At 42.9% G+C, this 57671-nt stretch carries 48 protein-coding genes, 3 tRNA genes, 3 rRNA genes and 4 pseudogenes (2 of these 58 only partly in view); 29 read left to right on the top strand and 29 right to left on the bottom strand.

Going from position 1 to position 57671, the window contains the following annotated elements:
• Positions 1-262, bottom strand: the 5' end (the start) of a protein-coding gene (gene pdxA / locus C3F22_RS01795; RefSeq protein WP_104425778.1) for a 4-hydroxythreonine-4-phosphate dehydrogenase PdxA. 707 nt of this gene lie to the left of the window's left edge; the window shows 262 of its 969 coding nt (coding positions 1-262); it begins with the start codon at positions 260-262; the stop codon falls past the left edge of the window.
• A gap of 538 nt (positions 263-800) precedes the next feature.
• On the opposite strand from pdxA, the gene rplM reads away from it, so the two are divergent.
• From rplM to C3F22_RS01750, 10 genes and pseudogenes are all read left to right on the top strand, one after another.
• Positions 801-1229 carry a 50S ribosomal protein L13 gene (gene rplM / locus C3F22_RS01790; protein ID WP_004785249.1) on the top strand — a complete coding sequence of 143 codons (429 nt, stop codon included), beginning with the start codon at positions 801-803 and terminating at the stop codon, positions 1227-1229.
• 12 nt (positions 1230-1241) lie between these two features.
• Complete coding sequence (gene rpsI / locus C3F22_RS01785) at positions 1242-1628, top strand: 30S ribosomal protein S9 (protein WP_004785251.1); 387 nt, start codon at positions 1242-1244, stop codon at positions 1626-1628.
• Positions 1629-1956: 328 nt separating this feature from the next.
• Positions 1957-2625, top strand: a complete 669-nt coding sequence (locus C3F22_RS01780; protein WP_104425777.1) for a glutathione S-transferase N-terminal domain-containing protein — start codon at positions 1957-1959, stop codon at positions 2623-2625.
• Positions 2618-3046, top strand: a complete 429-nt coding sequence (locus C3F22_RS01775; RefSeq protein WP_104425776.1) for a ClpXP protease specificity-enhancing factor — start codon at positions 2618-2620, stop codon at positions 3044-3046. The genes C3F22_RS01780 and C3F22_RS01775 overlap by 8 nt, the downstream gene beginning before the upstream one ends.
• An 18-nt stretch (positions 3047-3064) precedes the next feature.
• Positions 3065-3712 carry a hypothetical protein gene (locus C3F22_RS01770; RefSeq protein WP_104425775.1) on the top strand — a complete coding sequence of 216 codons (648 nt, stop codon included), beginning with the start codon at positions 3065-3067 and terminating at the stop codon, positions 3710-3712.
• 421 nt (positions 3713-4133) lie between these two features.
• Positions 4134-4475, top strand: coding sequence for a hypothetical protein (locus tag C3F22_RS01765; protein ID WP_104425774.1), 342 nt, complete (start codon positions 4134-4136; stop codon positions 4473-4475).
• A gap of 105 nt (positions 4476-4580) precedes the next feature.
• Complete coding sequence (locus C3F22_RS18460) at positions 4581-5138, top strand: hypothetical protein (RefSeq protein ID WP_228203565.1); 558 nt, start codon at positions 4581-4583, stop codon at positions 5136-5138.
• 119 nt (positions 5139-5257) lie between these two features.
• Positions 5258-5590 (top strand): hypothetical protein, encoded by a 333-nt coding sequence (locus C3F22_RS18455; protein WP_228203564.1) that lies wholly within the window; start codon positions 5258-5260, stop codon positions 5588-5590.
• Positions 5571-6115: pseudogene (locus C3F22_RS01755) on the top strand (GTP-binding protein). The gene C3F22_RS18455 and the pseudogene C3F22_RS01755 overlap by 20 nt, the downstream one beginning before the upstream one ends.
• A gap of 10 nt (positions 6116-6125) precedes the next feature.
• Positions 6126-6544: pseudogene (locus C3F22_RS01750) on the top strand (roadblock/LC7 domain-containing protein).
• 108 nt (positions 6545-6652) lie between these two features.
• Here C3F22_RS01750 and rrf read toward each other — a convergent pair.
• The 5 genes from rrf to C3F22_RS01725 all read right to left on the bottom strand — a co-directional run bounded on the left by rrf (position 6653) and on the right by C3F22_RS01725 (position 12081).
• Positions 6653-6767: ribosomal RNA gene (gene rrf / locus C3F22_RS01745) — 5S ribosomal RNA — on the bottom strand.
• A 202-nt stretch (positions 6768-6969) separates the two neighbouring features.
• Positions 6970-9861, bottom strand: a 23S ribosomal RNA gene (locus tag C3F22_RS01740).
• 407 nt (positions 9862-10268) lie between these two features.
• Positions 10269-10344: transfer RNA gene (locus tag C3F22_RS01735), tRNA-Ala, on the bottom strand.
• 61 nt (positions 10345-10405) lie between these two features.
• Positions 10406-10482: transfer RNA gene (locus C3F22_RS01730), tRNA-Ile, on the bottom strand.
• A 61-nt stretch (positions 10483-10543) separates the two neighbouring features.
• A 16S ribosomal RNA gene (locus C3F22_RS01725) occupies positions 10544-12081 on the bottom strand.
• Together the 16S, 23S and 5S rRNA genes with 2 tRNA genes alongside form the textbook arrangement of a ribosomal RNA operon.
• A 547-nt stretch (positions 12082-12628) precedes the next feature.
• On the opposite strand from C3F22_RS01725, the gene C3F22_RS01715 reads away from it, so the two are divergent.
• The 5 genes from C3F22_RS01715 to C3F22_RS01695 all read left to right on the top strand — a co-directional run bounded on the left by C3F22_RS01715 (position 12629) and on the right by C3F22_RS01695 (position 16641).
• On the top strand, positions 12629-13546 hold the full coding sequence (locus tag C3F22_RS01715) for a VacJ family lipoprotein (protein ID WP_104425773.1): 918 nt from the start codon (positions 12629-12631) through the stop codon (positions 13544-13546).
• 103 nt (positions 13547-13649) lie between these two features.
• Positions 13650-14618, top strand: coding sequence for an RsbU family protein phosphatase GigA (gene gigA, locus C3F22_RS01710; protein ID WP_104425772.1), 969 nt, complete (start codon positions 13650-13652; stop codon positions 14616-14618).
• Between the two features lie 112 nt (positions 14619-14730).
• Positions 14731-15249: an anti-anti-sigma factor GigB gene (gene gigB / locus C3F22_RS01705; protein ID WP_004783532.1), complete on the top strand. Its 519-nt coding sequence runs from the start codon at positions 14731-14733 to the stop codon at positions 15247-15249.
• Between the two features lie 20 nt (positions 15250-15269).
• The gene (locus tag C3F22_RS01700) at positions 15270-16097 is read left to right on the top strand and encodes a carbon-nitrogen hydrolase family protein (RefSeq protein WP_104425771.1); all 828 of its coding nucleotides are present in this window, start codon (positions 15270-15272) and stop codon (positions 16095-16097) included.
• A gap of 118 nt (positions 16098-16215) precedes the next feature.
• Positions 16216-16641 carry an organic hydroperoxide resistance protein gene (locus tag C3F22_RS01695; protein ID WP_104425770.1) on the top strand — a complete coding sequence of 142 codons (426 nt, stop codon included), beginning with the start codon at positions 16216-16218 and terminating at the stop codon, positions 16639-16641.
• Between the two features lie 173 nt (positions 16642-16814).
• Here C3F22_RS01695 and gspE read toward each other — a convergent pair whose 3' ends face one another.
• Complete coding sequence (gene gspE, locus C3F22_RS01690; protein ID WP_004783540.1) at positions 16815-18302, bottom strand: type II secretion system ATPase GspE; 1488 nt, start codon at positions 18300-18302, stop codon at positions 16815-16817.
• A 93-nt stretch (positions 18303-18395) separates the two neighbouring features.
• Here gspE and C3F22_RS01685 point away from each other — a divergent pair, with 93 nt between their 5' ends.
• Both C3F22_RS01685 and C3F22_RS01680 read left to right on the top strand, forming a co-directional pair.
• Positions 18396-19226 (top strand): hypothetical protein, encoded by an 831-nt coding sequence (locus C3F22_RS01685; RefSeq protein ID WP_104425769.1) that lies wholly within the window; start codon positions 18396-18398, stop codon positions 19224-19226.
• 9 nt (positions 19227-19235) lie between these two features.
• Positions 19236-20159, top strand: a complete 924-nt coding sequence (locus C3F22_RS01680; RefSeq protein WP_104425768.1) for a mechanosensitive ion channel family protein — start codon at positions 19236-19238, stop codon at positions 20157-20159.
• A 150-nt stretch (positions 20160-20309) separates the two neighbouring features.
• On the opposite strand, the gene C3F22_RS01675 is transcribed toward C3F22_RS01680, so the two are convergent.
• Positions 20310-23015: a DUF2339 domain-containing protein gene (locus C3F22_RS01675; RefSeq protein WP_104425767.1), complete on the bottom strand. Its 2706-nt coding sequence runs from the start codon at positions 23013-23015 to the stop codon at positions 20310-20312.
• Positions 23016-23176: 161 nt separating this feature from the next.
• On the opposite strand from C3F22_RS01675, the gene polA reads away from it, so the two are divergent.
• Entirely contained in the window at positions 23177-25942 is a 2766-nt protein-coding gene (gene polA, locus C3F22_RS01670) for a DNA polymerase I (RefSeq protein WP_104425766.1), read from the top strand.
• A 147-nt stretch (positions 25943-26089) separates the two neighbouring features.
• Here the strand turns inward: polA and C3F22_RS01665 are convergent, their stop codons facing one another.
• The 6 genes from C3F22_RS01665 to ppx all read right to left on the bottom strand — a co-directional run bounded on the left by C3F22_RS01665 (position 26090) and on the right by ppx (position 32489).
• Positions 26090-27241: an IS4-like element ISAbe18 family transposase gene (locus C3F22_RS01665; protein ID WP_104425765.1), complete on the bottom strand. Its 1152-nt coding sequence runs from the start codon at positions 27239-27241 to the stop codon at positions 26090-26092.
• A 128-nt stretch (positions 27242-27369) separates the two neighbouring features.
• A complete protein-coding gene (locus tag C3F22_RS01660) occupies positions 27370-27939 on the bottom strand; it encodes a YggT family protein (RefSeq protein ID WP_004783550.1) in 570 nt (189 codons plus the stop codon).
• Positions 27940-27970: 31 nt separating this feature from the next.
• Entirely contained in the window at positions 27971-28801 is an 831-nt protein-coding gene (gene proC / locus C3F22_RS01655) for a pyrroline-5-carboxylate reductase (RefSeq protein ID WP_104425764.1), read from the bottom strand.
• A 2-nt stretch (positions 28802-28803) separates the two neighbouring features.
• Positions 28804-30177: a tRNA lysidine(34) synthetase TilS gene (tilS, locus tag C3F22_RS01650; RefSeq protein WP_079281015.1), complete on the bottom strand. Its 1374-nt coding sequence runs from the start codon at positions 30175-30177 to the stop codon at positions 28804-28806.
• The gene (locus C3F22_RS01645; RefSeq protein WP_004783557.1) at positions 30114-30938 is read right to left on the bottom strand and encodes an acetyl-CoA carboxylase carboxyltransferase subunit alpha; all 825 of its coding nucleotides are present in this window, start codon (positions 30936-30938) and stop codon (positions 30114-30116) included. Before C3F22_RS01645 ends, tilS begins: the two co-directional genes overlap by 64 nt.
• Before the next feature lie 30 nt (positions 30939-30968).
• Positions 30969-32489 (bottom strand): exopolyphosphatase, encoded by a 1521-nt coding sequence (gene ppx, locus C3F22_RS01640; RefSeq protein ID WP_104425763.1) that lies wholly within the window; start codon positions 32487-32489, stop codon positions 30969-30971.
• 261 nt (positions 32490-32750) lie between these two features.
• Between ppx and trxA the strand changes: the two genes are divergently transcribed.
• The 3 genes from trxA to C3F22_RS01625 all read left to right on the top strand — a co-directional run bounded on the left by trxA (position 32751) and on the right by C3F22_RS01625 (position 35358).
• The gene (trxA, locus tag C3F22_RS01635) at positions 32751-33077 is read left to right on the top strand and encodes a thioredoxin (RefSeq protein WP_005233946.1); all 327 of its coding nucleotides are present in this window, start codon (positions 32751-32753) and stop codon (positions 33075-33077) included.
• Positions 33078-33398: 321 nt separating this feature from the next.
• On the top strand, positions 33399-34667 hold the full coding sequence (gene rho, locus C3F22_RS01630; protein WP_004783562.1) for a transcription termination factor Rho: 1269 nt from the start codon (positions 33399-33401) through the stop codon (positions 34665-34667).
• A 403-nt stretch (positions 34668-35070) separates the two neighbouring features.
• A complete protein-coding gene (locus tag C3F22_RS01625) occupies positions 35071-35358 on the top strand; it encodes a hypothetical protein (protein WP_005233936.1) in 288 nt (95 codons plus the stop codon).
• 90 nt (positions 35359-35448) lie between these two features.
• Here the strand turns inward: C3F22_RS01625 and C3F22_RS01620 are convergent, their stop codons facing one another.
• The 3 genes from C3F22_RS01620 to pheS all read right to left on the bottom strand — a co-directional run bounded on the left by C3F22_RS01620 (position 35449) and on the right by pheS (position 39235).
• Positions 35449-35745, bottom strand: a complete 297-nt coding sequence (locus C3F22_RS01620) for an integration host factor subunit alpha (protein ID WP_004783565.1) — start codon at positions 35743-35745, stop codon at positions 35449-35451.
• Entirely contained in the window at positions 35742-38123 is a 2382-nt protein-coding gene (pheT, locus tag C3F22_RS01615; protein ID WP_104425762.1) for a phenylalanine--tRNA ligase subunit beta, read from the bottom strand. The genes C3F22_RS01620 and pheT overlap by 4 nt, the downstream gene beginning before the upstream one ends.
• 131 nt (positions 38124-38254) lie before the next feature.
• Positions 38255-39235 carry a phenylalanine--tRNA ligase subunit alpha gene (gene pheS / locus C3F22_RS01610; protein ID WP_104425761.1) on the bottom strand — a complete coding sequence of 327 codons (981 nt, stop codon included), beginning with the start codon at positions 39233-39235 and terminating at the stop codon, positions 38255-38257.
• A gap of 159 nt (positions 39236-39394) precedes the next feature.
• On the opposite strand from pheS, the gene C3F22_RS01605 reads away from it, so the two are divergent.
• The gene (locus C3F22_RS01605) at positions 39395-40423 is read left to right on the top strand and encodes a hypothetical protein (RefSeq protein WP_104425760.1); all 1029 of its coding nucleotides are present in this window, start codon (positions 39395-39397) and stop codon (positions 40421-40423) included.
• 157 nt (positions 40424-40580) lie between these two features.
• On the opposite strand, the gene rplT is transcribed toward C3F22_RS01605, so the two are convergent.
• Both rplT and rpmI read right to left on the bottom strand, forming a co-directional pair.
• Complete coding sequence (gene rplT, locus C3F22_RS01600; protein WP_004647525.1) at positions 40581-40940, bottom strand: 50S ribosomal protein L20; 360 nt, start codon at positions 40938-40940, stop codon at positions 40581-40583.
• A gap of 11 nt (positions 40941-40951) precedes the next feature.
• Positions 40952-41146 carry a 50S ribosomal protein L35 gene (gene rpmI / locus C3F22_RS01595; RefSeq protein ID WP_004278281.1) on the bottom strand — a complete coding sequence of 65 codons (195 nt, stop codon included), beginning with the start codon at positions 41144-41146 and terminating at the stop codon, positions 40952-40954.
• Positions 41147-41376: 230 nt separating this feature from the next.
• On the opposite strand from rpmI, the gene C3F22_RS01590 reads away from it, so the two are divergent.
• A complete protein-coding gene (locus C3F22_RS01590; RefSeq protein WP_104425759.1) occupies positions 41377-42630 on the top strand; it encodes an MFS transporter in 1254 nt (417 codons plus the stop codon).
• Between the two features lie 91 nt (positions 42631-42721).
• On the opposite strand, the gene C3F22_RS01585 is transcribed toward C3F22_RS01590, so the two are convergent.
• The 3 genes from C3F22_RS01585 to C3F22_RS01575 form a co-directional block, all read right to left on the bottom strand.
• Positions 42722-43144 (bottom strand): YqaA family protein, encoded by a 423-nt coding sequence (locus tag C3F22_RS01585; protein WP_104425758.1) that lies wholly within the window; start codon positions 43142-43144, stop codon positions 42722-42724.
• 7 nt (positions 43145-43151) lie between these two features.
• Positions 43152-43442, bottom strand: a complete 291-nt coding sequence (locus tag C3F22_RS01580; protein ID WP_034580699.1) for a hypothetical protein — start codon at positions 43440-43442, stop codon at positions 43152-43154.
• A gap of 72 nt (positions 43443-43514) precedes the next feature.
• On the bottom strand, positions 43515-44135 hold the full coding sequence (locus C3F22_RS01575; RefSeq protein WP_104425757.1) for a glutathione S-transferase N-terminal domain-containing protein: 621 nt from the start codon (positions 44133-44135) through the stop codon (positions 43515-43517).
• 310 nt (positions 44136-44445) lie between these two features.
• Between C3F22_RS01575 and C3F22_RS01570 the strand changes: the two genes are divergently transcribed.
• Positions 44446-44910: an Hsp20 family protein gene (locus C3F22_RS01570; RefSeq protein WP_104425756.1), complete on the top strand. Its 465-nt coding sequence runs from the start codon at positions 44446-44448 to the stop codon at positions 44908-44910.
• 99 nt (positions 44911-45009) lie between these two features.
• On the opposite strand, the gene C3F22_RS01565 is transcribed toward C3F22_RS01570, so the two are convergent.
• Positions 45010-45972 (bottom strand): IS30 family transposase, encoded by a 963-nt coding sequence (locus C3F22_RS01565; protein WP_004780562.1) that lies wholly within the window; start codon positions 45970-45972, stop codon positions 45010-45012.
• Positions 45973-46084: 112 nt separating this feature from the next.
• Between C3F22_RS01565 and C3F22_RS01560 the strand changes: the two genes are divergently transcribed.
• A complete protein-coding gene (locus C3F22_RS01560; protein ID WP_104425755.1) occupies positions 46085-46636 on the top strand; it encodes a hypothetical protein in 552 nt (183 codons plus the stop codon).
• A gap of 262 nt (positions 46637-46898) precedes the next feature.
• Positions 46899-47258 carry a hypothetical protein gene (locus C3F22_RS01555; protein ID WP_416332516.1) on the top strand — a complete coding sequence of 120 codons (360 nt, stop codon included), beginning with the start codon at positions 46899-46901 and terminating at the stop codon, positions 47256-47258.
• A gap of 62 nt (positions 47259-47320) precedes the next feature.
• Here the strand turns inward: C3F22_RS01555 and infC are convergent, their stop codons facing one another.
• The 5 genes and pseudogenes from infC to C3F22_RS01530 form a co-directional block, all read right to left on the bottom strand.
• Positions 47321-47818, bottom strand: a complete 498-nt coding sequence (gene infC, locus C3F22_RS01550; RefSeq protein WP_004783590.1) for a translation initiation factor IF-3 — start codon at positions 47816-47818, stop codon at positions 47321-47323.
• A gap of 59 nt (positions 47819-47877) precedes the next feature.
• Positions 47878-49800, bottom strand: coding sequence for a threonine--tRNA ligase (gene thrS / locus C3F22_RS01545; protein WP_104425753.1), 1923 nt, complete (start codon positions 49798-49800; stop codon positions 47878-47880).
• Positions 49801-50027: 227 nt separating this feature from the next.
• A pseudogene (locus tag C3F22_RS01540) lies at positions 50028-51199 on the bottom strand (alanine racemase).
• 12 nt (positions 51200-51211) lie between these two features.
• Positions 51212-52494: pseudogene (locus C3F22_RS01535) on the bottom strand (D-arabinono-1,4-lactone oxidase).
• A gap of 202 nt (positions 52495-52696) precedes the next feature.
• Entirely contained in the window at positions 52697-53659 is a 963-nt protein-coding gene (locus C3F22_RS01530) for an IS30 family transposase (RefSeq protein WP_104425752.1), read from the bottom strand.
• 151 nt (positions 53660-53810) lie between these two features.
• On the opposite strand from C3F22_RS01530, the gene C3F22_RS01525 reads away from it, so the two are divergent.
• Both C3F22_RS01525 and C3F22_RS01520 read left to right on the top strand, forming a co-directional pair.
• Positions 53811-55454, top strand: coding sequence for an acyl-CoA synthetase (locus C3F22_RS01525; protein ID WP_005233901.1), 1644 nt, complete (start codon positions 53811-53813; stop codon positions 55452-55454).
• Positions 55455-55643: 189 nt separating this feature from the next.
• Positions 55644-56390 (top strand): IS5 family transposase, encoded by a 747-nt coding sequence (locus tag C3F22_RS01520; RefSeq protein ID WP_104425751.1) that lies wholly within the window; start codon positions 55644-55646, stop codon positions 56388-56390.
• A 201-nt stretch (positions 56391-56591) separates the two neighbouring features.
• Here C3F22_RS01520 and C3F22_RS01515 read toward each other — a convergent pair.
• Positions 56592-56678: transfer RNA gene (locus C3F22_RS01515), tRNA-Leu, on the bottom strand.
• Between the two features lie 167 nt (positions 56679-56845).
• Between C3F22_RS01515 and queA the strand changes: the two genes are divergently transcribed.
• On the top strand, positions 56846-57671 hold the 5' portion of the coding sequence (queA, locus tag C3F22_RS01510) for a tRNA preQ1(34) S-adenosylmethionine ribosyltransferase-isomerase QueA (protein WP_104425750.1). 209 nt of this gene lie beyond the right edge of the window; 826 of the gene's 1035 nt are visible here — the first part of the coding sequence; it begins with the start codon at positions 56846-56848; its stop codon lies off the right edge, out of view.

Raw genomic sequence — 57671 nt, 5'->3', positions numbered from 1 at the left:
TGTGGCTATTTAGCTGACCTAGTACTACCGATTCTTTTAAAGGCACATGCTCAACATAAAGCTGACCTTTTTCTGAAGAAGTAGTTTGCCCTGTGTATTCAATCAGTTCAACCAGAAGTTTTAACTGCTGCGCCCGTTGACGGAGCATATACAGATCGGCAAGTACCACCAATGGACGCTCATCAATACGATCCGCCAGACTCAAGCAGATATCTGGACCAATTCCGGCAGGTTCACCACTGGTAATATATAAAGGCAGCATGACTTTCTTCTGTATTATCAATTGTCCTTATTTTAGTACAAATTTCACAGGGAAAGTTTTAGATAAAGGTTTAGATGATGTTTATTCAAATAATACTGTACATTTCTCATTATATTAAAGAGAGACAAAACCGGACTGACGTCAATGAACCCTATAAAGAGTTTCAGGCAATCATCTCAATACTCGACATGTTTAGCTTTTGGCATTTTCAGGGAGAATTGCCCCAAGTTTAGCAGGCAAATCTAGGCAGAATCGAAGACAGGCCATTTGTTAAAGAAATACATATTAAAAAACAGGTGAATCCATTCATACAAAAAAGATGTGCCCCTAGTCTTAGGTCCGTTCTATTATTTAATGATTAATCATATGTGTTTATAGGCTAAAAATCCTACTGGTCATTCATTGAAAGACGTTGTAAAATACAGCGCTTGAAATTTTATATTTTCATTGTGGTTCTCCTGGCTTTCGGGTAGAATTCGGTCTCCTTTTGTTTGGACAGCTTCCATAGTCCAAACCAACTATAATAGGTAGTGGTTTAATGAAAACTCTCAGCGCTAAGCCAGCTGAAGTTCAACACGACTGGTACGTTGTTGATGCTTCTGGCAAAACTTTAGGTCGTCTCGCGACTGAAATCGCTCGTCGTTTACGCGGTAAGCATAAAACTTCTTATACTCCTCACGTTGACACTGGTGATTACATCGTTGTTATCAATGCTGAGCAAGTTCAAGTGACTGGTAACAAATCACTTGACAAGAAATACTATCGCCATACTGGTTTCCCTGGTGGTATTCGTGAAACTAATTTTGAAAAATTAGTTGCTCACAAACCAGAAGAAATTTTCCAACGCGCTGTAAAAGGCATGTTGCCAAAAGGTCCTCTTGGTTATGCAATGATCAAAAAAATGAAAGTGTACGCTGGTACTGAGCATCCACATACTGCTCAACAGCCACAAGTTTTGGACATCTAAGGGATACAGCACATGGCTACTAACTATGGTACAGGTCGCCGTAAGACCGCAACTGCACGTGTTTTCCTATCTGCTGGTACTGGTAAACTCGTAATCAACAACCGTTCTTTAGAACAATACTTTGGTCGTGAGACTGCTCGTATGGTTGTTCGTCAACCTCTAGAGCTTCTTGAAGCGACTGAGAAATATGACCTTTACATCACTGTTGCTGGTGGTGGTATCGGTGGTCAAGCAGGCGCTATCCGTCACGGTATTACTCGTGCACTGATCGCTTCTGACGAAACTCTTAAACCTGCTCTTCGTCAAGCTGGTTTCGTTACTCGTGATGCTCGTGAAGTTGAACGTAAGAAACTTGGTTTACGTAAAGCTCGTAAACGTCCTCAATTCTCTAAACGTTAATTCGTTTACCGGATCGGACAAAAAACCCTGGTTTATTCCAGGGTTTTTTTATGGTTTTAAAATGGCCACTTAATATTATTGTCATTGTTCATGCACATCCTTACCCCACACTCCTTCATGGCACCAGAAGGATTTGGTCAGATAATAATTCGCAACACCGATAATAATAAACAAAATGATTAAGCCAAAATTTATGATCATGTTGTTCTGCTCCTTTCATTTTTTTCTCTACTCTACCCTGCCTTAGTCCAATTGGCTTTTTATGCTTCGTGCTTTTTGGGTTGATTTTTAGTATCCTAGTCTATTCATTAGAACTTAATCAGGATTTATGTCAGTCGAAAGCGCGCCACTTCAAGGACTCACCTTATATAGCCATGCCGATGACTTTCGTTCCCATTGGATTCGCTACGTACTTGCCGAAAAGCAGATTAAATATAACCTGATTCTGGTCGATAGCGATGATGAAGATCTGGCCAGCCTCAATCCTTATAACCAGCTGCCCATGCTGATTGAAAATGATTTAAAGTTATTCAATACCAGCATTATTTCCGAATATATTGATGATCGTTACCGCCAGAATAAGCTCTATGCAGATGCCCCCATGCCTCGTGCGGAACAGCGGCAATATATCTGGCGTTTTGAAAATGACTGGCTCAAACTGGCAGATATCATGCTATGCCATCCGGATACTCTGGACGCTGCAGCCAAAGTGAAGGCTCAAAAACAGTTGCATGATATACTGATTTCATTAACGCCCCTGTTCCAGCATTTTCCTTATTTTATGTCGGAACAATTCAGCATCTTAGATTGTATGCTGGCTCCCATTTTCATTCGACTCAAAAGCATGGGAGTAGAATTACCTCGACAACAATGTCGTCCATTTTATTTATATTGCCAACGAGTTTTTAGCCGTCCTGCATTTGCAAAATCCATGACCTTGCAGGAAAAAAACCGCTACCAAGAGCAAATCAAACCTGTAGAGAAACATCATGTCTGAACAAGAATTCAACTTAAGTCCTACCCGTCCCTATATGGTACGTGCAATCTATGAGTGGATTTGCGATAACAATATGACGCTTTATCTACTGGTCGATGCTACACGTCCAAATACCATGGTACCCGAGCAGTTTATTAAAGATGGCCAGATTGTCCTGAATATTGTGCCGCATGCAGTTCATGCGCTGAATATGGATAACGAAGCCATCACCTTCTCAGCACGTTTTGGTGGTGTATCACGTGATATCTATGTACCGATGGCAGCAGTCCTCGGGATCTATGCACGTGAGAACGGTCAGGGATTATTCTTTGATCCAAATGAATATGAGCATACACAAAATGATGAAGATGCTTTAAAATCAAGCACTGAAGAACAGCCTGAACCCGCAAAGAAAAAACCAACCCTAAGGTTATTAGATTAAAAATAATGGAGTAAGTGAATGGCTTTTGATTTAGTACAATATTTTGTTGAACAGATAGAAACTCAAAAGCCTGAGCTTCTACAAAGCTATACAAAAGAAGAAAGACGTAAATATATTTCAGAAATCAATGCTCTCACTTTAGGCAAACTGATTAGCGAATGGCGCAATAACCCGCAAAAAATTTATAATGAAATCAAGCATCCAGATGAACTTTATATCCTGGAAATCGCCCGTCACCTGATTACCCGAGTGGAAAACCAGTCAACTTTACCAAAACCCGAGCTGGAACAGCTCACGTCTGAAATTTTCCATTTTCAGCTGACTGAATTAAAGCAGTTACATGATACTGGCAATCATAATCAGACCAGTATCCAAGAGCTGCTAAAAGGACAAATTGAACATTTGTCTGGCCAGGCAGATGATTGGGTTTGGACAACAAATAACCTAACAGAACTCAAAGGCTCTAAACCAATTCATGAAGAAGAGCTATCATTAGAAGCAACAATGAAGGAGTTTAGCCAAATGGTTCATCAAAATAGCCAGCATCATGATGTTGAAGAAGTTGCTGTTGTAGAAACACCAACCTGGGCAAAAATCGTTGAGCCAGTGGTTGCGCTTGCGATTCTTTGGGTACTGATTGATGCAGTATTACGCGTATTTGCATAAATACTTCAACCTCAAAAATTCAGTTTTACTAAAAGCCAATGAGATATTGGCTTTTTTTATTCTTCAAATTTATCAGGGAATAAGGTAAATCAATTTTCTTAACTGAGATTTTTACCTAATTAGCTCAATAATCAATTCAAAATATTTTGTTACATCTTTTAGATTAAGCTGAGATTATAGGTCAAAAAATAATCACAAAATCACTTCACATATCCTTAAATAAAAAGATAAACGCATCACATAATTAAAAAGTAGAAGTTAAAAATTAAAATTTAAATTAACCCATTAAATTTTATATGGTTTTTATTTCAATTGTAATTTACTTGCCCATTTTTATAATGAATTTGAATGAAAAAGATAATATTCGAACTTCATCAAATACAACTATCACATCAACTATTTTTATAACAGGGAAATAATTGTGGCTAAGGTAACCTTAGATACACTTACAGACATTGATGGTTTCGTTGCTGCAGCATTAGCTGATGGTGAAAGCGGCTTGGCTTTAGCAACTCAAGGTGGTGGCAATATCGATCGCAAACTTGCAGCAGCCGGCAATACAGAAGTGGTTCGCGCTAAACGCCGTGTAGCGAATTCATTAAACCTGAATGACTCGATTGAAGATATTCTGATTACGCTGGGCAAGCAATATCATCTGATTCGCCCACTCGAAAAGAATAATAATGTATTCCTGTATCTTGTACTGGATCGCTCTAAAGCAAACCTGGCTATGGCTCGTCATGAGCTTAAATCTTTTGAATAAGGTTTAGACTTCAGCTAATACACAGTTTTCCCCTTTATTTCATGCGATAAAGGGGATTCTTATGCGCTTCACCCAATAAAATATAAAGTTTAATCGAGACTTAAAATGCATAGGCATTATATTCATATTGGAATAGCAGGTTTAAGTATTCACGATGCTGATGAACTAAAAAAGACTTTACAACACATCACTCCTGACCATTTTATCCTGCAATGGAACACTGCTTCCGATCCTCATCTCGATTGCCTGTTGGTGTATGAATACTTTCTTGAAACAGAGGGTATTCAACGTGTTCTCAAAAACCAAAAATGTCCTTATTTATGCATCTCTAAAAATGCTCAATATTCGAACCAGATTATAAATAACACGCTCGCTTTACCCCTGCAAAACACACAAATTCTCAAGCACTGGTTTGAGCAAAATGTTCTTAATTCAGAAATTAAACCAGAAATAGAAGAACCTATATTTTCAACGCTAGTTCACTCCCAGCAATCTTCTGACCCTCCCTATACCATCAACTTTTTTAAAGAGATGCTGCATCCTGAAAAAGGCAAATTACATCTCTATGATCAGCATGGCACCATTGCCATCATTGACTCAGCAAAAAACTTGGTTTGGTTAAACAAAGACCGGGCTGAAACAGGTATAGACTTTTCATTTTAATACGACTTCGCTTACTAGCGACCTATTAAAAGTGACACGTAGAGAAACGCAGATTCTGCAGGACTGGTTATGGAATTTTTTCTGGGACTCGCCTAATTTTGCTCAGATCGCACCTGAAGATGGTCACTACAAAATTCATTACTGGCCAAAGTCAGCTCATCCGCTACATAAAAAACGTATTTTTCAGATATCTGCCTGCTTTATTTAAGGCGCTAAGATTTCAAAAATTGCTGAGCAACATGCAATTTCTTTATTCACACTTCGACAATTTATTGCAGCCAGTATGGTTTCAGGAAATATTGGAAAAATTAATGCTTGGGAAAGTCGTTATCTCACCACTGCGCCAGTTGAAAGAACAGAACAGCAAAGTTTCATTAAAAGCTTTTTTGGAAAGCTACGATTTAAATTTGGATTTTAATAAAGTAAATACTTATGATTTTACAACAATATAAAATCGTTTTTGCGGGCTCCATGGGCGCAGATAAAACAGCCGCGATACGTTCCTTATCTAATATATACCAGTGTTACTCACTGAGGCACTGAATACTGACGACCGCAGCCATTCAAAAATGGAAACCACGGTAGGAATCGATTATGGTGAAATCACCTTAGAAGATGGAACCAAAATTGGACTATATGGGACGCCAAGACAAAGCCGCTTTGACTTTATCTAGCCTGCCATCTGTCAAGGCGCACTAAGTGCTATTATTCTCATCGATCATACAGTGAATGATCCGATCCAGGAACTGAAAAGCTATATCGAAGTATTCCAGGAATATACGAATAATATTGCCGTTGGGATTACGCATAGTGATCTTGAAAGCCCTCATTTTACCCAGATTTATAAGGACTGGCTAATCCAGCAGGACCTTTATACTCCTCTCTTTTTTGTAGATGCACGTCAAAAAGATGACGTCTTACTTCTCTTAGAAGCCCTCATTACTTCAATCGAAGTCAACCATAACCTCATGAGCTAAGGATTAAAGCATGCTTACTATACAAGAAAGACGTCAAGCCCCGGAAGCCCTCGTTCAGCATGCCAAACAGCAAATTCAGGAGATCATTAGTGATGTATGTTCGTGGCGTATATTATGTAATGGTCTGCTCAACAGATGGGTTTGAATTGGCAATAATTCATAAGAAAGACAACTATAACAACAGCAAACTGGCTGCGGTGAGCAGTTCGATTTTAGTGATGGTTTCTGTATTTACTAAGGAAATCCATCTTACTGGCTGTCAGAACATCACTTTGGATGCAGAAAATGGTAAAGCTATTTTGACAGCAGTTGCAGCACCGAAGCACCCTCTTATTCTGGTTACTTTGGCTGAAAAAGACATTTTTATTGGGTCAGGCCCTGTATATGCTAAAGCATGCAACACAATCCATTATCGCGGCAGATCAATAAATAGATAGATTCAAAAAGGCTTAAATTTATTTAAGTCTTTTTCTATTTCATCTTTATTTCACGCATAAAAAAAGCCCCCTGCGTAAGCAGAGGGCTTTTGGAATAATGAGCTGGCGATGACTTACTCTCACATGGGAGACCCCACACTACCATCAGCGCTAAGAGGTTTCACTTCTGAGTTCGGGAAGGGATCAGGTGGTTCACTCTTGCTATGGTCGCCAGCACAACTGGGATGATTACTCGCTATGGTCTTATCTACGTTGCTTACGCTTCGTTTGCCTAGCTTTCTTCAAATAGAATGCATTAACAGATGTATCTGAGTCGCAGTAGTTTGTTCGATTAGCTTAACTAAATCAAGGCTTCGTCTGATCGTTAGATCAATATGAAATCAATTGATGCTTTATATACAACTGCTTGGGTGTTGTATAGTCAAGCCTCACGAGCAATTAGTATTGGTCAGCTTCACATATCGCTATGCTTCCACATCCAACCTATCAACGTCGTAGTCTTCAACGGCTCTTTAGGAGACATAAAGTCTCGGGGAAATCTTATCTTGAGGTGGGCTTCCCGCTTAGATGCTTTCAGCGGTTATCCCTTCCGAACATAGCTACCCGGCGATGCGACTGGCGTCACAACCGGTACACCAGAGGTTCGTCCACTCTGGTCCTCTCGTACTAGGAGCAGATCCTCTCAAATTTCCAGCGCCCACGGTAGATAGGGACCGAACTGTCTCACGACGTTCTAAACCCAGCTCGCGTACCTCTTTAAATGGCGAACAGCCATACCCTTGGGACCTGCTTCAGCCCCAGGATGAGATGAGCCGACATCGAGGTGCCAAACACCGCCGTCGATATGAACTCTTGGGCGGTATCAGCCTGTTATCCCCAGAGTACCTTTTATCCGTTGAGCGATGGCCCTTCCATACAGAACCACCGGATCACTAAGACCTACTTTCGTACCTGCTCGACTTGTGGGTCTCGCAGTTAAGCGCGCTTTTGCCTTTATACTCTACGCGTGATTTCCGACCACGCTGAGCGCACCTTCGTACTCCTCCGTTACTCTTTAGGAGGAGACCGCCCCAGTCAAACTACCCACCAGACATGGTCCTCGCTCCCGATCAGGGAGCAGAGTTAGAACCTCAATATTACCAGGGTGGTATTTCAAGGACGGCTCCATGGCAACTAGCGTCACCACTTCAAAGCCTCCCACCTATCCTACACAAGTAAGATCAAAGTTCAATGTCAAGCTGCAGTAAAGGTTCACGGGGTCTTTCCGTCTAGCCGCGGGTACACCGCATCTTCACGGCGAATTCGATTTCACTGAGCCTCTGCTGGAGACAGCGCCGCCATCATTATGCCATTCGTGCAGGTCGGAACTTACCCGACAAGGAATTTCGCTACCTTAGGACCGTTATAGTTACGGCCGCCGTTTACTGGGGCTTCGATCAAGAGCTTCGCTTACGCTAACCCCATCAATTAACCTTCCAGCACCGGGCAGGCATCACACCCTATACGTCCACTTTCGTGTTTGCAGAGTGCTATGTTTTTAATAAACAGTTGCAGCGGCCTGGTTTCTGAGGCTGCCAACAGCTCAAGGAGCAAGTCCTATCACCGCCGGCAGCGTACCTTCTCCCGAAGTTACGGTACCATTTTGCCTAGTTCCTTCAGCAGAGTTCTCTCAAGCGCTTTGGTCTACTCGACCTGACCACCTGTGTCGGTTTCGGGTACGATTCCAGTGTAACTGAAGCTTAGAGACTTTTCCTGGAAGTATGGTATCAGCCACTTCACCAGTAAACTGGCTTGCTATCAACTCTCAGCATGGAGCACCCCGGATTTGCCTAAGATGCATGCCTACTGTCTTCCACCTGGACAACCAACGCCAGGCTGACTTAACCTTCTCCGTCCTCTCATCGCATTACACTGAAGTATTGGAATATTAACCAATTTCCCATCGACTACGCCTCTCGGCCTCGCCTTAGGGGTCGACTCACCCAGCCCCGATTAACGTTGGACTGGAACCCTTGGTCTTTCAGCGAACGGGTTTTTCACCCGTTTTGTCGTTACTCACGTCAGCATTCGCACTTCTGATACCTCCAGCAGACTTCTCAATCCACCTTCATCGGCTTACAGAACGCTCCCCTACCACTTGCAATAAATTGCAAATCCGCAGCTTCGGTACATAGTTTTAGCCCCGTTACATCTTCCGCGCAGGCCGACTCGACTAGTGAGCTATTACGCTTTCTTTAAAGGGTGGCTGCTTCTAAGCCAACCTCCTAGCTGTCTATGCCTTCCCACATCGTTTCCCACTTAACTATAATTTAGGGACCTTAGCTGGCGGTCTGGATTGTTTTCCTCTTGACTACGGACGTTAGCACCCGCAGTCTGTCTCCCGGATAGTACTCATTGGTATTCGGAGTTTGCATCGGTTTGGTAAGTCGGGATGACCCCCTAGCCGAAACAGTGCTCTACCCCCAATGGTATTCGTCCGAGGCGCTACCTAAATAGCTTTCGGGGAGAACCAGCTATCACCGAGTTTGATTAGCCTTTCACCCCTATCCACAAGTCATCCCCTGGCTTTTCAACGACAGTGGGTTCGGTCCTCCAGTTAGTGCTACCCAACCTTCAACCTGCTCATGGATAGATCACCCGGTTTCGGGTCTATACCCAGCAACTATACGCCCTATTAAGACTCGATTTCTCTACGGCTCCCCTATTCGGTTAACCTCGCTACTGAATATAAGTCGCTGACCCATTATACAAAAGGTACGCAGTCACCACACAAAGTGGCTCCCACTGCTTGTATGCATGCGGTTTCAGGATCTATTTCACTCCCCTCACAGGGGTTCTTTTCGCCTTTCCCTCACGGTACTGGTTCACTATCGGTCAGTCAGGAGTATTTAGCCTTAGAGGATGGTCCCCCTATATTCAGACAAGGTTTCACGTGCCTCGCCCTACTCGACATCATCATATCAGCCCTTTCGTGTACAGGACTATCACCCACTATGGTTGCACTTCCCAGAGCATTCCACTAAAACTGATATGACTTAATGGGCTGTTCCCCTTTCGCTCGCCGCTACTGAGGGAATCTCAATTGATTTCTTTTCCTACGGATACTGAGATGTTTCACTTCTCCGCGTTCGCCTCATAAACCTATGTATTCAGTTTATGATACCGACCTTATAGCCGGTGGGTTTCCCCATTCAGACATCTCCGGATCACAGGATATTTGCCGCCTCCCCGGAGCTTTTCGCAGGCTATCACGTCTTTCTTCGCCTCTGACTGCCAAGGCATCCACCACATGCACTTAATTACTTGACTATACAACCCCAAACAGTCGTTCATCCCTACAAGTAGGATGAGCAACAGATTATGATGATTACTCATCACTCTCATACAGTTGGCGTTTCGTAGATTTAACTACTGTACAGCTTCAATTAGATTCATATACCAAAACGCTTGATTCAGTTAATTTCGCTAGTTCTCATTCAATCACTTCAACAGTCAATCTTGCGATCTCTTGTTTCCGCTCTTTCATGAGTATGAACAAATTATTTCAACTCAAATATATTCTGTTAATGATTTAATATGCATCCTCGTCGGACTGCATTACTGTGATAAATCACAGAGCTTAATAACAATGCCGCGTATTATACGCAACTTAATCACTAAGCTCTATAAGCTATCAGTTCGTTTGCTTAATGTTTAACTCATTGCATCGCAATGAGTGGTGGAGACTAGGAGAGTCGAACTCCTGACCTCCTGCGTGCAAAGCAGGCGCTCTACCAACTAAGCTAAGTCCCCAGCTTATCAATAAGTCAATGTCTCTGATTTCCTCACTCTGCAATTGCTTGCTTGTCGTTAGTGGTGGGTCTGACAAGACTTGAACTTGTGACCCCACGCTTATCAAGCGTGTGCTCTAACCAACTGAGCTACAGACCCTCAGATACATCGTCATGAAGAACAACTTGTTGTGGATTCTTACCAATCGTCAATCTTTCGTTAAGGAGGTGATCCAGCCGCAGGTTCCCCTACGGCTACCTTGTTACGACTTCACCCCAGTCATCGGCCACACCGTGGTAAGCGTCCTCCCTAAGGTTAGACTACCTACTTCTGGTGCAACAAACTCCCATGGTGTGACGGGCGGTGTGTACAAGGCCCGGGAACGTATTCACCGCGGCATTCTGATCCGCGATTACTAGCGATTCCGACTTCACGCAGTCGAGTTGCAGACTGCGATCCGGACTACGATCGGCTTTTTGAGATTAGCATCTGCTCGCGCAGTAGCAACCCTTTGTACCGACCATTGTAGCACGTGTGTAGCCCTGGCCGTAAGGGCCATGATGACTTGACGTCGTCCCCGCCTTCCTCCAGTTTGTCACTGGCAGTATCCTTAAAGTTCCCACCCGAAGTGCTGGCAAATAAGGAAAAGGGTTGCGCTCGTTGCGGGACTTAACCCAACATCTCACGACACGAGCTGACGACAGCCATGCAGCACCTGTATCAGAGTTCCCGAAGGCACCAATCCATCTCTGGAAAGTTCTCTGTATGTCAAGGCCAGGTAAGGTTCTTCGCGTTGCATCGAATTAAACCACATGCTCCACCGCTTGTGCGGGCCCCCGTCAATTCATTTGAGTTTTAGTCTTGCGACCGTACTCCCCAGGCGGTCTACTTATCGCGTTAGCTGCGCCACTAAAGCCTCAAGGGCCCCAACGGCTAGTAGACATCGTTTACGGCATGGACTACCAGGGTATCTAATCCTGTTTGCTCCCCATGCTTTCGCACCTCAGTGTCAGTATTAGGCCAGATGGCTGCCTTCGCCATCGGTATTCCTCCAGATCTCTACGCATTTCACCGCTACACCTGGAATTCTACCATCCTCTCCCATACTCTAGCTAACCAGTATCGAATGCAATTCCCAAGTTAAGCTCGGGGATTTCACATTTGACTTAATTAGCCACCTACGCGCGCTTTACGCCCAGTAAATCCGATTAACGCTTGCACCCTCTGTATTACCGCGGCTGCTGGCACAGAGTTAGCCGGTGCTTATTCTGCGAGTAACGTCCACTTATCCCGGGTATTAACCAGGTAAGCCTCCTCCTCGCTTAAAGTGCTTTACAACCAAAAGGCCTTCTTCACACACGCGGCATGGCTGGATCAGGGTTCCCCCCATTGTCCAATATTCCCCACTGCTGCCTCCCGTAGGAGTCTGGGCCGTGTCTCAGTCCCAGTGTGGCGGATCATCCTCTCAGACCCGCTACAGATCGTCGCCTTGGTAGGCCTTTACCCCACCAACTAGCTAATCCGACTTAGGCTCATCTATTAGCGCAAGGTCCGAAGATCCCCTGCTTTCTCCCGTAGGACGTATGCGGTATTAGCGTCCCTTTCGGAACGTTGTCCCCCACTAATAGGCAGATTCCTAAGCATTACTCACCCGTCCGCCGCTAGGAATCAGGTGCAAGCACCCTATCCCCGCTCGACTTGCATGTGTTAAGCCTGCCGCCAGCGTTCAATCTGAGCCATGATCAAACTCTTCAGTTAAAATCATTTCGAGTTTTATAAGTAAAACTCTTAAACTTGGCTCATCAATTTCCTGACTTAAATTTCGCTCAAATAAACTTCGAGTAATTCAAACCAATCAATCAATGAAAATAATTTCGATCAATCAACCAGTAAAAATCCACACAAGTTGTTCTTCATAATCTCTTAATGATCTTCTTACTACTTCGTCAGTAGCAAGCTAGGTCGGCTATATTACTCTCTATCTCTAGAAAGTCAACCAGTAATGAAAATTATTTTTAAAACCCCTTTCTAAAACCCAACTTAACTATTTCATGCTAAGTTACTGTTTTATCAGAAGTTTTAATCTTCATCACCGCCGATGGATGTGCATTCTACAGCATTTCAGATGCCTTGCAACACCTTTTTTAAATAAATCTTACCGCATGTCTAATTTTTAGTCTTTTATGAAGTTTTTATTCATTTATTATACAATTTTGCTTAAATTACGCCTATTCCTAGTAATACAGTTTATTATTCCGGGTTAAACAACGCCACTATACTCAGAACAAGGCTTTGGGGTTTCCTTATGCATCGCTCTATTTATTTATCTTTATGCTTATTTTCTTTGGCCTCTAGCCCATTAATTTTTGCTGAAGACACTACTCAGGCTGAACAGACTGAAATAGAAACTGAATCTTCTACTACTACTGATACGGTTCCACTCAGAGAAAAAATATCTTCCAAGGTGAGTCACCTGCAAACCCAGCTAAAAGTCGATGCTAGTGCTGCACAGGCTGAAGAAGTTAAAGATCCTTTTCAGGGCTGGAATAGAAAGGTGTATCAATTTAATAATGCAATCGATCAGGCAGTCGTTCGCCCCATTGCGGTTCAGTATCAGGAAAAGGTTCCTCAAGATGTTCGTGGCAGCTACACCCAGTTCCGTAGCAATTTGGGTGAACCATGGAATGCGGTAAACCAGTTGATTCAGGGCCGTCCTGCTCGTGCGGTAAAATCTTTGGGCCGTTTTACCATTAATACCTTAACTACTTTAGGTCTGGCAGATCCTGCCCGTCGTCTGGGATTGGATCATGAAGATGAAAAGTTCGGGATCACACTAGGTTATTATGGTGTACCTTCTGGCCCTTATGTGATGTTACCGTTCCTGGGCCCAAGTTCTGTGCGTGATACTTTCGGTATGGCAGTCGATAGCCAGACCCGTCCACAGAAATATATTCTTGAAGATGATGAAGGCTTGTATTGGGGTGATCAATTCTGGCGTGCAATTGATAATCGTGCAGAATTACTTGATATTGAAGGTGTGTTAACAGGTGATCGTTATGCACAAATTCGCGATATTTATTTGCAGCGTACCAATTATATGATCGCCCAGAAAAAAGGTCTGGAACAGGAATCTTTATTCCTTGAAGATGACTTCGATGATGAAAATCTTGAAGATGAATCTTTCGATGAAAATGAGACTGAATCTTCTAGTGATGACCTTTGAAACCTAAGCTCAATGATGATTTGCTAGCGGAAACTGTTCGCTAGCAATCATTTGCTTGTTATAGTACATCTTATAACTCATTCCAGGATCGAACTACCTGTCTATGTATTTCATTCAACCTAACCGTGATATTCCTTATTTAGATCAAGTACTTGAGAAGCTTCCGCACGTTCAAGTAATCAAACTGGAAGATCACGAGTTGTACGATGCAACGATTATTGCTATTGCAGATGTACATGATTATCTGAAATATAAGTGGAACCTTCCGACTGTAGTATTAGCGCTAGAAAATGAAGGAACAGCCTTGGCACAAGCTTGGGAACAAGGTGCTTTGGCAGGCTGGATCTGGGATAAACTGCCTCAACAACCCGATATCGCATTACAAAAAATTGATGCGCAATATAAGCGTAATCAGGATAGTCGTGATCTTCCTTCTGCGGCAGAGCTACAAAAACGTTTGCTGCCGAATGAAATTGAATTAACCAATTATGCGGTTGAAACCTATTTTCAGCCTTCTGCTTATCTATCTGGCGATTGGTACGATTACTGGAAAATCAGCGATAAAGAAGTCATTTTCTATCTTGCGGATGTTTCTGGCCATGGCGTTACCAGCAGTTTATTAACGTCCTGGATGGCGGCTTTTCATGGTCGCTCCAAAACGCCTCGTGAGCTAATCAAGAAACTAAACGGGATGCTGGTTCAGGAAAATATCGAAAAGCATATCACCATGATTGCCGGAATCCTGAACCTGGAAACCCATGTCTTGAAATGGTCCAGTGCTGGTCACTACCCTCCTCCGATTATCTTTGAACCGAATCAGGAACCAAAAATCCTGTCATCCAGCAGCTTCCCTCTTGGCCTCACTGAAGACCTTGAGGTAGAAGAAAATGAGTATATCCTCAGCCGCAATGCACGTTTCATTATATGTTCAGATGGGGCATTGGAGCCGTTTAGCGGCGGTCTGAATGAACAATTTTCCCAATTATTGCATCACTTACAAAACGAATCCTTCGAGGCACCCGAACATGTTGCCGACGATATTGCCATTCTCAGCTTTATAAGAGTGAAATAGCAGTATAATTACAAGCTTTATAAGCACTTAATTTGATTGCGACTTTCAGCTACTTGAGTATCCGTAGACCCTATGGGATAATTTAATATCCTTCTCTGCAAATGGCATTTATATGTCAACAGGTCATGTTGAATATGCAAGCTTGAATGGAACGCATATTTTTAAGCTTATCGGCGAAGTGCGGGCCCAATCTTGTATTAGTCTAGACAAATTACTGAACAAACTTGAGCAGCAGGACAACGTTGTTGGCGCAATTGTTGATCTGACTGAAACCAGCTTTATTGACAGCACTGTACTGGGTGTCCTAGCAAAATTAGGACTTAAACTTAAGCAGCTCCATAAGATCCAGGCGGTGATGTTGTCGACGAACTCTGATATCACGACTCTGGCCAACAGTATGGGCTTGGGGCAGGTCTTTGTCATTTTGGATTACTGCGGTGATTCAAATGTATGCACGCGTAAACTGATGGAAGAACATGTGACGCATCAAGCGATGCTGAAAACTGTTCTGGATGCACACAAGACTTTAATGCGGTTAAATCAGAGCAACCAGAATATGTTTGAGCCCTTGGTCAAACAGTTGCAAAAAGAACAAGATAATCTAGATCAAGTGTCTGAACAAAAGGTATAAACACACAATAAGGAATCCCTATGACTTTACTTTCTGTTGCACAGATGAATTCCCAGAATGAAATTGAGCAAAATTTCATGACCATCGAATCATTAATTCAACAAAGTAAAGCAAAAGGCGCTGAACTTATTGTCTTTCCTGAAAATTTCGTCTGTTTTGCTGCTGGTAAACAGCGCGAAACCGCTGCTCAGTTCGAGAGCATTCAACAACGTCTGGAACAGCTGGCTCATCAATATCAGATCTGGATTATCGCGGGGACATTACCCTGTCCTTATCGTCCTGATGGTTCGATTATTGAAGATGACCGGGTTCGAACCGTAAGTCTATGTATTAGCCCAGAAAAAACTGAAGCCCGCTATGACAAGATTCACCTCTTTGATGTACAGGTCGGTGATGCTGTTGGTGGCTATCAGGAATCCCAATTTTTTGAACCAGGTACCGATATTGTTGTTGCGAAAACGCCTTTTGGCAATATCGGTATGATGGTCTGCTATGACCTGCGTTTCCCTGAACTCGCGCTTCATTTACGTGGCCAAGGCGCGAATATTTTAACTGCGCCATCTGCCTTTACTTACACCACTGGCCAAATGCACTGGCAATTATTATTGCAAGCACGTGCTATGGATACCCAATGCACAGTTCTCGGTGCTGCTCAACAGGGTTGGCATGGTGAAAAACGTCAAACTTGGGGACATGCCGCTGCCACAAACAGCCGTGGTCAACTTCTCGATATGGTGCATGCGGAAGGCGCACAGATTATTATGGTTGATTTTGATTTGACTGAGCAGGCCAAAGTGCGTGAGTCTATGCCACTCATGCAGCATCACAAGCTATTACAATTTTCTTAAGTCAGACTTTCTACTGCATTCTCATTCGCTTGCATAAATTAACAAAATCCCTGCTTATTCTTCCCTAGAAATTATGGAGCATAGAAGTTCCATAAAAGAACAAGCAGGAAATACTCTCATGTCATTAGAAAAAGTAGTATATACCGCACGTGCCAAAGCTACAGGCGGTCGAGATGGCCGTGCAACCTCTGACGATCAGATTCTGGATGTAAAACTGGCAGTGCCTAAGGAAATGGGTGGCCCAGGTGGCGGGACCAATCCTGAACAATTGTTCGCTGCAGGTTATTCAGCCTGTTTTTTAGGTGCCATGAAGTTTGTTGCCAACCGGGATAAAATCAATATTAGCAAAGATGCCTATATTGAGGGTGAAGTTGGCATTGGTCCGATTCCTACCGGTTTTGGTATTGAAGTGACTTTAAATGTTCATTTAGAAGGCATGGAACAGGAAGAAGCACAAAAGCTGGTCGATGCCGCACACATCGTTTGTCCTTATTCAAATGCAACCCGTAACAATATTGATGTTACTTTGAATGTCATCACCTAAGTCTACATAAGCATTCCACTCTCTATCCTGAAAAATCAGAAGTCATTTCAGGATAGAGCTGATCATTCTTATAAAATTTTGATCAAAATTGCTTTATGCTATTTAATAAAAAAATGATCATTTGAGATATTTATTTAAGAAAACAGTGCCTTCCTATCCCATCGAATAAAAATTTACTCTGCCGCCTCATTGGTTACACGCAGAACTTCTTCAATCGTGGTTTTACCAGCCAGCACTTTACGTAAACCATCATCGCGAATTGAACCTGATTGCTGACGTGCATAGGTTTCCAGCTCATATTCAGCCGCATTGCCATGAATCAGACGGCGCATATGCTCATCGACCGGTACAATTTCATAAATGGCGGTACGTCCACTAAAGCCGGTATTCCCACAGCGTTCACAACCGTGCGGTTGAGGTAATCTTAAATCCTGTGGATGCTCAATATGTTCAAACAGATTTTTCTCAAATGCATCTGCATCCTTCCAGGTCGCACAATGTGGACATAAGGTACGCACAAGACGCTGAGCAACTACGCCAATTAAAGAGCTGGATAGTAAGAATGGCTCAATTCCCATATCTTTTAAACGCGTCACTGCACCAATCGCAGTATTGGTATGTAGTGTTGATAATACCAGGTGACCAGTCAATGATGCCTGAACTGCAATTTCTGCAGTTTCCAGATCACGGATTTCCCCTACCATCACCACATCTGGATCCTGACGTAACATGGCTTTTAAGGCACGGGCAAAGGTCATATCGACTTTGGTATTTACCTGAGTCTGACCAATCCCTTCTAACTGATATTCCACTGGATCTTCAGCTGTCAGAATATTTTTGGAACCATCATTCAGATCAGAGAGTGCTGCATATAAGGTAGTGGTCTTACCCGAACCGGTAGGTCCAGTCACCAGAATAATGCCATGAGGACGATGCACCAAGGTCTTGAGTCGATCATAATCATTATTCATCAAGCCCAGATGAGTCATATTCAGACGGCCAGCTTGTTTGTCCAGCAAACGCATCACCACCCGCTCACCATAAGAAGATGGCAAGGTCGAAACACGAACATCGACTTCACGACCTGCCAGACGTAAGGAAATACGGCCATCCTGAGGAATCCGTTTTTCCGCAATATCCAGCTTGGCCATGACCTTGATCCGTGATACCAGTAATGGTGCCAGTTCACGACGTGGCTGCACAATTTCACGCAACTGCCCATCGACACGCAAACGTACGGAAAGTCGTTTTTCAAAAGATTCCACATGAATATCTGAAGCTCCAACCCGGATTGCTTCAGACAACAAGGCATTGATCAGACGGACAATAGGCGCATCATCCTCTTGATCCATCAGATCTTCGGCTTCAGGGACCGAATCAGCAAGGCTTAATAAATCCGGGTGATCTTCCAGACCAGCCGCGACCTGCTGTGACTCACCACTATCGCCGGCAAAACTGGAACTGAGTAACTGATTGAATTCTTGTTCTGTACAATGTTGATACTGGGCCGGATGACCCAGCAAACGGCGTGCTTCCTGTAATGCAAGCATAGATGTATTGTCACGACGGACAATAAAAGCCTGATCTCCCTCATAACGCAATAGCACACCATGACGTTTCGCAAAGCTATACGGGATTTGTAATTGTTTCAGTACTTGCATCGCAGATTATAATAATGATGAAAAAATTTAAATTGAGTGTACTCTAAGCATATGACAGCGTGAAGTATGTTTTCAAAGATTTAGCAAGAAAGGATGCCAACATTGCCGCAAGATCAAGAGGAATTAAACCTGCAGCCTCCCAGAATTCAATGGTGGGGAGAGCAAAGTTTTGAAATTAACGAGTCTAAGGCTTGGCAATTTGGCTCTCTGCTGTTTCGTTTGACCAGAGGTTTGCAGGAATGGCGACTGGAATATTATCGTCCGACGGTGCAGTACGATTATGAACAGCAATGGCATCAGATTAATGATCCACTGTTTGCATTTCCGAAACCGGTGAAAATTGAACGCTATATGTTCAAATCTACCCAAAGCAAGTTACAGCTTATGCCGCGTCTGGCGAATCGCTCCGTAGTAATTAAACCGGTTGATCCGATTTATATTCCGGCTGGACAACGTGGAACCCTCTATATCAGCACCCCGCTATGGATTGCCGGTTTTGTCGAAGGTCAACGTGAACCGATTTTTGATCTTCCAGTGATTTTACCGAAAGACACCTGGTTTGGACCCAATCATCGTTCCGGTGAAATTTGCTATGCTACCGCAGTTGACGGAAGAACCGAGCTCCAACAATTACGTCCTCGTGCATTCCGTGCTGTGACCCCGATTGAATTTCATAATACCAGTCAGCAGCAACTGCGTTTCGATCGAATGAATGTTCCAGTACCTGCATTGCCTCTCTTTTATAGTGCCAGCACTGAACGTCTGTGGACCTCGCAGATTAAGGTTTTGCATGAAGGTCTGGATCGCCCACCTCGGATCCGGGTGGAAAACCGTACCCCGCCCAATGCGGGTGAAGTAGATTATTTACACCCACCGCGTGATCCAGCGGGAAATTTATTTAATATGTTTGATTCATTTTTCTAAGAGCGTGTGATGCCAAATTCGAATATTCCAACCGAAGTCACCAACAGTCTCAAGGGAGTATTTACCAATATTAATACGGATCGCCTGACTGAAATTGTCGTCGCGGTTGTGCTGTGTTTTATTGGTTTCCTGATCGCACGTTTTTTCTCGAATGCTTTTATCCGTACTGTCGGTATACGCTTTAATGCGCATCAGCAAATGGTCTGGCGCCGCGGGATTTTCTACTTTATTTTCCTGTTGTTTGTGATGGCGAGTTTGAAGGAAGCCGGCTTTAAGCTCAGTGTTTTTCTCGGTGCAGCGGGTATTTTAACTGTGGCTTTGGGTTTCGCTTCTCAAACCTCTGCATCCAACCTGATCAGCGGTATCTTCCTGATTGGTGAAGGATCTTTTGAGGTCGGTGATACCATTCAGATTACACTGATTCGTGGACATACCGTTGAAGGTGAAGTGATTTCGATTGATCTGCTCTCGGTTAAACTGCTTACCCAAGATAATATCTATATACGTTTGCCGAACGAACAACTGATTCGGGCTCCGGTACACAACCTGTCCAAGTTTCCAATTCGGCGTATTCCGATTACCTTGGCTATTAATTTCCATGAAGACATCATCAAGGTGCGTGAAGTACTGCTTGATGTTGCCAATAAATATCCGCTGGTTCTGGCCGATCCAAAGCCTGCAGTCACAGTCACCGCCTTCCGTGAATCTTCGATTGAACTTTTGTTTGCGATTTGGTGTCAGCAGGAAAATTATCTGAAAGTCCGTGATGAAATGCAGGAACGGATTCGAAATGGCTTTCTCGATAACCAGATTGAAATTCCGGTACCGAAAATGGGCTTTGTTGATCATCCACTGGCTCGCCCACTGGAAAATGAAGACGTTGATCAATATGCCAATGAGAAGGAGCTGAAGAGAGAGCCGGATTTAAAATAACTTTTTCTAAATCCCTCCTCACCTCCCTTTACTAAGGGAGGGACTGTCATAAAAAGCCTGTCTTTCTTTTACATATCGCTTAAAGCAGTGCTTTAAGCTCGTTCAGGGGTTGGGGAGATTAAATTAACGCTCAAATCGAGTAATTTAGATTCAAACCCTTTTCTCCCCATCCGGCATTGGTGCTATATACGCAATCAGTAGCATGACCCCACCGGCCAGCAAGAATGAAATCACACGTGTCAGTGTACCGGTATGAGATAAGTCGAATAACACCAGCTTCAAGCTGACGATCACCAGAATACTGCCTCCTAAAATCCACATCGGTTTAAGCCTTTTTAGCGTAGCCGTCCACATGGTTGCCCAAGCCAACAATACCCAAAGAATCGTCAAACTTAGCTGCACCGTAGCATTGCTCCATAATTCCAGACTATTAAATGGTGTTTGCAGATAGATATGTAGAGCCCGTAATACAATATAGCTCGACAGCCATAACAGGCTTAGCACCATCAGTACCGACATCATACCGCGATCGTGTCCTGCCCGAATCTGCTGCAACAGCATCCATAGGAAACTGGCAAGCATGGCCAGACTGATCAGATCAAATGGATTGAATAGAGGCAGCCAGTAATATTGGAAAGCTTGCTGGTTAAACAGCTGTGAGCATATTAACCAAGCTCCCATTAATACCAAGCAGTTTTTACTTTGCCAGAGTAAACGCCACTCTGAATTTTCTTTTTGTCGGTAACACCAGAACCAGAATACCAGAGGCAGAATTACCATACTGAGATAAGGCATGCTCGGTATTAGGCATAAACTGGCTAAAGCCAGGCTGGCAAAAACACCAAAGCTCATCCACTCTTTGGATAAATCAATCCCTTTCACCGGTCTTAACCATAAAGCAGCCAGCAATAATGATGAAAGTGCAAAGATTCCACGCTCCAAAGCACTTGGCCAGACCAGAATCCCATTTTCGCTATGATCAACAGCCAGCAAAATCGCAATGATCACCAATGGCGTAAGACTGCTCCATTTTGGCAATAACCAGCACCATTCCTGATGCTTGCGTTGTATGATTTCACTTAGAACCGTATGACCCAGTGCAAGACTGAATAAACTATAAATATAGGCCTGCTCATGAGCAAATTCATCTTCAAGCAAGGCAAACAACATCAAAATTCCAGCAAAACTGAGAATGCTCAGAAAACTGATACTTAAACTATTCAGCTGCTGGCGATATTTGGCTTTAAGCTGACTCAGGAAGACGACGGCGACATAACAGAAGCTGAGAATCCAGAAAATTTCCCGCGGTGTGGGATTAAGCTCAATCAGATAGTAAACACTACTGAAGCCTGCCATGATCAGCAGTCCCATACTCAGATAATGCGCAACCCGAATATTCTTTTCCAATGCCCAGAGATAAATTAGTACGCCTTCAACCGCCCAACCGACTACGCTCCACTGCTCTGTCAATAAAATGGGGGGAATCAAAGCCAGGAAGATCAGCATCAAGCTGAGATAACTTTGGGAAATGACCTGAATACTTTCTCTACGACGCACTAAAGTCCAACAGATTGCAAATATCCCGGCAAATAACAGACTAAGCCCGGCTTGCCAAAGCTTCTGATCAGGCTGATTGAAATGAATCAGATACAGGAAAATATAGGCGGTAATCGGTGCAGCGAAAATCAGGGCCAGATCCAGAACCGGTTTTAAACGAAAACGGGAAAGATCCTGTCGGGCCAGTAACTGGCTAAAACGAAAGCCTAGCCAGATGAATACTGCACTATGTGCCAGAATCAGAGCCGTCATTGTATAACGTTCGTATGTATGACCATGAATCAGGCTATACATCCCACCTACTATGACTGTGACTAGAAAAGCAATCTGGTTCAGGATTTTCCAGGGCCGCAAACTGCTGAGTAACAGCACGCCAATATTAATCAGCAGATAATAACTGATGAACTCAACCGCAGAAGCATCCCGGGTCGGCAAGGTAAACGGCGCCAGATAGGCAATAAATAAAGCCATAACTGCCAGCTCAATACTTTCCTGTTTCAAGCTTAAGTACAGCGTAATTGCCAAAATAACCAAAAACACCAGAGCTGCGAGTGACAACGTGGCAATCACCAGATTGTAATAGGCAAAGAACAAGGTCAGAAATAATGCTCCTAATCCCAAGCCTTCCAGTGCCAGACCGAAACTTCGATTGTTAGCGATCAGGGTATAACCCAATCCGGTCACAACAACAGCAGATAAAGCGACCAGTCCCAATTTTACCGCCAGGCTCAGCTGCCAGTGCTCTGTTGCAAAACGGAGTAATAAAATAATCCCAATGACCAAAATCGCGATCGCAGCTTTAAGAACCGGATTTCCACGAAAAATCCATTGTTGGATCTGATCCAGCAATTGTGGTTGATCTGGACTAGCTTGAGCGGTAATGGGTAAAGGAATATCTGGTTGAGTGATTTCTGGATGAGTCCGATCTGCTGACCGGTAACGAGATTGCAACTGGACAATCTTACGTTCCAAACGTTGTAGCCAGCGTAATAGAAAGAAGATCCACGCGGTAATGCCGATCCCCATCAGCCAGTTAAGCTCAGTCACGCCTCCGACAATGGCGATAATAGAAGAAATATACAGCGGTATTTTAGAATTGGCTGGCACAATCACCTGCGTCGGTGCAGTCAGATCCCGCACGGGCGCTTCAATGGCACTGATATATTGCATCACGCTGATCAGGAAACCCAGACCAGTGAGATAAGTCACGATCTGCAATTCCAGATACCATGCACTTATTCCCACAATTACCAGACTAATCAGCCAGATCATACGCAATTCATTTTGCCCTGCCGTCATTCTTCTCGTTCTCGTTCCTTAACCATGTCATCATACAACAGCTTGTACTGCTTATTTCATCTTCACCCGATATTCGCTAAGCTGTAGAAACCGACTTGCCCCTGCGAGTGCAGTAAAAATCACGTACAATAAAACTGTTTTTTGAATAAGGAATTGATTACATGCCACCATTTGTCTTGGTCGATGGCTCTTACTTTTTATTTCGTGCCTTTCATGCACTACCACCATTAACCACGTCAACCGGTCTGCACACCAATGCAATTCGTGGTGCGATTTCTGCTATTCAAAAACTGATGCGCCGTACCCAGCCAACCCATATGGCGGTGATTTTCGACACGCCTGAACCGACTTTCCGTCACGAGCTATCACCTATTTATAAAGGTGACCGTCCGAGTATGCCGGAAGAACTGTCCCAGCAAATTCCATACTTACATGCCTTGATTCGTGCTTTGGGCATTCCCCTGCATATGCTGCCAGGTGCGGAAGCTGATGACATTATTGGTACATTAGCGAAACGTGCTGAAGCTTTAGGTCATCAGGTACTGATTTCAACCGGTGATAAAGACATGGCACAACTGGTGACTGATAAAGTGACCTTGGAAGACAGTTTCAAAGAAAAACCGATGGATGTTGATGGGGTTTTTGAAAAGTTTGGTGTATGGCCAAACCAGATCATTGACTACCTGACCCTGATGGGCGATGCCTCAGACGGCATTATGGGTGTGCCTGGGATCGGAGCGAAAACTGCAGCCAAATTACTCAATGAATATGGCTCGATTGGTGGCATTCTGGAAAATGTCGACAAGATCAAAGGTAAAGTGGGTCAGAATATTAAAGACAATACCGATGGCATTGCATTGGATCATCAATTGGCCAGCATTATTTGCGATCTGGATTTAAGCTTCACTTATGATGACCTGAAACTTCAGGATCCAAATGTAGAAGCTTTACGTAATCTGTATACCGAACTGGAATTCCGTAACCAGCTGCAATCACTGGATCATCCGAATAATCCAAACAACCGTAATTATAAACAGGCTACCCAATCGATTACTGCCAAAGCAGCACCTGAACCTCAGGAAGCCGATGACCAGCAGGCGACACTAAGCAGTGATAATGATCAGCTTGGAGAAGCGACGTATCATACTGTGTTGACTCAGGAAGATTGGGGCAAGCTGTTTGAACGTTTAAACACTGAAAAACGCTTTGCTTTTGATACTGAAACCACCAGCCTGGATTATCGGATTGCACAGATTGTCGGTTTTTCGGTGGCTTTTGATGCACAGGATGCCTATTACGTACCGCTAGCACATGATTATGAAGGTGCGCCAGAACAGCTCAATCGTGAAGAAATTTTGGCTCAGATCAAACCGATTTTAGAAGATGAAGCGATTCAGAAAATTGGCCACCACCTGAAATATGATGCGCATGTTCTGGAAAATCACGGCATTCATCTGGCGGGCTGGTATTTTGATACCATGCTGGCTTCTTATGTGCTCAACTCGGTTGCCACCCGTCATGGCATGGATGATGTGGCTCGTCTGTACTTAAGCCACTTAACCACGACCTATGAACAGGTGGCAGGTAAAGGCGCCAAACAAAAAACTTTCAATAAAATCGAGATCGAAACCGCAGCACACTATGCCGCAGAAGATGCACATGTGACCTATCGTTTGTTTGAAGTACTGAGCAAAAAGCTTCAAACTTATCCTGAGCTGGTCAATATTCTACACAATATTGAAATGCCTGTAGCGCGTGTGCTGACCAGCATGGAAGAAAATGGCATCCGACTGGATCTGGCTTTCTTGGATCAACTCGGTTGTGAATTTGCTCAAACCATGCAGAATCTGGAAAATCAGATCACGGAAATAGCCGGTGAAACATTTAATGTCAGCTCTCCAAAACAGGTCGGCGAAGTTCTGTTTGACAAACTGGGCCTGAAAGGTGGTAAAAAGACCTCTACCGGTCAGTACAGCACCAGTGAAAGTGTGCTGGAAAAACTGGAACACCCGATTGCTGAACTGATTCTGGAATATCGGGGTCTGTCCAAACTGAAAAGTACCTATACCGATGGTCTATGCAAACAGGCCAATAATGAGACCCATCGTGTGCATACCAGTTACCATCAGGCACTGACTGCAACCGGCCGTTTATCATCAACCGATCCAAACTTGCAGAACATTCCAATTCGTGCGGAAATCGGACGTCAGATTCGTAAGGCCTTTATTGCGCCTGAAGGTCGTGTCTTACTCGCAGCGGATTATTCACAGATTGAATTGCGTCTCATGGCACATTTATCTCAGGATGATGCGCTAGTAGATGCCTTTAACCATGGACAGGACGTGCACCGTCGTACCGCAGCTGAAGTTCTGGGCATCCCACTCGAAGAAGTGACCAATGATCAGCGTCGTCAGGCCAAAGCCGTGAACTTCGGCCTGCTCTATGGCATGTCTGAATTTGGTCTGACTCGTCAGTTAGGTTTCACTCGTCAGGAATCACAGGAATATATCAAACAGTATTTCCGCCGTTATCCGGGGATTTATGAATATATGCAGCGTACCCGTCAGGTGGCATTGGAACAAGGCTTTGTCGAAACTATTCTAGGTCGCCGTTTGTATACACCGGATATCGATGCCCGTAACATGATGGTCCGCAAAGCCGCTGAACGTGCTGCGATTAATGCACCATTACAAGGTTCGGCTGCAGACATCATCAAAATGGCGATGATTGAAGTTGATAAAATGCTGCCTAAAGATCAAGCCAAAATGCTGCTGCAAGTCCACGATGAATTGGTATTTGAAGTCGATGAAGCGATTGCAGATGAACTGGCACCTCAACTGGCTGAAGTGATGCAATCCGTGATTGAAATTTCTGTACCTTTGGTTGTGGAAGTCGGTAAAGGCATGAACTGGGATGAAGCGCATTAATACTAAAGCTCCTTCCTCCTTTTAGGAGGAAGGTTGGGATGGAGGTTATTTAAATTTATAGACCTCATCCTAACCTTCTCCTACAAGGAGAGGGAATTTTCTTGAAATAAAAAAGGACGCCTAAGCGCATTGCTGTCCCATAATTTTTCACAAGAGGAAGCTCATTTGAGCTTCCTCTTGTTTTATGGGTATTTTATCGGGTGAAAATAAAGCTTTTAAAGTTCTTCTTTCAAACAAGTTCACTTGAATTATTCTGAGTAAACGTTGAACTGTCCAACCTGTTTTTCCTAAATGTTGAGCGAAACTCACCAATAAATAGGCGATCATCGCAATCCAGATTTGTGTCTGAATTGCGTTCCTGCTGCGGCCTAGAAACGCTTTTAATTTGAGATTCTGCTTAATCGCCTTAAAGAACAGCTCAACTTTCCAACGATCTTTATAAATCGCCGCAATGGTGGAGGCGGCTAAATGAAAGTTATTGCTGAGAAAGCTAAAGTGCTTGCCACTTTGCTGATCTCTATATTCAATTCTTCTTAACACTGGGGCTTTTCTTTTTAGGGCATGTGCGCTATTCAGCTGAATGGTTTCATCTTTTAGAATACCTTTGGATTCAAGCACTGGATGTTGCTGGATCACCTGATACACAGATTTAGGCCTAAAACGTGTGACAAATCCAATGTTTTGAGCAGTCAGATTTGCATACCATTGGTAATCGACATAGCCTTTATCAAAAACTACAATGCTGCCAGCAGGAAACTGGAATTTGCGGCCTTGTACCATGTCATTTTCTTTGCCATTTTCAACTGCAACAAACTCAGGAATATCATTGCTGTGATTCAATCCTATACTGAGTTTCATGCTGGCTTTTGAGTCGTGAACTTTGGCCCATTCACATAAGGAAAGCGACAGGTCAATATGACTGGCATCCAAGGAATATAAGGGATTCTTAAAGCGAAATTTATGAGCTACTTTTGAGTGGTCATAGTATTTAAGCAACTTGTAAAATAGCTGTTGATACAAGGCAGCAGGCTGCTGCTCATTGATTCGTGCCAGCGTGCTTCGGGGAATAGACTTTGCTCCGAGATGACTTAGCTTTTCCTGTTGGCACTCCAAATTGGATTGAATATCTCTCAAACTTTGCCTACAAGAGAATTGAGACATCAATATGGCAATAAACTGATCCCACCGGGAAGCCGCTCTAAATTTCTGTCCAACATGGTGTACTTTAGCAAGTTGTTCAAAATCCTGTCGCACAACAGGTTTAATTAGCTCATGAAATACGGTATTCTGATGTGACAAAACCTGAATCCTGGTCGTTAAAGTGTTTGTTTGCACTGATATTTTAACTGTTAGGACTCAGGTTTTTTTATTTAAAGCAAACTATGGGACAGCAGTGCGCCTAAGCGTCCTTTTTCTTTAAGGTCTAATTAAAGACCAGTTAGCAACACAATTGCCACCTGGTTCATAATCATTTCAATTACGATCAATGCCAAAATCGCCAGGATTGGGGACAGATCGATCATCCCCATATTCGGCATGATACGGCGGAATGGGGCCAATAATGGCTCTGCAAGTTCCTGAACTACCTCAATATAAGGTGAACGGGATTGGGTAAACATCACCACCCAGCTCAAAATAATCGTTGCAAAAATCAGGTAACGACAGAAGCGGATCAAATCCTGCATCATGGTGACGAAGGTTAGAATAAGCAAATGGATTGGACCATTTGGCATTCCCCCAGACAAATACATGATGCCAAAAATTTTCAGCAAATACAGCACGACTAAAAGTGCCAGTGCAGCAGTATTCACCCGGCCTTTACCTGCAGTTGGGAAAATACGCCCGAACACATCTACAATTTTAGTCGCTTTGACAGTAGATAGAACGACAGGATTATAAGGACTCACCGCGGCCAATTGCATTAAAAAGCGGAAGAATACGAGCAAAATCGCGACGTTAATGATAATGCCAAAAATTAGCGCAGAATTTGCACCCATACTTGAACGTTCCTAAAAATTAAACTGAAGATTATTTGCTATTGTCACTGAGCTCTTGGGCCAGTTCCTGACTACGTTTTTGCGCAGCAGCAAGCGCTGCCTGAATATTCTGAGAAATTTGCGCACGATCAAACACTTCCAATGCCGCCTGAGTTGTACCATTCGGAGATGTTACATTCTTACGCAGCTCTGCCGGTGTATTAGAACTGGTGATCGCCATTTGCGCTGCCCCCAAAGCAGTTTGCAATGTCAATGCAGTAGCTACTTTTTCATCCAGACCTAAATTCTTGCCTGCACGAATCATGCTTTCCATCATATAGAAGAAATAAGCAGGTCCTGAACCAGAGACTGCAGTTACGGCATCAATCTGAGCTTCTGAGTTTACCCAAATTGTCAGGCCGGTAGAAGCCAAAACCTGACTCGCCAGCTCACGGTCATCATTACCAACTTCTACATTGGCAAATAAACCATGTGCACCAGTCTGTACCAGTGCGGGTGTATTCGGCATCACACGGACAATACGATCAGTGCCTAATAGCGCAGATAGTGTTGCAATCTCGGCACCCGCAACAATTGAAATCACCAGCTTGCCATCAAGTAAACCTTGAAGAGGCTTTAACACACCAGCTAAAACCTGTGGTTTGACTGCAAACAGGACGATATCCGCATCTTTAATAGCAGCAATATTATCATCGGTGACATTGACTTCTTTTTCTGCAAGAAGTAAGCGTACTTTCTCAACCGGATCAGAAACTGTAATACGCGTTGCTGGCAACCCCTGTGAAATCAGCCCGCCAATCAGGGCTTGAGCCATATTACCGCCACCAATAAAACTAATATTACAATTTAAAGCTGCACTCATGTTTAATGCTCGTCGTTGAATTCTAAAGTTGAAGAAACTGAAATGGGTAGCCATCCCCCTGCCTCACAATATGCAGATTGAGCTAACCAGAATCCTTTAGGTGTAAACACGCCTAGCATAACATTATCTGTGCTTAATATTTGAATAGTATGCCGAGTCCAGGGAAATATTTGCGCTTCCTGAATGGCTTTTTTGAGCGGCCAGTGCCCCATCCGGCCATAGAGATGAATTTTTTCACCACCCTTCCGTTGACGCAAATACAAGGGTTGTCCTAATAAAGTGAGAGATAATCCTATCTCAGCCCTTTGAATCTTGAATTGACCAGAAGGAAGATGAACCTGATTTTTATTCTGTAAAATGATCTGCTGTTCGGCTACGTTTAGCTGTTGGTCAGCCAGATAAACTTCAGCTTTTAGGCGGTGCAACTGCTGCTGATAACGCACATAATAATAGCCTGACCAATGTAGCGCCGCCTGAGCATCCTGTTTCGCTTCGATTACTTCGGTCTGTACACGCTCAACCATGTCCAGAGAAGGACGATATTGTCCTTCGCCTTTCATCCAGACCGAGATTAACTGGCGCTGCCGTGCTTTGGATAAACTTAAGAGAGGAGATAAGTTGAGAATTTCGTCGTTGCCACAGAATTTTAGATCTTGCTCCAATACTTCTTGCAGAATGTTTTGCGCATCTTGCATCAGTTCACTGGTACGTGCCAAGGCGGACTGCATTTTCGGATAGCGATGACTTAAGACTGGCCACAGCACCTGACGTGCCCAAGCGCGATCATAATGAGTATCCTGATTGGTCGGATCTTCAATATTCTGGATGTTTAAATCTGCTGCCCATTGGCAAATCTGCTCACGGGAAATATCCAGTAGTGGCCGCCAGATAGTTAAATCTTTCCGAATATCGATCGCTTTCATCGCAGCCAGACCATCAATCCCTGCCCCAGAAAGTAAGCGTAACATTAAAGTTTCTGCCTGATCTTGCTGATGGTGAGCCAAGACCAGAATTTCATCGGGCTGAAGATGCTGTAGATAAGCTTGATAACGCGATTGGCGAGCCTGAGATTCCAGATTGCCACTGGAAACATGGACCGGCTGAATGATGCAGGGAATATTTAGTTGCTGACATTGTTGCTGGACAAAAGTGCCCCATTCATTACTGATACTTTGTAATTGATGATCAACATAGATCGCGCGGATTTTTTCCGGACACAAAAAAAACATCAGATGCAGTAACAGCATGGAATCCACGCCGCCACTACATCCGATTAGAAATTTTGTCTCTGCAGGAAAGCCCTGCAGTTGCTTTAAGATGCCAGACCTAAATTGTCGCTGCCAAACTTCATTAAACGTTGGTAACGTGCTTCGCATCGTGCTTGTGGTTCCATTGCTTGCAGTTCATTTAAAGCTTCTTTCAGGACTGCTTTCAGTTGGTACATGACTTCATCCGGATCCAGATGTGCACCTTCACCTTCATCAACGACGTATTCAACAATGCCCATCTTCTGCAATTTTTCAGCAGTTAATGCCAAAGCTTCACTGGCTTGTTCCGCTTTTTCTGCAGTTTTCCACAGAATAGACGCACAACCTTCCGGTGAAATCACTGAATAAATACTGTGAGAGAGCATCACTACACGATCTGCCACGCCAATCCCGAGTGCACCGCCTGAACCACCTTCACCCAGAACAGTGGCAATTACAGGTACTTTCAGATTAGAAAGTTGTGCCAAACTCGATGCAATCGCTTCAGCCTGACCACGCTCTTCCGCACCCACACCCGGGTATGCACCCATGGTATCAATAAAGGTGAAGACTGGCAGATTAAAACGTTCCGCCATATCGAGCAGACGCTGAGCTTTACGGTAACCTTCCGGGTTACTCATCCCAAAATTATGCTGTAATTTTTCACGGGTACTACGACCACGGTGTTGACCCACGATCATCACTGGTTGTCCATCGAAACGTGCCAGACCACCGATCATTGCGCCATCATCACCATAGAGACGGTCGCCATGCAAAGCATCAAATTCAGTGAATATTTCACCTACGTAGTCCAGAAATTGTGGACGTTCCGGATGACGAGCAATCTGTACTGTCGTCCATGCTTTTGATGGGGTAGCTTTATTTTTCATAGGTCAACCGTTTTCATCCCTATAAAGGTATTAATTAACAAATTGTTCAGATTGAACCGAGAGCTCGATCTCCCAATTTTTAAACTGCACCTGTTCATCATGCAGTTCAGCAATCAATAATGGCCATTGTTTGGCATCACCAGAAATGCTGAGTTGCCATTGTTGCGCATTCTTGACCTTAAGTTCAATGGCAGGAAGCATCTCATCACTACGACTGTGATTGACCAAAACCGCCAGACGCAACAGCAAACACAGCTGTAAAAGTTTAGTTCCACCGACTTTCATCACATCATGCTTGGCATCAGCGCGCAATTTACGGCGATGATGTGCGACCAAATGTGACAAATAATTCTGATCTACCTGCGAAAAACCGGCAATGTCAGAATGTTGTAATAAATAGGCACCGTGGCGGTGATAACCACTATGACTGATCGCTAAACCAATTTCATGCAAATAAGCTGCACGACGAAGTAAATCACTGTCCTCGCTATATAGGCTAAGATCACCAGCTACATCATCAAACAGTTTTTGTGCAGTCTGCACTACACGTTCGGCCTGCTTGGCATCGGCATTATAACGACCAATCAAGGCATGGACTGAACGATCACGTATATCTTCATGCTTGAAACGACCCAAGAGGTCATACATCACACCTTCACGTAATGCTCCATCTGAATAGACCAGATGTGGAATATTCAGTACATCAAATACCGCATATAAAATGGCAATTCCTGCAGGCAAGACTGCACGGCGGTCATCTTTCAGACCTTCAAATTCCATGTCCGAAACATGCTTATATTTGAATAATTTGTCTTTAAGTTTTTCCAGACCTTCACGAGTGAGCTGTTCTTTATCATTGCTCCAGCCCATGTTGACACAGATCTGACGGCAAGCCTTAATCGTACCACTCGAACCAATCACCGCATCCCAACCGGCAGATTTATACGTATTGGCAATGCCTGAAATTTCTTTTCGCGCCGCAGTCACTGCCTTATCAAAGGCTTTATGGGTAATTTCACCATCAGCAAAGAATTTCTTGGTAAAAGTCACACAACCCATCTGCACAGATTCGGTATGAATGGGTTCGAATTCTTCCCCGATAATCAGTTCAGTCGACCCCCCACCGATATCTACCACCAGGCGACGACCAGTATTAGCCATGGTATGTGACACACCGAGATAAATTAGACGCGCTTCTTCACGACCAGCAATAATTTCAATCGGTTTTGGTAAAATTTCAGCCGCTTTCTGAATGAACTCATGACCATTTTTGGCTTGGCGTAATGCATTGGTTGCCACAATCCGTAAACGGTTTGGTTGTACAGAACCCAAACGTCCGACAAAACGGGCCAGACAAGCTAAACCACGCTGCTGTGCGGCTTCAGTTAAATTTTTATTTTCATCCAGTCCCGCAGCAAGCTGAACCTTTTCTGACATTGATGCGACTTTTTTCACTTCGCCATGATCCACCCGGGCAATCGCCAAATGAAAACTGTTTGATCCCATATCGATGGCTGCGAGTAATTCTTCATCAATCAAAAAATCAGACATTCTAGAAATAAACCTTTTAAGAATTGTGCTTAGAGTAATTCACAACCATGCAATTTAAAAGCCATTTGTCAGGACAATTTCGCGTAATTATTTTTTTCATTTATAGGACAATTGTATGAGGCGATGGTGATTATCGTGATCATCCATTAGACAAAACGACATTAAAGCTTGAAAATTTACAGATTCCCCTACATTGTTAAAGATGGCTATGTAATACTAATAATTATAGTTATCTTTATAAAATTAATTCTGGAGCACTCCATGTCTGGCAACATCGTAAACACTACTGACGCAAACTTCGAAGCAGACGTTCTTCAATCAGACGTTCCTGTGCTGGTTGATTTCTGGGCTGGCTGGTGTGCGCCATGTAAAGCTATTGCCCCTGTACTTGAAGTATTGGCTGATGAATATCAAGGCAAAGTGAAAATTGTCAAAGTTGATGTAACATCTTGCGAACAAACTGCTGTGAACTTCAATATCCGTAACATTCCAGCTTTATTGATGTTCAAAAATGGTGAAGTGGTAGCGACTCAAGTCGGTGCAGCACCAAAATCTAAATTGACTGCATTTATTGATCAAAATATCTAAGCACTAAATGCTCAACTAAAAATACGCGACCAAAGGTTGCGTATTTTTTTCGTCTACAAATTGACAAAAACCTGTTTCTCTCTTATATTTCAACTTCAAGAGATAAAGGATGCTAAATCCTGTCAGTTTCTTACAAGATACATTACATAACATGCCGCTCGGCAATAGAAATTGTTTTCACATTTCTCTTTGAAACAATCAAACAGACCTCTGAATTGTTCTTGTGCAAATTCAATTGCTTTCGTTTGAATGCTTATATGCGGCCGAATGTTACTCCCTTTCTAACCTATACCTTAGAACTTTGATTCTATCTGACCACCTATGAATTTAACCGAACTCAAGAAAAAACCGATTGGCGAACTCATCAAGATTGCCGAGTTTATGGGCCTTGAAGGTATGGCTCGTAACCGTAAGCAAGACATTATTTTTGCCATCTTAAAACGCCATGCGATGAATGGCGAAGAGATTTTTGGTGATGGCGTTCTAGAAATTTTGTCAGATGGTTTTGGCTTCTTACGCTCTGCAGCAGGCTCTTATTTGGCAGGTCCTGACGATATCTATGTCAGCCCATCACAAATTCGCCGCTTTAACCTGCGTACTGGTGACACCATTACGGGAACCATTCGTCCGCCTAAAGAAGGTGAGCGTTATTTTGCTTTGCTGAAAGTCAATCAGATTAACTACGATACCCCAGAGAATTCACGTAATAAAATCCTGTTCGAAAACTTAACTCCATTGTTCCCTACTGAACAATTAGTGATGGAACTTGGTAATGGTACGACTGAAGATTTAACTGCACGTGTCGTCGATCTGGTGGCACCCATTGGTAAAGGTCAACGTTCGATTATCGTAGCACCACCAAAAGCTGGTAAAACCATGCTATTACAGAACATCGCTCAATCGATTGTTCGTAATAACCCTGAATGCTTCCTGATTGTCCTTTTGATTGATGAACGTCCTGAAGAAGTCACCGAAATGGAACGTACTGTTCGTGGTGAAGTGGTCGCCTCTACTTTTGATGAATCCCCTGCCCGTCACGTTCAAGTGGCTGAAATGGTGATTGAAAAAGCTAAACGTCTGGTTGAACATAAGAAAGATGTGGTGATTCTGCTGGATTCGATTACCCGTCTGGCACGTGCATATAACACTGTGATTCCTTCATCAGGTAAGGTACTGACCGGTGGTGTAGATGCACATGCACTTGAGCGTCCTAAACGTTTCTTTGGTGCTGCACGTAATATCGAAGAAGGCGGTTCTCTTACAATCATTTCTACTGCACTGATTGAAACCGGCAGTAAAATGGATGAAGTGATCTACGAAGAATTCAAAGGTACAGGTAACCAGGAAATCACGCTGGATCGCCGTATTGCGGAAAAACGCGTATTCCCTGCGATGAATATCAAGAAATCCGGTACGCGTCGTGAAGAACGTTTAATGTCCGAAGACAAACTGCGTAAAGTCTGGATTCTTCGTAAACTTCTGCATACCCAAGATGAACTGGTCGCGATGGAATTCTTGCTTGACCGCATGAAAGAAACCAAAACCAATGATGATTTCTTTGATCAAATGAAACGCAAAGCATCGAACTAAAATTATCAGAAAGGTCACCATTCAAGGTGGCCTTTTTTTTATGGTTGACGTATGTTACACAATGAAACAATGTACTGAGTTATCTGTAAACTTATTTTTAAGTTTTTGATTATTAAAGTAAACAAATAAATAACTGTATAATTTTTATAAGCTTAATAAGCCTTTCTCCAATCTATATCTTTCAATTAATTGTTATTTTCTGTTAAAAAACCCTTAATTTTTATCGTTTTTTCGCTGTTTTTGATGCTCACCTAGTAGCAATTAAAAATGCGCAGTGATAGCATATTTGCAGACCAGTTAGACTGCTCCTGCGTTGTTAGTCCCTAACACTATTAGGAATAATAAAAGCATATTACAGCCTGACTTTGGTTTTTTTAATCTCAATTTTTTAGAGAGTGATGCCATGTTATTCAAAAAAATCGCTATTGCTGCTGCAGTTGCTACTACTTTAGCTTTCGTTGGTTGTGCTAAAAAAGCTGACGACGCTGCTGCTGACGCTAACCAAGCTGCTTCTGAAGCTGTAGAAGCTGCTTCTGAAGCTGAAGCTGCTGCTGACGCTGCTGCTGTAGAAGCTACTTCTGAAGTTGCTGCTTCTGACGCTGCTGCTGTTGCTGAAGCTGACGCTGCTGCTGCTGTTGCTACTGACGCTGCTGCTGACGCTACTGCTGCTTCTGAAGCTGCTGCTCAATAATCTTTACGATTATTCAGTACAAAAAAAGAGAGCCTTTGGCTCTCTTTTTTTATGTAAAAAATAAAAATGTTAGATATAAAAAAAAGCAGATCAATTGATCTGCTCATTCCCCACACGTTGACGGAACTTCTGCCCCGCGCGGAACGTAACAACACGGCGTGCAGAAATCGGAATCTCTTCACCCGTCTTCGGATTACGGCCTGGACGTTGGCGCTTATCACGTAACTCAAAGTTACCGAAACCCGATAATTTTACTTGTTCGCCCGAGATTAGCGCTTGGCTAATCTCATCGAAAAACAACTCGACCATTTGTTTAGCTTCACGACGGTTTAAACTCGTGAGCTCACTTAAATGATCAGCCATTTCTGCTTTTGTTAATGCTGTCATGAAGCCCTCAATGTCGCTTGGTAAGTGTTTTCCAACACCTGAAGGATATTATCCATACCTGATTTAATTTCAGCATCTTCCAGTGTACGGCTTGGATGCTGCCAGAGAAGTGCAAAAGCCAGTGAGCGTTTCCCTTCTTCTACTCCTTGTCCAGTGTACACATCGAACAACCATGTCGAGCCTAACAGCTCTCCACCTGTTTTTTCGATAAGTCCCTGAATTTCGCTAACATTAATCTTATCACTAATTAAAAGCGCAATATCACGTCGAACTGATGGAAAACGTGATAATTCTGTAAAATTAGATACATAAGTTTGCAAAACAGCCGATTGATCTAATTCAGCGACCCAAGTCGTCGCCAAATCAAGCTCATCTTCAAGTGAGGGATGTAAACGACCTAAATAACCAATTGACTGACCATTCACCAAAATTTCTGCAGATTGACCAGGATGTAACCAGCTACGTTCAGAACGTAAATATTCCACATTCAGACGCGCAGCTGCCAGAATTTCCTCAATGTCACCTTTGAAGTCAAAGAAATCCATTGGCTGCGCTTTACCATGCCAAGTTTCAGGCGTACGTGAACCAGTAGCAATCAAGGCAAAAGTTGGAATCTGTTTCAGATCATGAATTGAAGCCGCATTCTGGTAATCAAAACGCAGACCGAGTTCGAAAAAACGTACACGGTTCTGCTGGCGATTGACGTTGTACTGTACACATGGAATCAGGCTAGACAGTAAAGTTGAACGCATCACTGCCAAATCGCTTGAAATTGGGTTCGCCAATGCCAATGGATTGACTTCTGGATTTAACTGTTTTTCCAGTTTCAGGTCAGCAAAACTGAAGCTGATCGCTTCCTGATAGCCCAAGGTCACGGCTGTTTGACGAAGCTGAGTCAGTTCGAATTGGTCTTCATATTTCGCCAACTTCACATCAATCACAGGAAGACTAATTTGAATATTGTCATAACCGTGAATACGGGCAACTTCCTCAATCAGATCTTGGTAAATTGCCATGTCATAACGGTGTGATGGAGGAACCACTGACCATTGACCTTCAGCTTTTACAGTCACTTCACAACCTAAACGCGTTAAAGCATCTGTAATGAAATCTGATTCAACTATATAACCTAATAGTTGATCGACTTGCGCTTGTTCTAACTCAATCGCTTCACGCTTTGGTAACAGCTCTGTTTTTTCAGCTACAATAATTGGACCAAACTCACCGCCTGCAAGCTCAGCAATCAACTGAGAAGCACGATGCATTGCAATCATAGGCAATTCAAAGTCAACACCACGTTCATAACGTTGTGATGCATCAGTATGTAGACCAAATCGACGAGCACGACCAGCAATATGCAATGGCGCGAAGAATGCTGATTCCAGGAAAATTTCAGTAGTTTCATCAGTTACCGATGAAGACAAGCCCCCCATAATCCCTGCAATCGCCAGAGCTTTTTCATCATCTGCGATTACCATCACATCATCTTGCAGTTCAACTTCCTGCTCATTTAATAGAACAAGCTTTTCACCTGCAGTCGCTTGACGTACATGTACTGAACCCTGAACCTTACCGCTATCAAACGCATGTAGAGGTTGACCCAATTCCATTAATACATAGTTGGTGATATCGACCAAAATGCTGTGCTGACGGATACCAGCGCGGACTAATGCACGTTCCATCCACTCAGGAGTTGGTGCTTTGGTATTTACATTTTTGATGATACGGCCCAAATAACGTGGGCAACCTTGAGTTTCAACAACGACTTGCTTTTGGTCGGTGATGGTTGCAGCTACTTCTTTAATTTCAGGTGGAGTTACCGGCAACTGGTTAATCACACCAATTTCACGTGCGATCCCGCGAATGCTGAAACAGTCACCACGGTTCGGGGTGATGCTGATATCAATCACGTTGTCATCAAGGTCTAAACATTCACGAATATTCACACCCACCGGTGCATCTGCAGGCAGTTCTAACAAACCATCGATTTTATCTTCAAGATCGATTTCTGAAGCACCGCATAGCATGCCTTGAGATTCAACACCACGCAGTTTGCCTTTCTTGATTTTAAAATCGCCTGGTAATACTGCACCGATGGTAGCTACTGGTGCTTTCATACCCGCACGTACGTTAGGTGCACCACACACGATTTGTAGAGGTTCACCTGAACCAATGTTTACAGTGGTAACACGTAAACGGTCGGCATCTGGATGCTGTTCGACAGTCAGGACTTCACCAACAACCACACCTGTAAACAGCTTTGCCGCAGGTGCAATTTCATCCACTTCAAGACCAAGCATAGTCAACTGGTCAGACAGTTTTTCGCTATCGATGGCTGGGTTAACCCATGTGCGCAGCCAATTTTCGCTAATTTTCATTTCTTTAAAACCTATAAATTAATCTTTTAAATCCCCCTCTAACTCCCCCTTTTACAAAGGGGGAGAACCCTGAGTCACATAAGGACAGCTCCCTCTCCTTTTAGGAGAGGTCAGGGAGAGGTTTAAATCCTTTAAGCAAACTGGCGTAAGAAACGCACATCGTTTTGATAGAACATACGCAGGTCATTAATGCCATAACGCAACATTGCAAAACGTTCTACACCTAAACCAAATGCAAAGCCTTTGTATTTGTCGGGATCAATGCCCGCAGCGCGAAGTACATTTGGATGCACCATACCGCAACCTAAAACTTCTAACCACTTGCCACGTTCATCCATAATATCCACTTCAGCACTTGGCTCAGTGAACGGGAAATAAGACGGACGGAAACGCACTTTCAAATCTTTTTCGAAGAATTCATTCAGCAAGTTTACCAATAAACCTTTCAATTCAGCGAAGCTGGTATTTTCAGCAACGTATAGGCCTTCGATCTGATGGAACATTGGTGAATGCGTCTGGTCAGAGTCACAACGGTATACACGGCCTGGGCACACGATACGAATTGGTGGCTGCTGGCTTTCCATGGTACGAATCTGTACGCCCGAAGTATGGGTACGTAGCAGATGGTTCACATCAAAGTAGAAAGTGTCGTGCATGGCACGTGCAGGGTGATGGCCTGGAATATTCAATGCTTCGAAGTTGTGATAGTCATCTTCAACTTCTGGACCAGTCGCTACTGTGAAACCTGCTTTGGTAAAGAATTGACAGATACGTTCTTGTACTTGGGTCACTGGGTGGATGCTGCCCACCTGTTGGCCACGACCGGGCAAGGTAATATCAATTGTTTCACTAACAAGCTTTTGCTCTAGTGCAGCTTTTTGCAGTTCAGCCTGACGTTGTGTCAAAGCACTAGTGATGGCTTCACGAACTGCATGAATTTGTGCCCCGAACGCTTTACGTTGTTCAGGATCCATTTTCCCCAGCGACTTAGATTGTTCCGCGAGCTGGCTTTTTTTCCCCGTAAATTGCACTCGTACTTGATCAAGTGCAGCAAGGTCTTGAGCTGCTGCAATCGCAGCGAGCGCTTCAGTGGTCAGGGCTTCCAGTGACATAGTAACTCTCAAAGCAACAGGTTAGAAATATTTTTAAAAACCCCATATTCTAACAGTTTTTAGGCGAGTTGATGAAGTGCGCTTTTAATGAAAATTAGAATAGCATCATGAATTATAAAAAGTATAAGATAAACATAATATCAATCAGATCAAATCACTATGGCACTCGATCAAATTTGGAAACAGCAACTGACCCTCGTCACTTATGGCAATGAGTTTTTAACTCAGGATCTCAGTTTCAGCCGCTGGCTGAATCACTCCATTTTTAATCAGCACCATTTAACTTTTCGTGATCTGATTTCCCAGCATTTACTGGCACAGCACTTTCAAATCTGGCTAGAAGGCCTGAAAAAACAAGGTGTTCGTCGTATTAGTCTGCATTCTTCACACTTGCTGGAAGATGAAAATAACCCTAATGCCAATGTCGAGCTGGTTCCTTTGGCTCATGTGATTATCAGTCATCATGCTCAAGGTAAAACCGCCTGGATGATCGGTAAGGAGCTGGCTGAATGGTATACCGCTGATAATGATTATGAAGCACCAGAAGCCCAGCAGTCGCCTTTACGTCATGAAGTATTCTGGCGTTATGAACTGAACAGTAAACTGGCTAAAAGAATTGATGCTGATCTGGTACAACCAAACTGGGATGATATTCATACCTATACCGAACAGGAATTATTTGAACATCATTTAGCTCAAGGATTCACTGAGCCTGCTTATACTGGTTTGCCTTATTACGGTACTACCCCAACGATTCAGTCTCATGCAGAAAATCCGAGTCATCTTGCTTTAATCCCAACGGATTATTCATCTGATTACGCTCATCAGACCTTATATCGTCTGGATGCATTAAGTGATTTTATACAGACGAAGATTCAACACCCTTATAATGATGATGGCCAGGTACTGAATCCGGAGCAGCAATTAAACCTGCGCCACTTTGCGCAAAAAATTGATGAAATCAGTGCCAAGTTTATTGTGAAAGTGGCCAATCATTATAAAACTGCACAACTTACCCCTAAAGTGGTGCCTGATCCTTTTGCGGGCATGAATACTGAAGATCGCGCAGTCAAAGTCTCTAAAGCTGAACGACCACAAAGTCACCATAAAACCGGTGCTTCAAGTGTGATCAAACTGATTCTGATCACGATTGTGATCTGTTTGATTGGCTACTATTTCGGGCTTTAATAAAATATATTGTCTATAAATAATCACTTTGGCTTGGTGGAGACTTAATCTCCACCAAATCAATAAATAAATGATTTAAAAAATCAAAGATCCCACTGATTTTATTTAAGCATAAAAAAGACCGCTAAAAGCGGTCTTTTTTCTAAGTCATAAAGACTTATGCAGCCAACGCATCTTTAGCTTTAGAAGCTAGAGCTGCAAACGCAACTGCGTCATGCATAGCGATGTCAGCAAGTACGCGACGGTCGATGATCACTTGAGCTTTTTTCAAGCCAGCGATCATACGGCTGTACGATAAACCGTTTTGACGTGCACCAGCGTTGATACGTGCAATCCACAAAGCGCGGAATTGACGTTTCTTCTGACGACGGTCACGGTAAGCGTATTGACCAGCTTTGATTACCGCTTGGAACGCTACGCGGTAAACGCGTGAACGAGCACCATAGTAACCTTTAGCGCGAGCAAGAATTTTTTTGTGACGGCGATGAGCCTGTACACCACGTTTTACACGAGCCATTTATAATCTCCTTAGATGTACGGGCACATACGACGAACTGAAGCAACGTCACTTACGTGAACCATTACACAGCCGCGCAATTGACGAATACGCTTAGCAGATTTTTTGGTCAAAATGTGGCGTTTGAACGCTTGTTTACGCTTAAAACCGTTAGCAGTCGCTTTGAAGCGTTTAGCTGCACCACGGCGAGTTTTCATCTTAGGCATAACAACCTCTTTTGAACACCTGTTCGGCACGTCTGCACCATTGCAAGAACGCCCTGCAGGTAAGGGAGCCGATATTCTAATGCATCTTTGCTTAAAACAAAAGCACTAGTCTTTTTTTCTTGATGAATTTGCAAACTTAGCATTTTTTACGATAAGAATTGAATGATGAATTTATATACTGCTTGCGATATCACTTTATAATTTGTCAATTTTTTCAGTTGCAGCTCTTTATGCACATTCAGCCCGATGCGTTTGCCGCACTCCGTTATCGAGACTTTTCCATTGTCACCTTAAATCAGTTTTGTTTGACTTTAGCCATTCTGATTCAGGAAATTATTGTTGCCTATTCTCTATATCAGATTACCAAAGACCCGCTGACCTTAGGACTAATTGGTCTAGCAGAAGCGATTCCTTTTATTTCCCTTTCTTTATGGGGCGGATATGTCGCGGATCGCTTTAATAAGCAGACCATTATGAAAATCTGTTTATTTTTCGCCATTCCGATGCCGCTTATTCTCTGGTCACTGTTTCATTATCACGGCTTGGGAAAGCTCAGCACCAGTCAATTATCTTGGGGAATTTATGCCGTCATTTTCTGTCTGGGTACCATTCGTGGCTTTTATAATCCTTCAGCAACTTCACTGAAACCTTTTCTGATTCCACGTGCACTCTATGCCAATGGTGCAACCTGGACCACAATTGGCTGGCAAAGTGGGGTAATTATCGGGCCGATGCTCGGTGGTTTTATGCTGGCGTTTTTAGGTCGGGAAACCAGTCTTCTAACTGTCGCAGTACTGGTCAGCATCTGTTTTGTTCTGATTAACTTATTGCAAAAGCGCGATTTTCCTAAAATTGAAACTGAAAATGTCCTGCATAGTCTGGGTGATGGTTTCCGTTTTATCTGGAACAGCAAAATTGTACTGTGGTCGATTTCCCTAGATCTGGTTTCGGTACTGTTTGGTGGGGTGATTGCCCTCTTACCGATTTTTGCAGAGGATATTTTAAAGGTTGGTCCTGAAGGTTTGGGGTATTTACGGGCTGCCCCTTCAATTGGCGCACTGATAACCATGATTGCCCTGACCCGTTTTCCGCCTACGCAACATGCCTGGCGTAATATGCTGCTTGCAGTCGCAGGATTCGGAGTCTTTACCCTGCTATTCGCCTTTTCTAACTCGATGTGGCTATCTCTGTTTGCTCTTGCCATGACCGGCGCCTGTGACAGTATTTCTGTAGTGATTCGCCAGACGATTTTACAGATTTACCCACCCGATAATATGCGTGGCCGGGTTGCTGCAGTAAACGGCATGTTTGTCTCATCCAGTAATGAACTGGGTGCTTTTGAGTCCGGTCTGGCTGCGAAATATATGGGCACAATTATGGCTACAGTGTTTGGTGGCAGCATGACCCTACTGGTGGTGGCCATCAGCTGGGCAAGAACCAAAGATCTGTTTGGAATTGATATTACCAAAGGGACTGAAAAATAATTTTTAGTTCTGATGTGCGTAGGATTTTCAATCAGGAAAATATTGTGCACTAATGATGAATACAAATAAAAAGAGGCTTTACGCCTCTTTTTTAAAACATCGCATACGCCCAATAGACAAACAGATAACGTCCAATTTTGGCAATACTGACTATCAAAATAAAACGGGCAAAATTTTCCTTGAGCAAGCCAGCAATTAACGTAATTGGATCGCCAATAATCGGCACCCAGCTCAGCAATAATGACCAATAGCCGTATTTCTGATAGGTACTTTGGGCTTTAAGCATCTGCTGCTCAGAGACTGGAAACCATTTTTTATGTTTATATTGCTCAATCTTGAACCCCAGATACCAGTTCACACAGGAACCCAAGATATTTCCAGCACTTGCGATCATGATAAGTAAAGCCGCCGAATAGCTCCCTTGCCATAATAAACCCAGCAAAACCGCTTCCGACTGCAGTGGTAATAAAGTGGCTGCACCAAAAGCGGCAAGAAAGAGCAGAAACAGGGACATCCCGAGACTAACGGCTTAAACCCAGTTTTTTCTTGGCTTTAAGATATTCCCAATTCGCCCAGAATATAGCCATAACCATGACCAAAATACGTGACCATTGATATTTCTGGGTGATCGGCTCAAGCGCTGCATTTAAAATCTGGCGATCTTTGGTATTCAAGGCGCTGATCACCTGATCCACATGCACAATTTCAGCAATAAACAGCAGCAGACAAGCTGCGATACCGAAAATAATACTCCAGTAAATTCGAGGATTCGTTTCCACGATTTTAGTAAAGTTCAGGAAAAAATCTTTCATACACTCACCCAATAAAAAACCACCCAAAGGTGGTTTAATCTACTTTTATCTAGTTTAGCACAAAGGCCAGACTTATCTGACCTGTATTGCTAACGCTCTTTGAACCGCTGGACGCGCAGTCAGGCGTGTCACATATTCCTGTACTTCCGGATAATCTGCCAGATCAATCTGCTGCCATTCATGACGTAACACCCATGGCAAAATAGCCATATCCGCAATTGAATAGTCACCGGCTACATATTTTTGACCAATCAGCTGTTTGTTCAGAACCCCGTATAGACGCTTGGTTTCATTGACATAACGATCAGTGGCATACGGGATACGCTCAGGAGCAAAACGGCTGAAGTGATGATTTTGCCCCAGCATCGGACCCAAGCCACCCATTTGCCACATTAGCCATTGCTCAACTTCAACGCGTTGCTGCTCATCATCCGGATAAAACAGGCCGGTTTTACGACCCAAATATTGCAGAATCGCGCCAGATTCAAAAACTGAAATCGGTTCGCCACGCGAGCCATCCTGATCCACGATCGCAGGAATTTTATTGTTCGGAGAGATACGTAAAAAATCAGGTTGAAACTGGTCATTTTCCAGAATATTGATTGGGAAAATTTTATATTCCAAGCCCATTTCTTCTAATGCGATAGTAATTTTATGGCCATTGGGCGTTCCCCAATAATAGAGATCAATCATGTTATTACCTGTTACCTTTTCGTTTTTACATGACATTGTTGAAATTTGATCTAGTTATAGCATGATTTAAAGCCCTACTTCCGCATATTTTGTTATAGATTCAGCAGTAAAATCGCTAAATTCAAAGCATTATTTTTAGCTCAAGATGGGTTCAAATATTTTTAAATTTTGAGTCTTGAAAAGCTTCGCCTCAATCCTATATTAGAAATAAAGGAATGATCTATTCAGGAGATTGTTTCTAATCACTGAGTTCATATTGAAGAATTGCATGTTGTTTATAAAACTTTTCTGAGATCAGGAGGTAAGATCAATGAGCAATTTTAGTCTTAGCCCACTATTCCGTCGTAGTATCGGTTTTGACCGCTTTAATGACCTTTTTGATTATGCAATGCAAAGTGAGGCACCAAACTATCCGCATTACAACATTGAAAAAACCGGCGACAACAATTACCGCATTGTAGTTTCTGCTGCCGGATTCAATGAAGACCAGCTAGAGATCAATCTGGAAAATCAGGTTCTGACCATTAGCGGTAAAGCGATGGAAGAAAATTCAGATACGACTGTGGAATTCCTACATAAAGGCATCGCCCACCGTTCATTCAAGCTGTCTTTACGTCTGGATGAACATGTAGAGGTACAACAAGCTGAATTCGAAAATGGTTTATTGAAAATCGAATTGCAGCGTAATGTACCGGAAGAAAAATTGCCTCGTCAGATTCCGATTGGCAAAAAGCTGTTAGCTGAAAAAAATGAATCTAACGAGCAGCAAAGCTGATCATCAATCAAAAGAAAGGCCCAAACGGGTCTTTCTTTTTTAGGACAGAATCCTTAAGCTTGAAAGTATTCAATTTTCATCCATCATAAAAAGGCGGATTCAAGCAGCAAGTGCAACAGTATAAAAACCAGCCATAACTTCACTAGGCGTATACCAGCCTAGTGTTTTTCTAGGGCGATGATTGAGAGCAAATTCTATCTGCTCTATTTGTTCATTTGACACTTCATCAAACGAAGATGATTTTGGCAGATATTGCCTGATCAGACCATTGGTATTTTCATTTCTGGCTCGTTGAATCGACTTGTATGGATCTGCAAAGTACGTCTCTATCCCTGCTTCCGTTATCCGCCGGTGCTCGGAGAACTCCTTACCATTATCAAAGGTTACACTGTAGGCATGACTGCTGCGCAAACATGCTAAAGCACACGAGATCGTTTTAGTTGTGGTTCTAGTTTGTCCCAAATGAACGATATGTACATACAAGCTTTTGCGCTCAACCAGAGTTAATAATGCCCCCTTGTGATTCTTGCCTATCACGGTATCACCTTCAAAATCACCTAGGCGTTGACGTTTCTCGATGACCTCATCGCGACAGTGAATACTTGTTCTATCAACGAGTTGGCCTCTACGGTCTGTATTTTTATAGCCTCGTTTACGATATTTCTTTTGATGTCTTAAATGAATGTGGAGCTTACCGCCTTTAGATTTATCTAGATAGACGTACTGATAAATCCATTCATGTGAAGGCACATCAAGCCAACCTCGTTGTGTTAAAGCACCTGAAATTTGCTCAGGAGACCAATCTAAGCCAATCAGATAACGAATATAAACGAGAGCAAAATCCGTCATTTGTGAAGAGGATCGATATCGTCTTTGACTTGAAAATTTCTCTGCCTGTTGAGCTCGATATCCACGTTTTCCAGTATTTCTTTTGATCTCACGATAAAGGGTTGATCGAGAACGTCCAAGCTCCCTGGCAAGGGTAGAGATTGAAGATTTGCTTTTTAAAGCAGCATAAATTTCGTATCTTTCATCTTGAGAAAGTTGGGTGTATTGCTTCATTGGGTGCTTTCCAATTGCGAGTTGAAAAAAGTCTAATGATTTTAATACACCTAACTTTTTCAACTAACTACAAATATGTCGCACTTGGTATTTGAATCTGCGAAATAATAATATGAACACATCAGACATTACTCTGTTTCATCAAAGTGCCCAGACGATGAAACATATGGGACTTCTCCTACTTTGCTATCCCATTGGGATTTTGATGACTTTGTACCTTCATACTCCAGATCCTCCTTCCAGTTTTGTTCGAGGATTGATATTTTTATTGCAGGAGTCTCCAAGCTTTTATGGCTATATGCTAGGTTTCCTGATGCTATCGCTCTTGGTATATAGCATTAAACTAAAAATCACCTCGCGGACAATTTATTACACTTTGGCAGGATACCAGATCAGTTTGTGTTTATATCGTGAAACCGTCCATTACAGCTTTATCAATCCCCAATATGATTCAATTAAGGCACGTACCAAACGCTGGCTAACCAGACTTCCCGCTCATCAAATTAATCAGCGAGATGGCACTCTCGATTTTATTCTTTGTCAGTCCAGTTGGCGCGACCGGCTCTGTTTAAGATTATTCCGGATTCATTTATCGATGTTTTCCCGTCAGCAAGCGAAGGAAATTATTCAAGCCATGTACAGTGCTTGGAATTTAAGATCATAAAGGCTGATTCAAAAACACTTTTAATTATATGGTTTAAGCTGAAAGAAATTTATCTCATCAGATTTCAAAGAATAAAAGCAGTTATTAAAAAAATGGTGTTCTGGTTAGGACCTTCCCCTATCACTACATATATTTGATTTACATAAAATTTCGGATATGCTTTTTCTGAAACAGAATAAAACATTCAATAAATACCATAGATAAGAAAATCTGCCGTAGGTGCACTATGAATTATGTCTGTCGCAACGCCCTGAGTCCTTTCATGCTATTGAGCTTGCTGTTCTTTTTATTGATTGTCATTTTACTGCTATTGTTTGGCTGGCCACATTATAAAGTTTGGAAACAAGGCATGGATGGTCAGGCAGCATTGGCTGAAGCAGAACAATCCAAAATGATTCAAGTGCAAGTTGCAAAAGCGGAACTGGAAAGTGCCAAACTGCGTGCAGAAGCCATTAAACTCGTTGGGCAGGCAGCTAAAGATTATCCTGAATATCGCAAGCAGGAATTTATTGGTGCATTTGGTGAAGCCCTACAAGAAGGTCGTATTCAACAAATAATTTATGTACCCACTGAGGCCAATATTCCGATTGTAGAAGCAGGAAAATCCTACCCTGCTCAATAAAAGATTAAGTTACCTCATAAAAAAAGCCCTGCAAATGCAGGGCTTTTTTCATCAAGATATGCTTACTTTTTCTTTTTAGGACCAAGCAGCATACCCATTTGACGACCTTCCATTTTTGGTGCTTGTTCAACAACACCATATTCAACGACGTCTGCTTCAACTTTTTGCAGTTGAGCTAGACCCAGTTGCTGGTGAGCCATTTCACGACCACGGAAACGCAGGGTAATTTTTACCTTGTTTCCTTCTTCAAGGAATTTGATGATTGCACGTAATTTTACGTTGTAATCACCTACATCTGTCGCAGGACGTAGCTTGATTTCTTTCACCTGGACTTGATGTTGTTTTTTCTTCGCTTCTTTCTGCTTTTGTTTCAGATCAAACAAATGCTTATTGAAGTCCATGATTTTGCAAACAGGTGGCTCAGCATTGGCTACAATCTCAACAAGATCAAGCTCAACATTTTCTGCTGCGCGCAATGCTTCCGCAAGGCTTACAATACCTTTTTGCTCACCATTTTCGTCTACAAGACGAACTTCTTTAGCACGAATTTCATCATTCAAGGCAGGACGGTTTGATTTATTACCGCCCTGTTGATTACGGTCAGGCTGTTTAATCGCTGTTACTCCACAATGTACCGGCCGCGTTCGGCTACGGCTGCTTTTACTAAGTCAACGAAAGCGTCGATTGACATAGTACCCAAATTTTTTCCTGAGCGGGTACGGACATTCACAGTACCTTCCTCTACCTCACGGTCCCCAAGTACCAATAAGTAAGGAATACGCTCTAAAGTACGTTCACGAATCTTAAAGCCGATTTTCTCATTTCTCAAGTCAGAAATTGCACGAATTCCGTTTTCTTTAAGTTTCGCGACGACTGACTCACAAGCCTCAGCTTGAGCATCAGTAATATTCATTACACACGCTTGCACTGGTGATAACCAAGGTGGCATAAAGCCCGCGTAGTGCTCGATCAGTATACCAATAAAACGTTCGAAACTGCCAAGAATTGCACGATGCAACATTACAGGCTGATCACGATCGTTATCTTCAGTGACATAAGAGGCATCCAGACGTTCTGGAAGGTTGAAGTCACATTGGATGGTACCGCACTGCCAGATTCGGCCTAAGCAGTCTTTCAATGAGAATTCGATCTTCGGACCGTAGAATGCACCTTCACCTGGTTGTAAATCCCAATCCAGGCCAGCAGCATCTAAAGCATCTGCCAAAGATTTTTCTGCCATATCCCAAAGTGCATCATCACCTACACGTTTTTCAGGACGAGTCGACAACTTCATTTGTACTTCTTCGAAGCCAAAATCTTTGTATACGTCTAGTGTCAATTTGATAAAGTCTGCAACTTCAGTACCGATTTGTTCTTTAGTACAGAAAATATGCGCATCATCTTGGGTAAAACCACGTACACGCATAATGCCATGTAAAGAACCTGACGGCTCGTTACGGTGACATGAACCAAACTCCGCTAAACGGATTGGAAGATCACGGTAAGATTTTAAGCCTTGGTTGAACACTTGCACATGACAAGGACAGTTCATCGGTTTCACGGCATAGTTACGGTTCTCTGAATGAGTCGTGAACATGTTTTCAGCATAGTTCGCTGCGTGACCTGATTTTTCCCAAAGCGTGAAATCCACCACTTGTGGTGTACGAATTTCAAGGTAACCATTTTCTTGCTGAACTTTACGCATATATTGTTCAAGCACTTGGTAAATGGTCCAGCCGTTCGGATGCCAGAACACCATACCTGGTGCTTCTTCCTGCATATGAAACAGGTCTAAGGCTTTACCAATTTTACGGTGATCGCGTTTTTCAGCTTCTTCAATACGTTTGATATAAGCTGCAAGCTGTTTCTTGTCTGCCCAAGCTGTACCATAAATACGTTGCAGCTGTTCGTTTTTCGCATCACCGCGCCAGTAAGCACCAGAGATTTTTGTCAGCTTGAATGATTTTAAGAATTTGGTATTTGGTACGTGCGGACCACGGCACATATCCAGATAGTCCTGATGGTAGTACAAGCCCATTTGAGTTTCTTCAGGCATGTCTGCGATCAGGCGCAATTTGTATTCTTCGCCACGTGCAGTGAATTCTGCAATCACTTCGTCACGCGGGGTCATTTTTTTCACGACATCATAGTCCTGATCGATGAGCTTTTTCATACGATCTTCAATCGCAGCCATGTCATCTAAAGTAAATGGACGTGGCATCCAGATGTCATAGTAGAAACCTTCTTCAATCACTGGACCAATGACCATCTTTGCTTCTGGGAACAATTGCTTAACGGCATGACCCACCAAGTGTGCGCAAGAGTGACGAATAATTTCGACACCTTCTTCATCTTTAGGCGTGATGATTTGTAAGGTTGCGTCTTCAGTAATCAGATCGCACGCGTCCACTAGACGATCGTTTACACGACCTGCAACAGTATTTTTTGCAAGACCAGGACCGATGCTTTGAGCAACTTCCATCACAGATACGGCGTGATCAAACTGTTTTTGATCGCCATTTGGCAAAGTGATAATTGGCATATGAAATCCTTAAGGAGTGATGCCCCGTACCATGGAGCATGTCACCGCGAGATTATGATCGAGGGAGAACCTCAAAAGATAAAAACGGTGGATAAATAAAAAATCGCCTAGAATTTTACACGGCTTGAGCCAATGATTAAACCTTTTCCCTAATAAAAATAGGATTTATCACCAAAAAGTTCTTTTGAGCTGCAATGAGTTAAGATCATTATTCGCTCAAGAATTATTTATTCTCTAAAGGTTTGCCACGCTTCAAATTGCCCTTCAGCATAGACATATAATTGAGAAAATTGAGGAATGATGCCTTCACTTTGAGTTGGTCTTAAAAACGCATAATCATCAACTTTCAGTTCGCAAGATTTCGGTACCAGAACCATTTCCTGATTGCTACTACGTCCATATAAAACATGCGGCTGGCTTTTTTCTGGAGAAAATAATAGTCCGCCTGCCAGTAACCACTATAAACGAATAGCGCTTTATAATGATGCGGTAGATGATTAAATACTTCCAGACCAGGAATCTGTCTATAAGGCAGTACTTTTAAAATCGAAGTGGCGATCTACAAAGCACATTTTAAAGCAGACAGATTGGCCAGATCAAAATCACTGGGTTTAAGTAGCATGGAACCAAAAGCCAGATCATTACAAAAACTCTGTTGGCAATGCTGCATAAAGGTCGGACTGCCGCCACCGTTAAAACATAGATTTTCATGCCATAAATCAGGAAATTGCTGTTGCAGCGTCAGCTTGAATTGTTGATAAATCTGCTGTGATTGCTGATAACTTTTTTCAGGTCTTTTAAGAATTTTTGGCAGTTTGGCTACATGCGCATCATAGCCCATTAATCCGGAAAAATTTAGATACAGTGGATGCTGCTGAATTAAATTAAGCATGGCTACAAACTGCTCCTGACTGCTCACCCCTCCGCGATGTAGGCCCACATCAATTTCAATATTTATATTCAAGCAGAGATTCAGGTTTTGGGCGAGTTGCAGATACTGCTCCAGCCGTGCTTGACTATCGATCAGCCATTGAATATTTACTTGAGGATTTAAGTGCTTTTGACCAAACAAGCTTTGATAAAAGCGCTGCGCTGCATGAACCGGCATTGGCTTACCGAGCAAAATGTCCGCTTGCTGAAATGCGCCGATAATTTCCCGAAGATGTGGCAGATGAAATACCATCAAACGCTGGGTATTCAACTTTTCACTAGCGAATTGAAGTAATTGCTCACTGACCAGAGATTTCACCACCAGACGAGGCTTTAACTGCGGAGGTAATTTTGCCTGCACAACATCCAGATTATGTTGATACTGAGCCAAATCCAGAATCAGTTGTGGTATACCTGTACCCTGCTGTTTTAGGTCTTGAGTCAGTTGCTGAAAATAAGTTGGTCGCATCCTCTACTCCTGTTACTTAACCAAAAACAGTTGTTTTAAGTAGGGATTCAGCCATTTTTTTGCGGATCCAGCTGCTGACGTAGCGCCATAAATTTACCCCATCTTGGATATAAGTCGCGCAGTGATGCGGCATGCATGCTATGCAATTTCCCCTAATGCGGTCGCCCCTGATATTTCTGAAAAATCGGTTCAATTAGATTAAAAATGACATGATAATCCTGCTTATAAAACTGATGGATAGAAATTGAAACTGAATCCCGCTGATAAAATGGACTAAGCCAGATGTCATCCGCTTTGACATAACGAAACTCGATCGGCAAGAACATCGGCACACGATGCTGCCTTAGACAATGCAGCACTTCTTCCAGACACTACAAGCCTAGTTCGACAGGAATCTGGTATTCCATTTCATTAAATCGGGTATTGCGCGGTGTAGGGAAAATCTGACTGGACCAATCCACAAAACAGGTCGGTTTGACAAAAACACCGAGCAGCTTTTGCAGATAAGGTTTTTTAGACGGCAATAACCGTGTCAATTCAGAACATAACATCAGTAAACTGTCTTCTGATGGCCAGCTTTCTTTTCTCGGCTGAAGGACTTCATCCGTTTCATCTAGTGTTTTCAGCATGACCTGATCAGCATGCAGGAAAGCCCAAAACTCAATATGCCGATGCTGATGTTTCCATTGATCGATATTGGAAAATATGTCTTTTAACGAACATAACCAGATCTGTTCTTTTAATTTATAACGCGGCCGACTTTGCAGGTTAATTTTAGTGAGTATTCCGAGACTGCCCAGTGCCACCCGTCCCGCCTGAAAAATTTCCATATTTTGTTGCTTATTACATTGCAATAATTCGCCATCTGCAGTCAGTAATTCAAAGCCTTGAACGAAAGCGGATAGACACGGCAAATCAATTCCCGTGCCATGCGTACCAGTCGAAATTGCTCCAGCCAGACTTTGCTGATCGATATCACCTTGGTTGATCAAAGCCTGATTCAGAGGGGCTAGATATTCACCCAGCTCATATAAACGCGTACCTGCCTGTACAGTACATTGAGCTGTCGCTTCATTTGCATCTATCACGCCTTTGAAATGATCCAGACGAATCAATACCTCATCGGTTTTGGCTAGCGCACTGAATGAATGTCCTGCACCAACCACACGAATCTGCGCATGTGACTTCACCAGATTTTGTAATTCATTAATTTCTTTAGGCTCAAAAATTTGAGGAGAACTGTACTGGCTTCCTGACCAGTTGCGCCATGTTGCATCCGCCTGTTGTATTTTCATTATTATTCCTTGGCTGAGGCTATTTTTAACACTCATTTAGAGTAAAATACCTAAAAAGGCAAATATGGGAACCCATAGGTTCAAAAAAATCAGTGCTTAAAAATAATTTTATTAATATTCAATTATTTAATTTTTTAAAATTATGCATTCGCACTCGACTAAAGCATAACTGCAAGACTTCCAAGAATTGCATATGGCGGATTCAAGCAGCAAGTGCAACAGTATAAAAACCAGCCATAACTTCACTAGGCGTATACCAGCCTAGTGTTTTTCTAGGGCGATGATTGAGAGCAAATTCTATCTGCTCTATTTGTTCATTTGACACTTCATCAAACGAAGATGATTTTGGCAGATATTGCCTGATCAGACCATTGGTATTTTCATTTCTGGCTCGTTGAATCGACTTGTATGGATCTGCAAAGTACGTCTCTATCCCTGCTTCCGTTATCCGCCGGTGCTCGGAGAACTCCTTACCATTATCAAAGGTTACACTGTAGGCATGACTGCTGCGCAAACATGCTAAAGCACACGAGATCGTTTTAGTTGTGGTTCTAGTTTGTCCCAAATGAACGATATGTACATACAAGCTTTTGCGCTCAACCAGAGTTAATAATGCCCCCTTGTGATTCTTGCCTATCACGGTATCACCTTCAAAATCACCTAGGCGTTGACGTTTCTCGATGACCTCATCGCGACAGTGAATACTTGTTCTATCAACGAGTTGGCCTCTACGGTCTGTATTTTTATAGCCTCGTTTACGATATTTCTTTTGATGTCTTAAATGAATGTGGAGCTTACCGCCTTTAGATTTATCTAGATAGACGTACTGATAAATCCATTCATGTGAAGGCACATCAAGCCAACCTCGTTGTGTTAAAGCACCTGAAATTTGCTCAGGAGACCAATCTAAGCCAATCAGATAACGAATATAAACGAGAGCAAAATCCGTCATTTGTGAAGAGGATCGATATCGTCTTTGACTTGAAAATTTCTCTGCCTGTTGAGCTCGATATCCACGTTTTCCAGTATTTCTTTTGATCTCACGATAAAGGGTTGATCGAGAACGTCCAAGCTCCCTGGCAAGGGTAGAGATTGAAGATTTGCTTTTCAAAGCAGCATAAATTTCGTATCTTTCATCTTGAGAAAGTTGGGTGTATTTCTTCATTGGGTGCTTTCCAATTGCGAGTTGAAAAAAGTCTAATGATTTTAATACACCTAACTTTTTCAACTAACTACAAATATGTCGCACTTGGTATTTGAATCTGCGTATCTTTTTCAACAGGATATGAAAAATAAATATAGAACGGAGTTTTACAATGGTTAAGGCATACGATGAATTACCGCGCACCCCTGCCAATTTTGTAGCGCTGTCACCTTTACGCTATCTCGATCGCGCGGCTTATATCTACCCGAATCAAAACGCGATCATTCATGGTAAGCGTCGTATTACCTGGCGTGAAAAATACAATCGTTGCCGTCAGTTTGCCCACCAACTCCAAAATTTAGGCATCGGTAAAAATGATACCGTTTCAGTTTTATTGCCAAACGTACCTGCAATGATTGAAGCACACTTTGCTGTGCCAATGGCGGGTGCGGTCCTGAATACTTTAAATACCCGTCTGGATGCCAAAACTTTGGCGTTCATGCTGGAACATGCTGAGACTAAAGTACTGCTGGTCGATCCAGAATTTTCTGCAGTTGCAACAGAAGCTTTGGCATTGATTCCACAGCAAGACATTTATGTGATTGACGTGGCTGATGAAGAATTCGAGGGGGAAGACACCCGTATCGGCCAAATTGAATATGAAGACTGGTTGGCTCAAGGCGATACCAATTTTGAATGGCATTTACCGGATGATGAATGGAATGCGATTAGCCTGAACTACACTTCTGGAACCACAGGCAACCCGAAAGGCGTGGTTTACCATCACCGTGGCGCCTATATTAATGCAGCCAGTAATATCATTGCCTGTGGCATGATGCCGCGTGCCACTTACTTATGGACCTTACCGCTGTTCCACTGTAATGGCTGGTGTTTTGCCTGGACCATGGCAGCTAATGGCGGTACGAATGTCTGCTTACGTAAGGTTGATCCGGAACTGATCTTTAAACTCATTGCTGAACATAAAGTGGATTATTTCTGCGGTGCACCCATTGTACTATCGATGCTGATTAATACTCCTGAAGAGAAAAAGACCAAGTTTGATCACCGCGTAGAAGTAATGGTAGCAGGTGCTGCACCTCCTGCTGCAATCATTGAGGGTATGCGCAATATCGGTATCAATGTGACCCACGTCTATGGCCTAACTGAGACCTATGGCCCTTCTGCGCTCTGTGCGTCTCAGGCAGGCTGGTCAGATCTGTCAATTCAGGAGCAGGCACAACTGCATTCTCGTCAAGGTGTACCATATCCACTGCAAGACGGCATGAAAGTGCTTGATCCTGACACTATGCAGGAAGTGCCACATGATGGTCAGACCATGGGGGAAATCATGTTCCGTGGCAACATCGTCATGAAAGGTTATTTAAAGAATCCGGAAGCAACTGCAGAAGCCTTTGCTGGTGGCTGGTTCCATACTGGCGATCTGGCAGTATGCCAACCTGATGGTTATGCAAAAATTACCGATCGCTCTAAGGACGTGATTATTTCAGGTGGTGAAAACATTTCATCGCTGGAAGTGGAAGAAGTGCTCTATCAGCATCCTGCTATTCTCACGGCAGCCGTGGTGGCAAAACCAGATCCACGCTGGCAGGAAGTACCATGTGCCTTTGTCGAACTGAAAGCAGGACAAACTGCTACAGCAGAAGAGATTATCGAATTCTGCAAGCAACATCTGGCGCGTTTTAAAGTACCTAAAGATGTAGTGATTACCGAGATTCCAAAAACCTCAACCGGGAAATTACAGAAATTTATCCTGCGTGACTGGGCTAAAGAACGCTCTCAAGGTGAATTTTCTTAATTTATTAAGACCCTAGCATCCAGCCCTACTCCTCAAATTTCTTTTTTAATATTGAGAAAGAAAAATTTGGTGAGTGGGGCTTTTTTTATTCAGAATAAAGACAATTTGTTTAGGGTGTGTTGACACTTTTAGCTTAAAAAATAGCGAAGTAGTAAAATCAAATCGCCAAACCCAATTTTACTATTCGCTATGCCTCGTACCATGCTGACAGATCAACACTGGCAAAAGTTGAAAACTATTTTGCGTAATTTATCTATTCATCACAACTCAAATTTACGTAATTTTATTGAAGCTATTCTCTATAGAATTAGAACAGGCTGTCCGTGGCGAGATATTCCTTCCTATTTCGGTCAATCAAACTCTATTTTCAAACGTTTTAATCGTTGGTCAAGCAGTGGTAAGTTGCTTAGATTATTCAAATTATTAGCATCATGCCCCGATATGGAGTGGATTTTTATTGATGGCTCTCACGTACGTGCTCATCAACATTCTGCCGGTATAGCGAATCAATCCATTTCTAAAAGTGTAGGAGGAAACTCCTCAAAAATACATTTGATTGTTGATGCAAATGGCAATCCTATTGATTTCATGATTACCGATGGAACCACACATGACGTCAAAGTTGCACCTGATTTAATATCAACATTAGACTTAAAAGAGACAAAAGTGGTCTGCGCAGATAAAGGCTATGATTCAGAACCACTGCGTGAACAGATCAGAAAAACAGGGACTAAAGCGAATATACCAAAGAAAATAAATAGCCAATCGAACAATGATCATATGGACTTGTATTTATATAAAATCAGGCATTTAGTTGAAAATATGTTTTGTAGATTAAAGCAATTTAGAGGAATAGCTACTCGATATGACAAGCTCAAAAGAAATTATCAAAGTGCTGTTGCCTTAGCCTGTATATTTTTATGGCTACCTTTATAGGTTTAATTATGAACAGTAAATGTCAACAGACCCTATTTAAATAACTGAATTTAGAGTGCTGATTAAGGTACTTATTCTGAGAGACGCCTTATCAAATTAAAGATAAAGAATGCGATCAATCAAAGAAGTTCGCATCCACATGCCTATTTTTAGGCAATAAAAAACCCCAAGACTTAATATGCTTGGGGTTTTTCAGAATCTTGGTCCCGAGGGTCGGACTCGAACCGACACGTCATCTCTGACAGCGGATTTTGAGTCCGCCGCGTCTACCAATTTCACCACCTCGGGAGTGGATGACGGCTATATTACTCTGTTTCAAAAACTTGTCAACGCAGAAAAAACACATTTGCCTAATTTTAAAACAATTCTTATTTTTTTGTTTTATAATCGAGCAATTCCCGCCATAAAAAAGAAAAAAGTTTATACTAGCCGCAGTTTTTTTATCGTAAATTGTCATGCAACTTTCTGATTTTAGTTTCGATCTCCCTGATGAGCTGATTGCTCGCTATCCTCTTGAACAACGTAGTGCTTCTCTCCTGTTACACCTTGATGCACAAGGCCAATATCACGATCACCAGTTCACCGATATTTTGGATTTATTGAATGAAGGCGATTTGCTGGTTCTGAACGATACCAAAGTGATGAAAGCGCGCCTGAAAGGTAAACGTGCCTCTGGTGGTGCAGTTGAAGTACTGGTTGAGCGTATGATGGATCAGTTCATTGCGCATTGTCATATCAAAGCCAGCAATACACCCAAAGCCGGCGCAGAATTATTTATCGGTCCAGATGAAGTCAAAGTCACCGTTCAAGGCCGTCATGAAAATCTGTTTATTGTCGAGTTTTCTCAGCCGATTCTGGATGTGCTGGATCAATACGGCGCATTACCAATTCCACCTTATTTCAACCGTGAAGCAGAAGAAATTGATACAGTTCGATATCAGACTGTCTTCAATGATCCGACAAAACTGGCCAGCGTTGCTGCTCCTACCGCTTCCCTGCACTTCGATGAAGAGTTGCTGAAAAAACTGGAAGAAAAAGGCATTCAGAAAACCTTTGTGACCTTACATGTCGGTGCAGGTACTTTCCTGCCAGTTCGTACCAATGATATCGAAAACCATATCATGCACAGCGAATGGTGTCAGGTGTCGGATGAATCTATGGAGCTGATCAAAGCCACCAAAGCGCGCGGCAATAAAGTGATTGCTGTGGGGACGACCGCAACCCGTGCGACCGAAAGTGCGGCTCAGGCCAATGGTGGTGAACTAAAAGGCTGGACCGGTG

The sequence above is a fragment of the Acinetobacter sp. ACNIH1 genome, from assembly GCF_002934695.1.
GTDB classification, from domain to species: domain Bacteria; phylum Pseudomonadota; class Gammaproteobacteria; order Pseudomonadales; family Moraxellaceae; genus Acinetobacter; species Acinetobacter variabilis.
This window is presented reverse-complemented; position numbering and strand designations above follow the sequence as displayed.

Excerpts from the sequence above, each read along its gene's own strand:
- rplM (WP_004785249.1), top strand. The coding sequence starts at position 801 with ATGAAAACTCTCAGCGCTAAGCCAGCTGAAGTTCAACACGACTGGTAC.
- rpsI (WP_004785251.1), top strand. The coding sequence starts at position 1,242 with ATGGCTACTAACTATGGTACAGGTCGCCGTAAGACCGCAACTGCACGT.
- C3F22_RS01780 (WP_104425777.1), top strand. The coding sequence starts at position 1,957 with ATGTCAGTCGAAAGCGCGCCACTTCAAGGACTCACCTTATATAGCCAT.
- C3F22_RS01775 (WP_104425776.1), top strand. The coding sequence starts at position 2,618 with ATGTCTGAACAAGAATTCAACTTAAGTCCTACCCGTCCCTATATGGTA.
- C3F22_RS01770 (WP_104425775.1), top strand. The coding sequence starts at position 3,065 with ATGGCTTTTGATTTAGTACAATATTTTGTTGAACAGATAGAAACTCAA.
- C3F22_RS18460 (WP_228203565.1), top strand. The coding sequence starts at position 4,581 with ATGCATAGGCATTATATTCATATTGGAATAGCAGGTTTAAGTATTCAC.
- C3F22_RS18455 (WP_228203564.1), top strand. The coding sequence starts at position 5,258 with ATGGTCACTACAAAATTCATTACTGGCCAAAGTCAGCTCATCCGCTAC.
- C3F22_RS01715 (WP_104425773.1), top strand. The coding sequence starts at position 12,629 with ATGCATCGCTCTATTTATTTATCTTTATGCTTATTTTCTTTGGCCTCT.
- gigA (WP_104425772.1), top strand. The coding sequence starts at position 13,650 with ATGTATTTCATTCAACCTAACCGTGATATTCCTTATTTAGATCAAGTA.
- gigB (WP_004783532.1), top strand. The coding sequence starts at position 14,731 with ATGTCAACAGGTCATGTTGAATATGCAAGCTTGAATGGAACGCATATT.
- C3F22_RS01700 (WP_104425771.1), top strand. The coding sequence starts at position 15,270 with ATGACTTTACTTTCTGTTGCACAGATGAATTCCCAGAATGAAATTGAG.
- C3F22_RS01695 (WP_104425770.1), top strand. The coding sequence starts at position 16,216 with ATGTCATTAGAAAAAGTAGTATATACCGCACGTGCCAAAGCTACAGGC.
- gspE (WP_004783540.1), bottom strand. The coding sequence starts at position 18,302 with ATGCAAGTACTGAAACAATTACAAATCCCGTATAGCTTTGCGAAACGT.
- C3F22_RS01685 (WP_104425769.1), top strand. The coding sequence starts at position 18,396 with ATGCCAACATTGCCGCAAGATCAAGAGGAATTAAACCTGCAGCCTCCC.
- C3F22_RS01680 (WP_104425768.1), top strand. The coding sequence starts at position 19,236 with ATGCCAAATTCGAATATTCCAACCGAAGTCACCAACAGTCTCAAGGGA.
- C3F22_RS01675 (WP_104425767.1), bottom strand. The coding sequence starts at position 23,015 with ATGACGGCAGGGCAAAATGAATTGCGTATGATCTGGCTGATTAGTCTG.
- polA (WP_104425766.1), top strand. The coding sequence starts at position 23,177 with ATGCCACCATTTGTCTTGGTCGATGGCTCTTACTTTTTATTTCGTGCC.
- C3F22_RS01660 (WP_004783550.1), bottom strand. The coding sequence starts at position 27,939 with ATGGGTGCAAATTCTGCGCTAATTTTTGGCATTATCATTAACGTCGCG.
- proC (WP_104425764.1), bottom strand. The coding sequence starts at position 28,801 with ATGAGTGCAGCTTTAAATTGTAATATTAGTTTTATTGGTGGCGGTAAT.
- tilS (WP_079281015.1), bottom strand. The coding sequence starts at position 30,177 with ATGCGAAGCACGTTACCAACGTTTAATGAAGTTTGGCAGCGACAATTT.
- C3F22_RS01645 (WP_004783557.1), bottom strand. The coding sequence starts at position 30,938 with ATGAAAAATAAAGCTACCCCATCAAAAGCATGGACGACAGTACAGATT.
- ppx (WP_104425763.1), bottom strand. The coding sequence starts at position 32,489 with ATGTCTGATTTTTTGATTGATGAAGAATTACTCGCAGCCATCGATATG.
- trxA (WP_005233946.1), top strand. The coding sequence starts at position 32,751 with ATGTCTGGCAACATCGTAAACACTACTGACGCAAACTTCGAAGCAGAC.
- rho (WP_004783562.1), top strand. The coding sequence starts at position 33,399 with ATGAATTTAACCGAACTCAAGAAAAAACCGATTGGCGAACTCATCAAG.
- C3F22_RS01625 (WP_005233936.1), top strand. The coding sequence starts at position 35,071 with ATGTTATTCAAAAAAATCGCTATTGCTGCTGCAGTTGCTACTACTTTA.
- C3F22_RS01620 (WP_004783565.1), bottom strand. The coding sequence starts at position 35,745 with ATGACAGCATTAACAAAAGCAGAAATGGCTGATCATTTAAGTGAGCTC.
- pheT (WP_104425762.1), bottom strand. The coding sequence starts at position 38,123 with ATGAAAATTAGCGAAAATTGGCTGCGCACATGGGTTAACCCAGCCATC.
- pheS (WP_104425761.1), bottom strand. The coding sequence starts at position 39,235 with ATGTCACTGGAAGCCCTGACCACTGAAGCGCTCGCTGCGATTGCAGCA.
- C3F22_RS01605 (WP_104425760.1), top strand. The coding sequence starts at position 39,395 with ATGGCACTCGATCAAATTTGGAAACAGCAACTGACCCTCGTCACTTAT.
- rplT (WP_004647525.1), bottom strand. The coding sequence starts at position 40,940 with ATGGCTCGTGTAAAACGTGGTGTACAGGCTCATCGCCGTCACAAAAAA.
- rpmI (WP_004278281.1), bottom strand. The coding sequence starts at position 41,146 with ATGCCTAAGATGAAAACTCGCCGTGGTGCAGCTAAACGCTTCAAAGCG.
- C3F22_RS01590 (WP_104425759.1), top strand. The coding sequence starts at position 41,377 with ATGCACATTCAGCCCGATGCGTTTGCCGCACTCCGTTATCGAGACTTT.
- C3F22_RS01585 (WP_104425758.1), bottom strand. The coding sequence starts at position 43,144 with ATGTCCCTGTTTCTGCTCTTTCTTGCCGCTTTTGGTGCAGCCACTTTA.
- C3F22_RS01580 (WP_034580699.1), bottom strand. The coding sequence starts at position 43,442 with ATGAAAGATTTTTTCCTGAACTTTACTAAAATCGTGGAAACGAATCCT.
- C3F22_RS01575 (WP_104425757.1), bottom strand. The coding sequence starts at position 44,135 with ATGATTGATCTCTATTATTGGGGAACGCCCAATGGCCATAAAATTACT.
- C3F22_RS01570 (WP_104425756.1), top strand. The coding sequence starts at position 44,446 with ATGAGCAATTTTAGTCTTAGCCCACTATTCCGTCGTAGTATCGGTTTT.
- C3F22_RS01565 (WP_004780562.1), bottom strand. The coding sequence starts at position 45,972 with ATGAAGCAATACACCCAACTTTCTCAAGATGAAAGATACGAAATTTAT.
- C3F22_RS01560 (WP_104425755.1), top strand. The coding sequence starts at position 46,085 with ATGAACACATCAGACATTACTCTGTTTCATCAAAGTGCCCAGACGATG.
- C3F22_RS01555 (WP_416332516.1), top strand. The coding sequence starts at position 46,899 with ATGCTATTGAGCTTGCTGTTCTTTTTATTGATTGTCATTTTACTGCTA.
- thrS (WP_104425753.1), bottom strand. The coding sequence starts at position 49,800 with ATGCCAATTATCACTTTGCCAAATGGCGATCAAAAACAGTTTGATCAC.
- C3F22_RS01530 (WP_104425752.1), bottom strand. The coding sequence starts at position 53,659 with ATGAAGAAATACACCCAACTTTCTCAAGATGAAAGATACGAAATTTAT.
- C3F22_RS01525 (WP_005233901.1), top strand. The coding sequence starts at position 53,811 with ATGGTTAAGGCATACGATGAATTACCGCGCACCCCTGCCAATTTTGTA.
- C3F22_RS01520 (WP_104425751.1), top strand. The coding sequence starts at position 55,644 with ATGCCTCGTACCATGCTGACAGATCAACACTGGCAAAAGTTGAAAACT.